This is a genomic window from Antarcticimicrobium sp. (assembly GCF_029212575.1).
In the GTDB taxonomy this organism is placed as follows: domain Bacteria; phylum Pseudomonadota; class Alphaproteobacteria; order Rhodobacterales; family Rhodobacteraceae; genus Antarcticimicrobium.
This window is the reverse complement of record NZ_JARGPK010000056.1, coordinates 1-55,909: the sequence shown is the minus strand read 5'-3', so window position 1 is coordinate 55,909 and position 55,909 is coordinate 1. Positions and strand designations below refer to the sequence as shown.

Here is a 55,909-nt window from a genome sequence, read left to right as displayed (position 1 = left end):
GCGGCGATCTGGAACACGCTGTCGGCGGAAGTGTAGCAGATCGGCCAGCCGGTCCGCAGATGGTCCGCCCCCAGCCGGGCAGTAATCTCGGTGCCCGAGGCGTGGCAATTGCCAAGGATGCCATCGGTTCCGGCGGCCCGCGCCACCGCGCGCGTCAGATCCTCGGGAAAGGCGGGATCGGTATCCGGGAAATAGTGCCAGTCCCAAGGCACCGGCACCCCGGCCAGTTCCCAATGGCCCGAGGGGGTGTCCTTGCCCGATGAGACCTCACTCGCCGCCCCCCAGAGGCCGACGGGCCGCGCCCCCAGCCCCGGTGCCACCGCGCCCGAGGCCAGTTGAACCGCCGCCCCCAGCCCGAGCGCGTCGAGGTTGGGCAGGCGCAGCGGCCCGCTGCGGCCCTCCTCCGCCTGTCCGGCGGCGCAGGCGCGGGCGATGTGCGCCAAGGTATTGGCCCCGGTGTCGGGCCGGTCGCCATTGAAAAAGCGGCCCGCGTCCGGCGCGCCGCCGATGCCCACCGAATCCATCACCACCAAAAAGGCGCGGCTCATCCCCCCAGCCTTTCGCGGATCAGGTCTGGCGGCGGCGCGGGCGCGTCGCCGAGGGTGATCGCGGCGCGCACCACCGCCTCGGCCCGGCGCGCGGCATCCTCACGCGCGGCATGGATCATCGCCAGCGGTATGCCCTTCTCGACCCTGTCGCCCAGCCGGATCACGTTCGAAAGACCGACGGCGGGATCGACCACGTCGCTCTCCACCTGTCGCCCGCCGCCCAGGTCGACCACGGCAAGGCCCAGCGCCTCGCCGTCGATGGCGGTGACATACCCCGCCTCGCGCGCGGTTACCTCGTGCATTACCGTCGCCTCGGGCAGAAAGCGCGCCCAATCCTCGACAAAGCCCAGCGGGCCGCCCTGCGCCGCGATCATGCGACCGAACCTCTCGGCTGCGCGGCCATCCGCGATCACCGCCGCCACCTTGGCCGCCCCCGCCGCCGCATCTTCGGCCAACCCCGCGTCGGCCAGAACCTGCCCGCCCAGCTCGGCGGTCAACGCGGCCAGCGGCCCGGTCGCCTGCCCGGTCAGCACCTGCATCACCGCGTCGATCTCCACCGCGTTGCCCAGCGCGGGGGCCAGCGGTTGCGACATGTCGGTGATCAGGGCGGTCGTCTTGCAACCCGCCGCGTTGGAGGTATCGCTCAGCGCGCGGGCCAGGGCGCGGGCCTCTTCCATGGTCTTCATGAAGGCGCCGGAGCCGACTTTGACGTCGAGCACCAACGCATCGGGCGCCTCGGCCAGTTTCTTCGACAGGATCGAGGCGGTGATCAGATCCAGGCTCTCGACCGTGCCGGTGACATCGCGCACCGCGTAGAGCCGCTTGTCGGCGGGGGCGATTCGCGCCGAGGCCCCGGCGATCACGCAGCCCGCCTTTTGCACCAGCGCGGGCAGCAGATCGTGCGGCACCGCCGTCGAGAGGCCCGGGATCGCCTCAAGCTTGTCCAGCGTGCCGCCGGTATGGCCCAGACCACGCCCCGAGATCATCGGCACATAGGCGCCGCATTCGGCCAGCGCCGGGGCCAGGATCAGCGAGACGCAATCGCCCACCCCGCCGGTGGAATGCTTGTCCACCACCGGGCCGTCCAGATCCCATTGCAGGACCTCGCCGCTGTCGCGCATCGCCAGCGTCAGCGCGGTGCGCCCTGCCGCCCCCAGATCGCCCATGCAGACCGCCATGGCAAAGGCGCCGGCCTGCGCATCGCTCACCCCGTGATCCGCCAGACCCTGCGCGAACCAGCGCAACTCGGCCTCCTCCGGCACCTCGCGGCGGCGCAGCCGGGCCAATATCGCGCGCGCATCCATGCGGTCAGCGCCCCTGCATGTGATCGGTGTTGAAGGCGCCCGGCAGCAGCTCGCCCAATGTCATCACCTGTTCCTGACCGTCCAGCGTGCCCATGATCACCGGCACGTGCCCGGCGCCGAATTCCGCCAGTTTCTGTCGGCAGCCGCCGCAGGGCGAGACCGGCATCGGCGCGTCGGCGATGACATAGACCTCGTCGATCTCGGTATCCCCTGCGGCCACCATCGCAGCGATCGCCCCGGCCTCGGCGCAGGTGCCCTCAGGGTAGGCGACATTCTCCACGTTGCAGCCGGAATAGATCGTGCCCGAGATCGCGCGGATCGCCGCCCCCACCTTGAACCCGGAATAGGGGGCATGGGCGTTTTCGCGCACGGCGGTGGCGGCCTGTTTCAGCGGCATCTGGGAATTCTCCGGTTTTTGCCCAGCTTTGCGGCTGGGTCGGCGGGATGCAAGGGGGCGGCGCGGATTGGCGCCCTAGCCCAGCTCGGTCGCGAAGGTTCCGGGCAGCGTCACCTCGAGCAGCTCCACGTCATCGGACGGGTCCGACAGCCGGGTCCGGAGCCCCGGCGGGATCACGAAGGCATCGCCGGCGGTCAGCAGGTATGGATCGCGCCCCTCGCCCTCCAGCGTGACTGTGCCGGCCATCACGAAGGTGAAATGGATATCGGCCTCATGGCTGGCCCAGACCGGATCGCCCTGCCCCCGGCGCACCACCTGCACGCCGGCCACCCCCTTGGTGTTGGCATTGATCGTGGTGTCGCGCGCGATGTAGCCCGGCAGGCGGAACGGCACCCACTCCGCCCCCTCGGCGCGGTTGTAGACAAAGCGTTGGCCCTGCCATTCGCGCCCGGGCCGCAGATGCGGGGTGGGCAGGGTCATCTGGTGGTCGATCTCGGTCACATGCTCGGCCGGAACGCCGATTTCGATCACCTCGACGTTGTCGCTGGCCTCCAGCACCCTATGGCGGATCTCGGGCGGCTGGATGAAACAGTCGCCCCGGGTCAGTCGCATCGGTTCGCCCTGATCCTCGTAGACCACATCGACCCAGCCGCCGACGCAGAAGATCAGCTGAAAGCCGACCTTGTGGAAATGCACCATGTCGGGCACCGGACCGCCGTCGGGGATGCGGATATGGCTGGCGATGATCGAGCCGCCAAGGCGCGAGGGCACCAGATCGCGGTAATGCATCCCGGCCCGGCCGATGATCCAGGGCGCCTGGTCGGCCAGCCGGCGGACCACGAACTCATGCTGCGTGTCGGGCATCACCAGCGGCGGGTTGCGGTCCTCGATCTCTACCTGCGTGCCGTTGGGTGCGGTCAAGCGCCGCGCCCCGCCCGCGAACCCGTCGGGATCCCCGGTCAGGATGCGCAGGGTGCCGGGGGCCTCGGGCGCGCCTTTTTCCACCCGCAACCGCAGCCCGTGGCCGGAAAACACCGCGACCTGCGGGTTGTCGGCGGGATAGATCATGTCCATCCGCATGCCCAAGGTTTTGGTATAGAACGGAATATCGTCGCGCAGCTCATCCGTCGGCAGGCGCATTTCGGCGATGGTGTCTTGCATCGGCTCCCCCTGGTGGTCGCAAGACTTTGGCGGCGGCCCTGCGGATTTGCAAGACGGGGCTAAGACAGCTAATGGAAATTCAGCGCTTTCGCCCGATCACAATTTAGTTTAATATTAAACTATACTCTTGGAGGAGCCCCCAGATGTCCGAACAGCAGAGCCAGCGGCAGGCCGCCCTGTTCTATCACGAGTACCCGAAACCCGGAAAACTCGAGGTCCGCGCCACCAAGCCGATGGCCAACGGACGCGACCTCAGCCTCGCCTATTCGCCCGGCGTCGCCGAGGCCTGCCTCGAAATCCAGAACACCCCGGCCGATGCCGCCCGCTATACCGCGCGGGGCAATCTGGTCGGCGTGGTCACCAACGGCACGGCGGTGCTCGGGCTGGGCAATATCGGCGCGCTGGCCTCCAAGCCGGTGATGGAGGGCAAGGCCGTCCTGTTCAAGAAGTTCGCCTCGATCGACTGTTTCGACATCGAGCTGAACGAGCCCGATCCCGAGAAACTAGCCGAGATCGTCTGTGCGCTGGAACCCACCTTCGGCGCCATCAACCTCGAGGACATCAAGGCGCCCGACTGTTTCATCGTCGAACAGATCTGCCGCGAGCGGATGAACATCCCGGTGTTCCATGACGACCAGCACGGCACCGCCATCGTGGTCGGCGCCGCCGCCAAGAACGCACTGCACGTCACCGGCAAGGCCTTCGAGGACATCAAGATCGTCTCCACGGGGGGCGGCGCGGCCGGGATTGCGTGCCTCAACATGCTGCTGAAACTGGGGTTGCGGCGCGAGAACGTCTGGCTCTGCGACATTCACGGGCTGGTCTACGACGGCCGCGAGGTGGACATGAACCCGCAAAAAGCGGCCTATGCCCAGCCCAGCGACAAGCGCACCCTGGACGAGGTGATCGAGGGGGCAGACATGTTCCTCGGCCTCTCCGGCCCCAATGTGCTCAAGCCCGCGATGGTGGCGAAGATGGCCAAGCGCCCGATCATCTTCGCGCTGGCCAATCCGACGCCCGAGATCCTGCCGGACGCAGCGCGCGAGATCGCCCCGGATGCGATCATCGCCACCGGGCGCAGCGATTATCCCAACCAGGTCAATAACGTGCTGTGCTTTCCGTTCATCTTCCGCGGTGCGCTGGACGTCGGCGCCACCGAGATCAACGACGAGATGCAACTGGCCTGCATCGACGGCATCGCCCAACTGGCCCGCGCCACCACCAGCGCCGAGGCGGCGGCGGCCTATCAGGGCGAACAGCTGACCTTCGGGGCCGATTACCTGATCCCCAAGCCGTTCGATCCGCGGCTGATCGGGGTGGTCGCCACCTCGGTCGCCAAGGCGGCGATGGACAGTGGCGTCGCCACCCGCCCGCTGGATGATCTGGCCGCCTACAAGCACCGGCTTGACGGGTCGGTGTTCAAATCCGCCCTGCTGATGCGCCCGGTGTTCGAGGCCGCGCGCACCGCCTCGCGCCGCATCGTCTTTGCCGAGGGCGAGAACGAGCGCGTGCTGCGCGCCGCCCAGGCGGTGCTGGAGGAGACCACTGAAACCCCGGTTCTGATCGGACGCCCCGAGGTGATCGAACAGCGCTGCGCGCGCTACGGCCTCAAGATCCGGCCAGGGCAGGACTTCAAGATCGTGAACCCGGAGAACGACCCGCGCTACCGCGATTACTGGGGCACCTATCACTCGATCATGGCGCGGCGCGGCGTCACCCCGGACCTGGCCCGCGCGATCATGCGCACCAACACCACCGCCATCGGCGCGGTCATGGTCTACCGCGAGGAGGCCGACAGCCTGATCTGCGGCACTTTCGGGCAATACCTGTGGCACCTGAACTATGTCCAGCAGGTGCTGGGCACGCAGGAATTGTGCCCGGTCGGCGCGCTGTCGCTGATGATCCTGGAGGACGGGCCGCTGTTCGTCGCCGACACCCAGGTCAACCACGAACCGACACCGGAGCAGATCACCCAGACCGTGATCGGCGCGGCCCGCCACGTGCGACGCTTCGGGCTCACCCCGAATATCGCGCTGTGCTCGCATTCGCAGTTCGGCAACCTCGATATCGACAGCGGGCGGCGGATGCGCGATGCGCTGGCGCTGCTCGACGCCGCGCCGCGCGACTTCTGCTACGAGGGCGAGATGCATGTCGATGCAGCGCTGGACCCGGTCCTGCGCGCGCGGATCTTCCCCGATACCCGGATGCAGGGGGCGGCCAACGTGCTGGTCTTCGGCAATACCGACGCGGCCAGCGGCGTGCGCAACATCCTCAAGATGAAGGGCAGCGGGCTCGAGGTCGGGCCGATCCTGATGGGCATGGGCAACCGCGCCCATGTGGTCACCCCCTCGATCACCGCGCGCGGGCTGCTGAACATGAGCGCCATCGCCGGCACCCCGGTGGCGCATTACGGCTAGACCGCAGAGCCGCCGCAGCGCGCAACCCGTGCTGCGGCGGCAAGGTTCAGGGGATGTTACTTCTTGGTGGTTTTGGTCCCGGGTTTCGCCGGTTTCTGTTTCTTGTCGCCCATGGCAACGAGACCTTTTTCGAGACGGGCCGGCACCGTGCCGGACCCTGACCGGGCGTTTACGCGACTCCCTTGCGGCTGTCTGATCGGTTTTCGACACGGCGCATGTCGAAATTCCGCCGCCCCCCAATGACGCGCGCGCGAATCCCCTCCCGGCCGGGTTTGCATCGATTTGTCATGCAATTTTGCAAAATGCCCTGGGATTTACCGAAGACTTGCGAATAGCTTGGCATTTGCAAAACTTTGCACAACAGTTCTCACAATTTCTGCAAATTTCTTGCGGTAATGTGACGCGACGTCTTCGATCTTTCTTGCCGCAAGGGGTCCGGCCCCGATAACACCGATCCAACGTCGAGGGAGAGGAATACCATGGCATACAAGGATATCTACGCCCGCTGGAAGAGCGATCCGGAAGGGTTCTGGATGGAGGCGGCCGAGCAGATCGACTGGGTCGAGAAACCCACCAGGGCGCTGTTCGACGCCAACGCGCCGCTCTACGAATGGTTCATTGACGGCAAGGTCAACGCCTGCTGGAACGCCGTCGACCGCCATGTCGAGGCCGGGCGCGGCGATCAGGCCGCGATCATCCACGACAGCCCGGTGACCCACTCCAAGCGCTGGATCACCTATGTCGAGCTGCGCAACCGTGTTGCCATGCTGGCCGGGGCGCTGCGCGCCAAGGGTGTGGAAAAGGGCGACCGCGTCATCATCTACATGCCGATGGTCCCCGAGGCGCTGGAGGCGATGCTGGCCTGTGCCCGCCTTGGCGCGGTGCACTCGGTGGTGTTCGGCGGCTTTGCCGCGCATGAGCTGGCCGTGCGCATCGACGACTGCAAGCCCAAGGCGATCATCGCTGCCTCCTGCGGGATCGAGCCGGGCCGCGTGGTGCATTACAAGCCGCTCTTGGACGGCGCGCTGGCGCTGTCGGCGCATCAGCCCGACTTCTGCGTCATCTTCCAGCGCGAGCAGGAGGTTGCCCGCCTCGAAGAGGGCCGCGATTACAACTGGCACGGCTTCCAGTACGGGGTCGAGCCGGCGGATTGCGTGCCTGTCGAGGGCAATCACCCCGCCTATATCCTTTATACCTCCGGCACCACCGGCCAGCCCAAGGGCGTCGTGCGCCCCACCGCCGGGCATCTGGTGGCGCTGAACTGGTCGATGAAGAACCTCTACAACGTCGATCCGGGCGATGTGTTCTGGGCCGCCTCGGATGTCGGCTGGGTCGTCGGCCATTCCTACATCTGCTACGCGCCGCTGGTGCATGGCAACACCACCGTGGTGTTCGAAGGCAAGCCGATCGGCACCCCCGACGCCGGCACCTTCTGGCGGGTGATCTCGGAACACAACGTGCGCAGCTTCTTCACCGCGCCGACCGCCTTTCGCGCGATCAAGCGCGAGGACCCCAAGGGCGAGTTCGTCAAGAAATACGACCTGAGCGGGCTGCGCACGCTCTACCTCGCCGGGGAACGCGCCGACCCGGACACCATCAACTGGGCCAAGGACCAGCTCAAGGTGCCAGTGGTCGATCACTGGTGGCAGACCGAGACCGGCTGGGCGATCACCGGCATCCCGATGGGTGTCGAGGAGATGGAGATCAAGACCGGCTCCTCCGGGGTGCCGATGCCGGGCTATGACGTGCAGATCCTTGACGAGGCCGGCCATCCGGTCGGCTCCGGCACGCTGGGCGCCGTGGCGGTCAAGCTGCCGCTGCCGCCGGGCACCCTGCCGACGCTCTGGAACGCCGGTGACCGCTATCGCAAGAGCTACCTCGAGCATTTCCCCGGCTATTACGAGACCGGCGATGCCGGCATGATCGACGAGGACGGTTACCTTTACATCATGGCGCGCACCGATGACGTGATCAACGTGGCCGGTCACCGCCTGTCGACCGGCGCGATGGAAGAGGTGCTGGCCAATCACCCCGACGTCGCCGAATGCGCCGTGATCGGGGTTGCCGACGACCTCAAGGGCCAGCTGCCGATGGGCTTTGTCTGCCTGACCAAGGGGGTGAACCGCCCCGAGGAGGAGATCGTGCGCGAATGCGTCACCCTGGTGCGGGGCGAGATCGGGCCGGTCGCGGCGTTCAAGCTGGCGGTGGTGGTCGACCGGCTGCCCAAGACGCGCTCGGGCAAGATCCTGCGCGGCACCATGGTCAAGATCGCCAACGGCGAGGAATTCAAGATGCCCGCCACCATCGACGATCCGGAGATCCTCGACGAGATCCGCACCGCGCTGCAAACCCTGGGCTATGCCAAGGGCTGAGCGGCTTGTCCCGGGACCGGGGCGATCTAGGTTTCATCGACATGAAACAGATCGCCCTGCCCCTCGCCCTCTCTGTCGCCCTCCTGGCTTCGCCCGCGCCTGCGCAGATGCTGGAGGATTTCACCGGCTCCTCCGCGGACGGCTGGCGCTTCATCAGCGACCAGGTGATGGGCGGCGTATCCGAGGGGCGCTCTGGTGTGGAGGTTCGGGGAGGAGAGAGCTTCCTGCGGCTGACCGGCACGGTCAGCACCGAGAATCGCGGCGGCTTCATCCAGACCCGGCGCGACCTGCCCGGCGGGCTCCCCGAGGGTACAAAGGGAGTGGCACTGCGCGCACGCGGCGACGGCCAGCAATACTTCCTGCATCTTCGGACCACTGGCACCGTTCTGCCCTGGCAGTATTACCAGGCGCCGTTCTCGCCCGGCCCTGACTGGGGTGAGATCCGCGTGCCACTGTCTGCCTTTATCGCCTCCGGTGCGCTGCTGCGCGCGACGCCGCGGGCGGGCGATGTGCGGTCGATCGCGCTGGTCGCCTTCGGGCGCGATCATCGGGCCGACGTCTCGCTTGCGCGGATCACGCTCTACTGAGCGCGGCCCGCGTCCCGGCGTCATCGTCGCATTCCCGATGTCACGGCTTGGCATTGCCCCGGCCCTGCCCCTAATCTGCCGCCAAGGACGACAGGGACACCGGCGAAAGGCACGCGACATGGCACAGGACAACGACCTCTGGAAACTCGGCGCCACGGAAACCGCCGCCCGCACCAGAGCGGGCGAGATCAGCGCCGAGGCCGCCGTGGGCGCCGCGCTCGACCGGATGGAGGCGGTGAACCCGGCGCTCAACGCCGTGGTCGAGAGCCTCGCGGAGGAGGCCCGCGAACGCGCAAACGTGCTGGACAAGGCGCGTGCCGGGGGCGCGGCCTGCGGCCCGCTGCACGGGGTGCCGGTGACGATCAAGATCAACGTCGATCAGACCGGGCATGCCACGTCGAACGGGGTGGTCGCGCTCAAGGATCTGATCGCGCCCGGCGACGCCCCTGTCGTCGAGAACCTGCAGGCCGCCGGTGCGGTGGTGATCGGGCGCACCAACACGCCGGAGTTTTCGTTTCGCGCCGATACCGACAACCCGCTGTTCGGCCGCACCCACAACCCCTGGGGCGATCACATCTCGCCCGGCGGCTCTACCGGCGGCGGCGGGGCGGCGGTGATGGCCGGGATCGGCGCGCTGGCGCATGGCAACGACATCGGCGGCTCCCTGCGGTTTCCGGCCGCCGCAAACGGCGCGGTCACAGTGAAACCGGGGCTGGGCCGGGTGCCGGCCTTCAACCCCAGCCAGACCGCCGAGCGCGGGATGCTGGCACAGTCGATGTCGGTGCAGGGGCTGATCACCCGCGAGGCACGCGATTTGCACCTGTCGATGCCCGCCATGATCGCGCCCGACCCGCGCGATCCCTTTCACATCCCGCTGCCCTGGCGCGGTGCGGCGATCGAGGGGCCGATCACCGTCGGCTTCACCAAGCAAACCTACGAGTTCGAGCTGCACCCCGAGGTTTCGCGCGCGCTGGACGCGGCACGCGACGCGCTGAGCGATGCCGGTTACCGCGTGGTCGAGATCGACCCGCCGCTGCTGCGCGAGGCCGGGATGGACGGCTACCGCGCCCTGATGGGCGAGGTGCTGGCGCTGATGGGCCCCGATATCCGCGCCCACGGTTCGGCCACCATCCAGGCGATCTTTGACGAGTATTTTCGCCAGTTCGCCCCCTTCGAGGGCACCGAACTGTTGCAGATGATGGCCAAGCGCAGCCATTACGCGCGGGTCTGGTCGCTGTTTCTCGAGGAGCACCCGCTGGTGCTGGCCCCGTTCCTGCCGCAGCCCTTCTTTGCCCCCGACCGCGATACCGAGGGCGCCGAGGGCGTGCGCGAGGTGCTGGGTTCGGCGCTGTGGTCCTACGCGATGAACTTCATGGGGCTGCCGGCGGCCTGCGTTCCGGCGCGGCTGGCCGAACTGACCGACGGGCCGCAGCCGATCAACGTGCAGATCGTCGCCCGCCGCTGGCGCGAGGATCTGGCGGTGGACGCCTGCATCGCCATCGAGGACCGGATCGGCCGCATTTGCGACCCGCTCTGGGCGCGCATGGGCTGACCGTTGCGGCGGAAACGAAAAAGGACGCGGGAGACCCCCCCGCGCCCTGATGTGGTCTGAAAACCGGCTTCTACTATCTAGATCCGGGGTTCACTCACGAACCCGGCGCGCTGCTTAGCAGTCGGGATCCTGATAGCCTGGCTCTCGTGTCGACTCTGTGACATTCGTCACAATATCCCGAGAAAAACGGCGCCGGTTTCGCCCCGCCTCAGGTGAACTGCTCCGCGATCAGCCGCTCTTCCAGCCCGTGTCCGGGATCAAACAGGATGCGATGCTCGATCTTGGGCTCCGAGCGGATCTCGACCCAGTCGATATCCATGATCGAGATCGAATCGGCATCCGCCATCACCGGCCGCTTGTCGGCCTCGAGCACGTCGAAGCGGACCCGCGCGGTCTTGGGCAGCAGCGCCCCGCGCCAGCGCCTTGGCCGGAACGCCGCGATCGCGGTCAGTGCCAGCACGTCCGAGCCGATCGGCAGGATCGGCCCGTGCGCGGAGTAGTTGTAGGCGGTCGATCCCGCCGGGGTGGCCAGCAGCGCCCCGTCGCAGACCAGCTCCGACAGCCGCAACCGCCCGTCGACGCTGATCCGCAGCTTGGCCGCCTGCGGACCGGCGCGCAAAAGGCTCACCTCGTTGATGGCCAGCGCGCGGTGCAGTTTGCCCTGCCGGTCCATCGCCGTCATCGACAGCGGATTGATGATCTCCTGCTCCGCCGCCTTCAGCCGCTCCATCAGGTCGGCCTCGCTGTATTCGTTCATCAAAAAGCCGATGGTGCCCCGGTTCATGCCATAGACCGGCGCCGGCAGATCCTGGGTGGCGTGCAGCGTGCGCAGCATGAACCCGTCGCCGCCCAGCGCCACGATCACCTCGGCCTCCTCTGGCGTCGCGTCACCGTAGCGGGCGATCAGGGTGTCCCGCGCCGTCTGCGCCACCGGCGCATCGCTGGCCATGAACGCGATTTTCAGTGGCATGGCAGGGGTTTCCGGTGTTGCGCATCCGGCTCCGAAACAAGCATATCTTTCCGCCCTTGACCAGTGTTGCCGCGGCATCATGCCGAATCGTCGCATTCCGGGCTTTTCGCGCCCGCGGCTTTCCATTAGGTAAACCGCCATCCACCGCAGATGATGGGAATTACCATGAACGCGCCCACCCGTGACACCGGTTTCTTCACCCAATCCCTTGCCGAGCGCGACCCCGAGATCGCCAAGGCCATCGACCTCGAACTGGGCCGCCAGCGCGACGAGATCGAACTGATCGCCTCCGAGAACATCGTGAGCGCCGCCGTGATGGAGGCGCAGGGCTCGGTGATGACCAACAAATACGCCGAAGGCTATCCCGGCCGGCGCTACTATGGCGGCTGCCAGTTCGTCGACATCGCCGAGAACCTCGCCATCGAGCGGGCCAAGGAACTGTTCGGCTGCGAATTTGCCAACGTGCAGCCCAACTCCGGCTCCCAGGCCAACCAGGGCGTCTACCAGGCGCTGATCCAGCCCGGCGACACCATCCTCGGGATGAGCCTCGATGCCGGCGGCCACCTGACCCACGGCGCCAAACCGAACCAGTCGGGCAAGTGGTTTCACGCGGTGCAATACGGCGTCCGCCAGCAGGACAACCTGATCGACTACGACCAGGTGCAGGAGCTTGCGAAAGAGCATAACCCCAAGTTGATCATCGCCGGCGGCTCGGCCATCCCGCGCCAGATCGACTTTGCCAAAATGCGCGAGATCGCCGACAGCGTCGGCGCGCTGCTGCATGTCGACATGGCGCATTTCGCGGGCCTCGTGGCAGCGGGCGAGCATCCCTCGCCCTTCCCGCATGCGCATGTGGCCACCACCACCACCCACAAGACCCTGCGCGGCCCGCGCGGCGGCATGATCCTGACCAATGACGCGGACATCGCCAAGAAGGTGAACTCGGCGATCTTCCCCGGCATCCAGGGCGGCCCGCTGATGCATGTGATCGCGGCCAAGGCCGTCGCCTTCGGCGAGGCGCTGCGGCCTGAGTTCAAGGCCTACGCGCAGCAGGTGATCAAGAACGCCCAGGCGCTTTCCGACCAGCTGATCAAAGGCGGGCTCGATACGGTCACCCACGGCACCGACACCCATGTGGTGCTGGTCGATCTGCGGCCCAAGGGCGTCAAGGGCAATGCCACCGAAAAGGCGCTGGGCCGGGCCCATATCACCTGCAACAAGAACGGCGTGCCGTTCGATCCGGAGAAACCCACCGTGACCTCCGGCATCCGTCTGGGCTCGCCCGCCGGCACCACCCGCGGCTTCGGCGAGGCGGAGTTCCGCCAGATCGCCGACTGGATCATCGAGGTTGTCGACGGGCTGGCCGCCAATGGCGAGGACGGCAACGCCGAGGTCGAGGAAAAGGTCAAGTCTGAGGTCGCCGCCCTCTGCGCCCGCTTCCCGATCTATCCCGGCCGCTGATCCGGCCCGACGACGACAACACGCGGCCGCCGGTTTGCCCCGGCGGCCGTTTCGCGTGGGTGCCCCTTGGCCCTTGGCAACGGTCCCCGGCGCGCGTATACGCGCCATCTGATCCCAACCCTACCCCCTCTCGCGCGCGCCCCCGCGCTGAGCAGACCGAACCGGAGTTCCGACGATGATAGGCAGCGCCAATCTGAACATCATGATCAAGGCCGCGCGCAAGGCCGGGCGTTCGCTGGTCAAGGACTTCCGCGAGGTCGAGAACCTGCAGGTCTCGATGAAAGGGGCGGGCGATTTCGTCTCCAAGGCCGACATCTCCGCCGAGAAGATCCTGAAAGACGAGCTGATGGGCGCGCGGCCCAACTACGGCTGGCTGGCCGAGGAGGGCGGCGCCGAGGACGGCAACGACCCGACCCGGCGCTGGATCGTCGATCCGCTCGACGGCACCACCAACTTCCTGCACGGGCTGCCGCACTGGGCGGTCTCGATCGGGCTGGAGCACAAGGGCGAGGTCGTCGCCGGTGTCATCTTCGACGCCGCCAAGGACGAGATGTTCTTTGCCGAAAAGGGCGCCGGCGCCTGGATGAACGACAAGCGCCTGCGGGTCTCGGGGCGCCACAAGATGATCGAGTCGATCTTTGCCACCGGCCTGCCCTTTGGTGGCCGCGCCGACCTGCCGCTGACGCTGCAGGACCTGGCCCGCCTGATGCCCGCCTGCGCCGGGGTGCGGCGCTGGGGCTCGGCCGCGCTCGACATGGCCTATGTCGCCGCCGGCCGATACGAGGGGTTCTGGGAACGCCGGCTCAACGCTTGGGATCTCGCCGCCGGGGTGATCCTGGTGCGCGAGGCCGGCGGGCTGATCCAGCCGCTGACCCCCGGCAAGGACATCCTCGAGGACGGCGAGGTGATCTGCGCCAACGAACCGATCTTCGACGGTTTCGCCAAGGTGATCCGGGGCTGAACTCTGCCTAGCGGTCGCAGCTGTGATTGATGCCGTCGGTCCAGGGGATCGCGGCGAAATCGCGCGGGTCGATGCCGTCGAGGCAGCCGATGTTGATGCCGCATTCCGCCGGGTCCGAGCGGCGCTGGTGATGGGTGTAGATGCCGCAGGTCCGGCAGAAATAGTGTTTCGCGGTATGGGTGCCCCAGGTGTGGAGGCCGAGGTTCTCTGCGCCCTGCACCACGCTGACCCTTGCGGTCAGTGCCGTCACCGCCCCCGGCCCGCGTCGGCGGCAGATCGAACAGTCGCAACGGCTGGCCGAGGCGAGGCCATGGGGCAGGAACGCCTCGATCACCACCGCGCCGCAATGACAACTTGCGCGGCGCGTCTCGGGGGTGTCGGACAGATCACTCATCGGCGCGGCACCCTGGGAATGCGGCTGGCGCTCAGCTTGTAGCGGGCCTCCGGGTGCGGCGGCAGCCCGTGGGTCCGGTTCCAGAACCCCGGCCCGCCGCGCCGCAGCCAGAGCGGCACCGTCAGCCCCAGCCCCACCATGAAGCCCCCCGCATGCGCCCAATAGGCCACGCCGCCGCCGTTGGGGTCCGACTCGAGCCCCCCGAGGAACTGGAACACCAGCCAGAGCCCCAGCATCAGCCAGGCGGGGATCGCCAGGATGCGGAAGAAAATCACCAGGATGATCAGGATATCCACCCGCGCCTTGGGAAACAGCAGCAGATAGGACCCCATCACCCCGGCGATGGCGCCCGAGGCGCCCACCGTGGGCACCGGCGAATAGGGCCCCATCAGGACATGGATCAGCCCGGCCCCGATCCCGCTGGCGAGGTAGAAGGCCAGGAACCACAGGTGGCCCATCTCGTCTTCGAGGTTGTCGCCGAAGATCCACAGGAACAGCATGTTGCCGGCCAGATGCATCACCCCGCCGTGCAGAAAGGTCGACGTAAGCAGCGTCTCGATGCCGCCGCCCTGGCTCAGCCGCGCCGGGATCAGCGCCCAGTCCAGAAAGACATCGTGCAGCACCACCTGGTCGGGCTGGCCGATATAGGTCAGGTACACGCCGATATTGAGCGCCATCAGGGCGTAGACGACGTAAGGCGTGCGCCCCGAGGGGTTGTGATCGCGGATCGGCAGCATGGCGGGAAGCTGCGGCGAAACCGCCCCCGCGTCAAGCGCTCAGCACCGGCGCGGGGCGATTACGCGCGCCCTCAGGCCATCCCGCCCAGCAGCGCGGCGTTGCCCCCCGCCGCCGTGGTATCGACGCAGACGTGCCGCTCGCCCATCACCCTCGCGCGGTCGGGCGCGCCCGGGATCAGCGGCAGGATCGGCCCGGCGCGCCGTGACAGCGCCTGTTCGATCTGCCGCGCGGTGGCCGCATCGCCCCACCAGAGCACCCCGCCGATCCCCTCCAGATGCTCCAGCCGGTGCAGGTCGATCATGCCGGTGGCACGGATCGCCTGACCGCCCAGCGCACACACCATCCGCGCCTGTTCGCCGGCGGCCTCCTCGCCCGGGCCCAGGCACAGCAGCGGCGCGCGCGGCACCAGCGACAGCCGGTTGGATTCCCCGGTCGGCCCCGGCAGCGTCACCGGCTCGGGCGGGGCGGCCTTGCCCTCGGGCGCGGGCAGCTCGGCCACGGTGGCGGACCATGTCGCAGCGCTGTCGCGCCGGTCGGGGGCACAGAACCGGGGCATGTAGCGCGGCCCGCCCGCCTTTGGCCCGGTGCCCGACAGCCCCTCGCCGCCGAACGGCTGGCTGCCGACGATGGCGCCGATCTGGTTGCGGTTGACATAGATGTTGCCGGCCTTCACCCGCTCGGTCACATGCTGCACCCGGTCGTCGATCCGGGTCTGCAACCCGAAGGTCAACCCGTAGCCGGTGGCATTGATCGCGTCGATCACCCGGTCGAGGTCGCGCGCCTTGAACCGCGCCACATGCAGCACCGGGCCGAAAATCTCGCGCTGCAGATCCTCGATGCCCGAAATCGCGATCAACGCCGGGGTGACAAAGGTGCCGCCCGCGGGCAGAGGCATTTCCTTCAGCAGCCGCCCCTCGGCGCGGGCGCGGTCGATATGGGCCGCGATCCCGGCCTGCGCCTCTGCGTCGATCACCGGGCCGACATCGGTGGAAAGCGCCCAGGGATCGCCGATGACAAGCGCGTCCATCGCCCCCTTGAGCATGGTCAGCAGATCCTCGGCCACGTCCTCCTGCACGTAGAGGCAGCGCAGCGCCGAACAGCGTTGCCCGGCAGACTGGAAGGCACTTTCGACCACCGCCTGCACCGCCTGTTCCGGCAGCGCGGTGCTGTCCACGATCATCGCGTTCAGCCCGCCGGTCTCGGCAATGAGCGGCGCGCCGGGGGCAAGGTTTTCGGCCATTGCCGCGCGGATCAGCCGCGCGGTTTCGGTCGAGCCGGTGAAGGCGACACCATCGACACGGCGATCGGAGGTCAGCGCGGCGCCGACCGCCCCGGCGCCGGGCAGCAGTTGCAACGCGCTGCGCGGCACCCCGGCCTCGTGCAGCAGCGAGACGGCGAGATGCGCGATCAGCGGCGTCTGCTCGGCGGGCTTGGCCAGCACCGCGTTGCCGGTGGCCAGCGCCGCCGCGATCTGCCCGGTGAAGATCGCCAGCGGAAAGTTCCACGGGCTGATGCAGGTAAAGGTCCCCGCCGGATCGCCCCCGGGGATGTTGGCGGCGTAATAACGCAGGAAATCCACCGCCTCGCGCAGCTCGGCCACCGCGTCGGGCAGGGTCTTGCCCGCCTCGCGCGCGACCAGCGTGAAGATCTCGCCGTAATGCGCCTCGTAGAGATCAGCCGCCGCGTTCAGCACCTTGGCGCGCAGCTCTGCCGGGGCGTCCCAGGTCTGCGCCCCTGACAGAGCGGTCTCCACATCCGCCGCACTGGCCCAGGCCACCGTGCCGGGGCTGTCGCCGCGACTGTCCTTGGGCCCGGCCGGGTTGATCACCGGCACCGCCGCCTCCGGCGCCGCCGGTCCGGCCAGCAGCGGGACGGCCTGCCATTGATGCGCGGCAAAGGGGGCGCGGGCGGCCTCGATCGCGGCAAGGGTCGGCGCATGGGTCAGGTCGAACCCGCGCGAGTTGCGTCGTTCGGGGGCGAACAGATCGGCCCCCGTGGGCAGCGGTGCGGCAAGCTCTCCCGCTGCATCGAACGGACAGGCGGCGACCACCTCGGGCGGCACCTCCTCATCGACGATCTGGTTGACGAAGGAACTGTTGGCGCCGTTCTCCAGCAGCCGCCGCACCAGATAGGCCAGCAGATCGCGGTGCGCGCCCACCGGGGCATAGATGCGGCAGCGGGTCCGGTTCTGTTCCATCACCAGGTTGTGCAGCGTCTCGCCCATGCCGTGCAGCCGCTGGAACTCATAGGGCGCATCACCGGCCATGTGCAGGATCGCGCTGACCGTATGGGCGTTATGGGTGGCGAACTGCGGATAGATCCGGTCGGTCATCCCCAGCAGCTTGCGCGCATTGGCGATGTAGGAGACATCGGTCACCGGCTTGCGGGTGAACACCGGAAAGCCCTCCATCCCCTCGACCTGGGCGCGCTTGATCTCGCTGTCCCAATAGGCACCCTTGACCAGCCGCACCATCAGCCTGCGGTCGTGCCGCTCGGCCATGTCATACAGCGCGTCGATCACATGGGGCGCGCGCGGGCCATAGGCCTGCACCACCACGCCGAAGCCGTCCCAGCCGGAAAGCGCCGGTTCGGCCAGAACCGTGTCGATCACCTGCAACGACAGCGACAGCCGGTCGGCCTCTTCCGCGTCGATGTTCAGCCCCATGCGCGCCGACTTGGCCAGCAGCGCCAACGCGCGCAGGCGCGGCACCAGGTCCTCCATCACGCGCCCCTCCTGCGCCACCTCGTAGCGCGGATGCAGCGCCGAGAGCTTGACGGAGATACCCGGGTTGTCGCGGATGTCGTCCCGCGTGCAGGCTTGCGCGATCGCGGTGATCGCCCGCGAATAGGACAGGTGATAGCGGGTCGCGTCCGCCTCGGTGCGCGCCGCCTCGCCCAGCATGTCGTAGGAATAGGAGTAGCCCTTGGCCTCCATCCCCGCGGCCCGTTTCATCGCCGCGCCGATATCCTCGCCCAGCACGAACTGGCGGCCCATCTCGCGCATGGCACGGCCGACGGCGGTGCGGATCACCGGCTCGCCCAGCCGCCTGATCGCGCCGCGCAGCGCGCGCGCGGGGCTGGGTTTGTCGTCGTCCAGAACCTTGCCGGTCAGCATCAGCGCCCAGGTCGAGGCATTGACCAGCGGCGAGGTGGAATGACCCAGATGCTTGCCCCAGTCGCTGGGCGCGATCTTGTCCTCGATCAGCGCGTCGATGGTCTCGGCGTCCGGCACCCTGAGCAGCGCCTCGGCCAGGCACATCAGCGCGACCCCCTCCTCGGTCGAGAGCCCGTATTCGGCCAGAAACACCTCCATCAGCCCCGGCGCGGTGCTGGCCCGGATGTCGCGCACAAGCTGCGCCGCCTGCGCGCTGATCGCCGCGCGGGCCTGCGGCGACAGGTCGGCCAGATGCACCAGCCGCTCCAACGCGGCCTCGGGGTCGGCATAGGTGTGGGCGTCGATCTGATGGCGCAGGTCGCAGGTGGGGGCAGTCATGGCAATCCTCGGGGTTGGGGCAGTCCGCCTGCCAATACCGCCCTTATATCGCCGAATTTGCGGGACATTCGCCTGATTTCATGCGAATCAAAGCCAAATCGACTGAATTTTCGGGCGAAACAAATGCCAAACGACCTTCCCGGCCTCGACCGGTTCGACCGCGCGATTCTTTCCGTTCTGGCCGAGGACGGGCGAATCTCCATCGCCGATCTGGCGCGGCGCATCGGATTGTCGAAATCGCCGACCCAGGCTCGGCTGCGGCGGCTGGAGGCGAGCGGCATCATCACCGGTTACCGCGCGCTGGTCGACCCGATCCGTCTCGGGCTGGATCACGTCGCCTTTGTCGAGGTGCGGCTGACCGACACCCGCGAGGCGGCGCTGGCCGAGTTCAATGCCGCCGTCGCCAAGGTGGGCGAGATCGAGCAGGCGCATCTGATCGCCGGCAACTTCGACTACCTGATGAAGGTGCGCACGCGCTCCATGGCCGATTACCGTCGGGTTCTGGCCGAGGTCATCTCGACCCTGCCGCATGTCTCCAGCACCTCGACCTATGTGGCGATGCAGGCGGTCAAGGAGGGCGGGCCGCTGGGACCGCTCGAAAACGTGACTTGACCGGCGGGGGTTCTGTGCCACGCTTGGCCGCATGAGACGCCTGCCGATCACCCTAGCCGCCCTGCTCCTCGCCGCGCCCGCATGGGCCGAACCCTGCCCGCCGCCGCCCGACCATTCCGAACCGCTTGCCGCCCTGGTGGCCGAGGTGCAGGCCGCCGAAAGCGCCGCCGAGGCGCGCGAGATCGGCAACCGTATGTGGGCGTATTGGGCCGACGCCCCCGACGATCAGGCGCAGGCGATCCTCGATCGCGGCATGACCAAGCGCGCCGGTTACGATTTTCTCGGCGCGATCAAGGACTTCGACGCGCTGATCGCCTATTGCCCGGACTATGCCGAGGGCTACAACCAACGCGCCTTCGTGCATTACCTGCGGCAGGATTTCACCGCCGCGCTGGCCGATCTGGATCGCGCGCTGGCCCGCGCGCCGGACCATATCGCGGCACTCAGCGGCAGGGCGCTGTCGCTCTACGCGTTGGGCCGGACCGAGGCGGCGCGCGACAGCCTCGCCCGCGCGCTGGCGCTGAACCCCTGGCTGCCCGAGCGCAGCCTGGCCGCACCGGGCGCGCCGCTGGCGCCGCCGGGCGAGGATATCTGAACAAATCCCGATTGTGCCCGCAGGACCGCGGCGTTACATCTGGCCCGCCCCATGGGGCCGCGCGGGCGTGGTGGAATGGTAGACACAAGGGACTTAAAATCCCTAGGGCTTAGTCCCGTGCGGGTTCGAGTCCCGCCGCCCGCACCAACCCTCTGAATTGATCGTGATCCGGCGCCTGCTCTGTGGCCCCGCCCCAACCGCCATGCTAGCCTGCCCGCGAACCGCGTGAACAGGAGAACACGATGCGATTGACGGTACAGCAGATGATGGAGGCCGCCAACGCGGCGGTGGAACGGATCGACGGCCAGAAAGCCCAGGAGATGGTGGCGCAGGGGGCGTTGCTGCTCGACATCCGCGACGCGCCGGAGCTGCAGAACGCCGGCCGCGCGGTCGGCGCGCACCATGTCCCGCGCGGCATGCTGGAGTTTCGCGCCGATCCGGCCACCCAGTTCCACGATCCCGAAATGCGCTTTGACCGCCCGATCGTGCTGCACTGCGCCTCCGGCGGCCGTGCCGCGCTGGCCGGCAAGCTGCTCAAGGACATGGGCTATGGCCAGGTCTTCAACATGGGCGGGCTGGACGACTGGAAGAAATCCGGCGGCCCGATGATCGAGCCGGTCGACCAGGGCATGTGACGGCAACCCCGGCGGTGCGGCTCAGGCGTTCAGGAACGCCCGCACCGTCGCCTCGAATTCGCGCGGCTTTTCCGCATGCAGCCAGTGACCTGCCCCGGACAGCCGCGCGAACCGCGCATTCGGGAACAATTCGCGAATGCGCGGGCGATACTCCGGCTTCACATAGTCCGACTCCGACCCCGACAGGAACAGCGCCGGACCGTCCCAATGCCCCTCGACCTGCGGAAACGACAGAATCTCGTCCATGTCGGCGGCCAGCGCATCAAGGTTCAGCCGCCAGCGTTTCGCCTTGAGGTCCAGCGACTGGGTGAAAAAGCTTTGCAGCGCCCGATCCACCCCCAGCGCCGCCAGTTGCGCCTCGGCGTCCGAGCGTTTCTCGACCTTCGACAGGTCCACCGCGCGCATCGCCTCGATGAACTGCATCTGCGAATGGTCATAGGGCACCGGCGCGATATCGGCCACCAGCAGCCGGTTCACCGCCGCGCCATGCCGCAGCGCCAGCATCATCGCCGTCTTGCCGCCCATGGAATGGCCCAGCACGTCGGCCCGCCCGCCGATCTCACCGATCACCTCGGCCAGGTCGTCGGCCATGTCCTCGTAGCGGTGCGGCGTGGCCCAGGGGCTCTGGCCGTGGTTGCGCATGTCCACCGCCACCACCTGACGCTGGTCCGACAGCCGCCTGGCGATCACGCCCCAGTTGCGCGCCGAGCCATACAGCCCATGCGCGATCAGCAACGGGGGCACATCGGCGGCGCCCGGGGCGGGGGGATGGGAAATCCAGTGCAACATGGCGCCGTGATAGCCTCTGCCGGGGGCAAGGGCCAGACCCAACGCCCCCCATTGAGGCCCCCGCCCCGCGCCGCTAGATTACCCGGGCAGGAGAGCCGCCGATGACCCACGCCCAGACCCCAGACCGGATCGCCGGGATCACCGCGCTGATGCAGGCCCGTCTGGGCGCGCGCGGCGCCACCCTGCGCGCGGCGCTGCACCAGGCGCGCCACCAGTTGCCCCGCCGGATCCGGGCCCAGGCCGCCCGCCTGGCCGAGGCGGAGCCCTTTGCCGCCCACCCCCGCCTGCGACTGACGCTGGACGCCGATGCGCTGGACAAGGCCGCGCGCGAGGTGGAGGCCCACCTCAACGCCATCGACCTCGCCGACCGGCGCAAGGGCTGGTGGCTGGGGATGCTGGGCGGTCTTGTCTTCAACATGCTGGCCTTTGCGGCGCTGCTGATCGCGGTGCTGGTCTGGCGCGGCTACCTGTAAGACCTGAACATCAAGGACACCGGCATGAACTCTGTCTTTCACCTTGCCATCCATGTGCGCGATCTCGACGCCGCGCGCGATTTCTACGGCCGCGTGCTGGGCTGCGCCGAGGGGCGCAGCACCGAGACATGGGTGGATTTCGATTTCTTCGGCCATCAGCTCTCGCTGCACCGGGGCGAGCCGTTTGCGACCACGCGCAGCGGCAAGGTGGGCGATCACATGGTGATGATGCCGCACATGGGCGCGGTGCTGCCACTCGACACCTGGCTGGCGCTTTCGGCGCGGCTGGAACGCGAGGGGATCGACTTCGACATTCCCCCGGTGATCCGCTTTGAAGGGGAGCCGGGCGAGCAACGCACCATGTTCTTTTTCGATCCGTCCGGAAACCCGATCGAGATCAAGGGATTTGCCGATTTCGACGGGATCTTTTCCCGCTAGGCACCATCCCTCTGCCGCCACGTTACCCCCCGGCCCGCTTGCCAAGCCCGCCGATGACCGCCACCGTTGCGCCAAAGCGCGAAGGAGGAAACGCCATGACAGATCAGATGTACCGCGTCGCCCTGGCCAGCCGGCCCGAGGGCGCCCCGGGCCCCGACAATTTCAGCTATGAATCCGCCCCGATCCCGACCCCGGGCGAGGGCGAGGTTCTGGTGCGCAGCCACTACATGTCTCTGGACCCTTACATGCGCGGGCGCATGGACGACGCCAAGTCCTATGCCGCCCCGGTGCCGATCGGCGGCACCATGGAGGCTGGCGCCGTGGGCGAGGTGATCGCCTCGAACAGCCCGCATTTCAAACCCGGCGATTTCGCCTTTGGCATGTTCGGCTGGGCCACCCACGGCTGTCTGCCCGGCAACCAGCTGCGCAAGCTCGACCCGGCACAGGCGCCGATCACCACCGCCTTGGGCGTGCTCGGCATGCCGGGCTTCACCGGCTGGCACGGGCTGACCGAGTACGGCAAGCCCAAGGCGGGCGAGACGCTGGTCGTCGCCGCCGCCACCGGCCCGGTCGGCTCGATGGTGGGACAGGTGGCACGCCTTGCCGGCCTGCGCACTGTCGGCATCGCCGGCGGCGCCGACAAATGCAAGCTGGCGACCGAAAAATTCGGCTTCGACGCCTGCCTCGACCACCGCGCCCATGACAGCGCCCGCGATCTGCGCGCCGCGCTCAAGGGCGAATGCCCCGACGGCGTCGACATCTATTTCGAGAACGTCGGCGGCAAGGTGCTCGAGGCGGTGATGCCGCTGATGAACAATCACGGCCGCATCCCGATCTGCGGCATGATCGCCTGGTACAACGCCGGCGGCCTCGGCGCCGGGGCCCGCGACGAGGGGCTCACCGCGCCCGGCTTGTGGCGCAACATCCTGGTGAAGTTCCTCTCGGTCAACGGCTTCATCATCTCCAACCATTTCGACCGCTACCCGCAGTTCCTGCAGGAGATCGCGCCGAAGGTGCTGGGCGGCGAGATTGCCTATCTGGAGGATATCGCCGAGGGGCTGGAAAACGCGCCGGCCACTTTCATGGCGTTGCTCAAGGGCGGCAACGTCGGCAAGCAGATCGTCAAGCTGATCTGAGGGCACCCCTCCCTGTCACCCCGGACTTGATCCGGGGTCGACACCCGCCCACCTTCTCGCCCGGCCCCAAGGCCGGCGGCGCCAGTTAAAGTCATTCGCACTGAGGAGGATCAAGGCATGAATGGAATACCTCAAACATTGTCCCCAAGAGACTTCCACGCGATCGGAATGGCCGTGGTCGCCTGTTCACATTTTGAGAATTTTCTCCGAAAGGTGTGGACAGTTGAGACAAAAATTCCCTCCGAACAAGATCAGCTAAGCATTCCCCAAGAAACTGCCCAGGAGGGCACCCAAGTTAACAGTAAAACACTGGCCGATTTTCTTCTTCTGCATCCAAGGCTTCAAGCACTTCCACAGCCCGAACAGGACCAAGTTCGCCATTTTCTCGAGGACTTCAGGACATGGAGAAACAGCCTTTGCCACGGTGTCTACGAGCGAAAGGGTGACGGCAAAGTTCTTATCCGCTTCTATGACCGAAAAACTTGGAAAGATGCAGATGACAATGGCAACGTGAATGGTCCGCTTGCGAAAAGCGTCTCAAGCGAAGAACTCATTCAACTGGCCACAGACATTGATGAATCGAGGGGAAAACTAAGCGAGATTTTGGGGTTGGAAGACTCCGTGAAAGTGGCTCGACAGCGCCTCCGGTCTGAGGCGACGTAGGGCGGCAACAGGGGCAAGCAGATCGTCAAGCTGATCTGAATCCACGGATGGCGGGCGCGCGCCCCTTGAAAGCGCCGCCCGTCCTCTCCACCCTTCTCCTGTCACTATCTGAACGGGCAGGACCATGACCACCGATCTTCTCTACCTGATCGCCGGGCTTGTCGGCCTTGTGCTGGGCGGCGAAATGCTGGTGCGCGGCGCTGTTGCCGTGGCCCGGCGCGCCGGGCTCTCGCCGATGGTGATCGGGCTGACCCTCGTCGGCTTCGGAACCTCCACCCCCGAACTGGTGACCAGCGTGCAGGCCGCCTTTGCCGGCTCGCCCGGCATCGCCGTGGGCAACGTGGTGGGCTCCAATATCGTCAACATCCTGCTGATCCTCGGCACCGCCGTCCTGCTGGCCCCGATGGCGATCGCCCCCGCCGCGCTGCGCCGCGATGGCGGCGTCCTCGTTCTGGTCTCGCTGCTGGCGCTCGCCGTCGTGCTCGTCGGCAATATCGGGCGCCCGATCGGCGTCGGGTTCCTGCTGCTGCTCATCGCCTATGTCGCAGCAACGCTGATCCTCGAACGGCGCCGCCCCACCCCGGCCGCCGGGATCTACGCCGCCGAGGCCGAGGTCGTCGCGCCGCCCGCCGCGCTGCCCGTCTGGCGCGCCTGGCTGGCTCTGCTCGCCGGGCTGGCGCTGACCATCGGCGCGGCGCGGTTGCTGGTCACCGGCGCGGTTTCTCTGGCCACCGGGCTCGGCGTGCCCGAGGCGGTGATCGGCCTGACCGTGGTCGCGTTGGGCACCTCCATGCCCGAACTGATCACCTCGGTCATCGCCGCCCGCAAAGGCGAGGGCGAGGTCGCCTTTGGCAACGTGGTCGGCTCCAACATCTTCAACATCCTCGGCATCCTCGGCGTCACCGCCCTCTTGCGGCCGGTCACGGTTCCGGAACAGATCATCCGGGGCGATATCTGGGTGATGCTGGCGGCGACCGCTGCACTGGTGTTCGTCGCCCGCACCGGCTGGCGCATCGGGCGACACGAGGGGGCGCTGCTGGTGCTCGGATATGTCGCCTATCTCGCCGCGCTGGTTGCAGCCCTGCCATAGGGGCAACATGGGGGTTGTACAATTCACACCAAAAACTCCCCAAATCTGGAATTTCACCGCAATTCATCCCCCGAGAATTGTACAATCCACGCTGTGAAACGTACTTATCCTCAGGCGGATTGCAGCTTTCTCGCCTCCTGCCGGGCCAGCGAGATCAGCTCCTTCACAAAGGGTTTTTCCCGGTCGTCGCTGCGCACCGCAGCATAAAGCCGCCGGGTGATGCCGTCCCTGGTCAGCGGCCGGGTGACGTAATCCGAGCTGTATTTCACCTCGCGCACCACCCAGTCGGGCAGCACCGAGATGCCCCGGTTCGAGGCCACCAGCAGCAGGATCACCGCCGTCAGTTCCACCGGACGCAGCGCCTTGGGGCTGACCCCGGCGGGGGTCAGAAGCTGGCTGAACACGTCCAGCCGCGACCGCTCCACCGGGTAGGTGATCAGGGTCTGGTCGCGGAAATCCTCGGCCTCGATGTAAGGTTTGGACGCCAGCGGATGCTGCGACGCAGCCACGAAAACAGGCGCGTAATCAAAGAGTTCCACGAATTCCACCCCGGCGATATCCTCCGGGTCCGAGGAAACGACCAGATCGACCTCCTCCTTTTGCAGCGCCGGCAGCGCGTCGAAGGCGAGGCCGGGGCGGATGTCCACATCCACGTCCGGCCAGGTCTTTCGGAACGCCTCCAGCACCGGGAACAGCCATTCGAAACAGGCGTGGCATTCAATGGCGATATGCATCCGCCCGGTCTCGCCCGAGCGCAGCGCGCTGAACTCGGCCTCCATCGCCTCGACCTGCGGCAGGATCTGCTCGGCCAGCCGCAGCAGCCGCAGCCCGGCCGGCGACAGCTTCATCGGTTTCGACCGGCGGATGAACAGTTCGACTCCAGCTTGATCCTCCAACCCCTTGATTTGATGACTTAAAGCGCTTTGCGTGATGTTCAGTTGCTCGGCCGCCCGCGCCAGCCCGCCGAAATCATGGATCGCCTTGATCGTGCGCAGATGCCGGAACTCGATATGCATCCCACCGCCTTGTTCATGTTGTTGTTGAGAATTATGAGTTTGTCTCACAATGCCGGACATGCAACAAGGGCCGAAATCCAAAGGATGTTTCGACCGATGAAAGCCCCCGAAGTTTCGTTTGAGTTCTTCCCGCCGCAGACCCTGCAGGCCTCTTTCCGGCTCTGGGACACGGTGCAGGTTCTGGCGCCGCTCGACCCGCGGTTCGTCTCGGTCACCTATGGCGCCGGCGGCACGACGCGGGATCTGACCCGCGACGCGGTGGCGACGCTGCACAAATCCTCTGGCCTGAATGTCGCGGCGCATCTGACTTGCGTGAATGCCACCAAGGAGGAAACCCTTGAAATCGCTGACGGTTTTGCCAAGGCCGGCGTGACCGAGATCGTCGCGCTGCGCGGCGATCCGCCCAAGGGCGAGGGAAAGTTTACCCCCTATCCCGGCGGCTTTGCCAACTCGGTCGAGCTGATCGAGGCGCTGGCCGCGACCGGCAAGTTCACCATCCGCGTCGGCGCCTATCCCGACACCCATCCCGAGGCCGCCAACGCGCAGGCCGACATCGATTGGCTCAAGCGCAAGCTCGACGCCGGCGCGAACGAGGCGCTGACGCAATTTTTCTTCGAATCCGAAAGCTTTTTCCGGTTCCGCGACGCCTGCGAAAAGGCCGGCATCGACGGGGCGAAGATCACCCCCGGCGTGCTGCCGATCGAGAACTGGAAGGGCGCGCGCAACTTTGCCCGCAGCTGCGGCACCAAGATCCCGCAATGGGTCGAGGACGCCTTTGAAAAGGCGGTGCGCGACGGGCGCGAGGATCTGCTGGCCACCGCGATCTGCGCCGAACTGTGCAGCGAATTGCTGGAGGGCGGCGTCGACAGGCTGCACTTCTACACGCTCAACCGCCCCGAACTGACCCGCGATGTCTGCCACGCGCTGGGGGTCACCCCCAAGGTCAGCCTCGAGAACGTGGCGTAACGGCTTGCCCGCGCCCGGCGGGCTGCTAGCCTGCCCTTTGTCAGTATGGAGGGCAGGATGAATCAGGCGACACCCCCGAATTTCGCGAAGGGCCCCGAGGAGCTTCTCGGCCCCGCCGACATGGCCAGCATGTCGGGAGAGGAGTTCATGCGCGGCATCCGCGACGGAACCCTGCCCGCGCCACCGATCTCAAGGACGCTGGGCTACCACCTGCATTCGGTCGACAAGGGCCGCGTGGTGTTCCGCGGAACGCCCACCTTCGATTACACCAACCCGCTGGGCACGGTGCATGGCGGCTGGTACGGCACCCTTCTGGACAGCGCGATGGCCTGCGCGGTTCAAACCATGGTGCCCAAGGGCGCGGCCTATACCACCCTGGAATACAAGATAAATATCCTGCGCTCGATCCCGCTGGGAACCGAGGTGGACTGCATCGGCGTGATCGATCACGTGGGCCGCTCAACCGGCGTGGCACATGGCGAGATCCGGGGGATCGAGGACGGCAAGCTTTACGCCACCGGCTCGACCACCTGCATCGTGCTGCAACCGCCGCCGCAGGTCTGAGCCCCGCGCATCGTCAGCCTACGGGCGCGCTGGTCCCGGGCGGGGAGACGCCCGGGATCTGCGTTCGCACGCTATCGTGCAGGCGTTCGGAGGGATCGCGGCCCACCACCCGGCGGCGGCGCAGCAGGAACATCTTGCCCCAGCCGCGCCAGGTGCCGACCGAGGGCGCGTCGGGGTCGATGTGGAACCGCGCCCGCCAGCCCCGCGGCAGCGGCAGCCCGCAGGTCTCGGCCCGATCCAGCATCCACACCAGAGAGATATTAGCCAGCGGTCGCGCCACCTCGTAGCCGCCAAGCTGGCCGCCCACATCGCCATGCGCCCCGCGGAACCAAACCTGCTCGACGCGGCCGTTCCAATCCGGCGGGCAGGTCCAGAGTTCGGGCGCGAACACCTCGCGCGTCTCGTCCAGGGCCAGCGCGTGAAAGCCGTTGCAGATGCTCTTTCCCAGGGTGTGGCTGTGAAAGGAATGCTGCGCCTCGGACCATTTCCACAGGAACGGCAGGCGCAGGCCCAGCGCCTTGACCGTGTCCCAGACGCCGACCATCTCGATGCTGACCGCCTCATGGCAATGGGCGCGGGCGAAAGCACTGGAGAAATCGCTGTCGGGATCGTCCTGGTAATGGCGATAGATGGTGCGGACATTGCGCTCGGTGGCGCAATCGGCGCGCAGCAGCCCGACCCGGTCGATCACCCCGGCCAGCGAGCGCACCGCATAGGCGCCGCGCGAGTACCCCATCAGGAAGATCCGGTCACCGGTGTGATAGCGCGAGGCAAGATAGCCATAGGCACGGCGGATCTGGCGGTTGATGCCGCGTCCCAGCAGCACGTCGGGCGCGGCGCGCCAACCCGGCAACTGTACCCCGGCCTCGTAATAGACCGAGACCTGCGCGCCCATCTCGCGGCACAGCCGATAGGTGACGCCAGCGTGGGTCTCGTGCCCCGGTTCGAGAGACGACATGGTGCCATCGAGGATGATGACATGGACCAGCGACTCACGGTGGCGCGTCTCGGCGGAGTGAACCGATTGCAGCGGCCGGCCGAGCCAGCCGAAGATCCGTTCACGCAGCCGTTTCAGCACCATTTCGCAACATGTCCCAAACTCTGAGCGGCGTGAACGGCATGTCAGCCTGCCGCACGCCGCGCGCCCACAGCGCATCCTGCACCGCGTTGGCGACCGCCGCCATCGACCCCACGGTCCCGGCCTCGCCGCAGCCCTTCATGCCCATGAGGTTGGCGGTCGATGGGACCGGCTCCGAGGTGAATCCAATCATGGGGGTATCGGCCGCGCGCGGCAAGGCATAGTCCATGAACGATGCCGTGAGCAGCTGGCCATCCTCGTCATAAACCACATGTTCACTCAGCGCTTGGCCCAGTCCCTGCACCACCCCGCCATGCACCTGCCCCTCGGCCAGCATCGGGTTGATCAAGTTGCCGAAATCGTCGACGACAGTATAGCGATCGACGCGGACCTGCCCGGTTTCGGGGTCGATGACCACCTCGGCCAGATGCGCCCCGTTGGGGTAGGACCGACCGTCCAGCTGGGCGCGTTCCTCATGCACCAGCAGGTCGGCGCGGCCATCTTCGCGGGCCATCTCGGCGGCCTCCAGCAGGGTCGGCGTCAGGTTCGATCCCGGCGCGCGGAAGGTTTCGTCATCGAAGCTGACCGCGCTTTCCTCGACCCCCATCTTGTCGGCGAGATAAGGGGTGAAGGCGGCGATCATCGCCTCGACCGTGGCCAGCGTCGCGGTGCTTTGCGTGGTGACGGAGCGCGAGCCGCCGGTGCCGCCGCCCTGCTTGATCAGGTCACTGTCGCCCTGGATGACATGAATGCGCCCGGCAGAGATGCCGGTCTGGTCGGCAAGGAACTGGGCATAGACGGTTTCATGCCCCTGCCCGTTCGACTGGGTGCCGACATAGAGGTTGACGCTGCCATCATCGCAGAACTCGACCTTTGCCCCCTCGGTGGGATCGCCCAGAATGCTCTCGATGTAATAGCACAGCCCCAGGCCGCGCAGCAGGCCGCGGTTCGCGTCGGCCTCGCGTCGGGCGGCGAATCCGGCGGCGTCGGCCTCGATCTCGGCGCGGCTCAGCACCCGGTCGAAGGCCCCCACGTCATAGGTTTCGTCGGTGGCGGATTTGTAGGGAAACTGGTCGGGCCGGATGAAGTTCCTGCGGCGCAGCTCCCACGGATCGAGGCCCAGCTCGCGCGCGGCGCGGTCCATCACCCGCTCCAGCACATAGATCGCCTCGGGGCGCCCGGCGCCGCGATAGGCATCGACCTGGGTGGTGTTGGTGTAATAGCCATCGACCTGCAGCCAGGTGGTCTGCACGTCGTAAACCCCCATCAGCACACGGGAAAACAGCATGGTCTGGATCGGCTGGCCGAATTGCGCGTTGTAGGCCCCGAGGTTGCAGCGGGTCTGCACGCGGTAGGCGGTGATCCGGTGGTCGGCGTCAAACGCCAGCTCGGCCAGCGAGACGAGATCGCGGCCGGAGTTGTCGCTGAGCATCGCCTCGGTCCGCTCCGACATCCAGCGCACCGGGCGGCCCAGCGTGCGGGCGGCATGGGCCACGGCGAAATACTCCGGATAGGCCATCCCCTTCATGCCGAAGCCGCCGCCGACATCGGGGTTGGTGACGCGGACCTGATCCTCGTCCAGCCCGAACTTTTCCACCAGCTGGGTTTTCATCCCCCAGACGCCCTGCCCGCCAAAGGCCAGGTGCAGCCGCCGCCCGTCCCATTCGGCAAAACAGCCGCGCGGCTCCATCGAGGAGGTGAGGATGCGGTTGTCGGTAATCTCGAGGCTGACGGTTCGGGCGGCGGCATCGAAGGCGGCCTGCGTCGCCGCCTCGTCACCCAGCCCCCAGTCGAAGGCACGGTTGTCGGGGGCATCTTCGTGGATCGTCTCGCCGCCCGGGGCGAGGTCCAGCTTGGCCGGAAGATCATCGACCTCCAGCCCGATCAACTCGGCAGCATCGCGCGCCTGCGCCAGCGTCTCGGCGATGACCACGGCGATCGGTTCGCCGACATGGCGCACCCTGCCCCGAGCCAGCATCGGGCGCAGCGGCTTGGCGGCCTCGCTGCCGTCGCGGTTGCTGACCACGGTGGCGGTCATGGCGATGTCGATCCCGGCCGCCTCCATGTCCTCGACCGTCACGACAAGGTGCACGCCCTCGGCGGTGCGGGCCTCGTCCAGATCCAGCGCGGTGATCACCCCATGCGCCATCGGCGCGCGGAAGACAAAGGCGTGCAGCGCCTCCGCAGGCGCGATATCATCGACGAAGCGACCGTGACCGGTCAGCAGGCGCTGGTCCTCGACCCGTTTGACCGGCTGACTTTTCCCGAACTTTTCCATGGCGCGCCCCTGTTCGCTGCTGTCAGGCGCGACCCTAGCTTTCGGGCGGGAAATGTCCAGTCGGCTGCAGCACCGTCACCACGTCACGCAGCCCGTAACCGTTGAACGCGGTGGTCATGGCCACGGAATAGGCGCCCATCCCGGCGAACAGCACATAGTCGCCCGGCGCGGAGTCGGCGGGCAGGGCCAGCCCGTCGGGCAACCGGTCGAGGCTGTCGCAGGTGGGCCCGAACACCCGGCGCACCTGCGCCGCGCCTTTGCGCGGGGTGCCGTCGGGGGCCAGCACCTGAACCCGGCTCGTCAGCCCCATGTCGCGCAGATCGGTCAGCCCGCCATAGATGCCGTCGTTTAGAAACAGGGTCTCGCCGTCGTTTCGCATCCCCTTGATCCGCGCCGCCAGGGTGAAAGCCTCTGACACCATCGCGCGCCCCGGCTCGCAGATCAGCGCGGGCGCATCGGCACCAAAGGCACGTGTCGTGGCCGCCTTGATGCGCGTGAACACCTCCACCAGGTCCGGGGCGGGGCCGGTGCGATGGGCGGCAAAGCCGCCGCCGACGTTCAGCCGCGCGATCCGCACCCCGGCGCGGGCGGCGATGCCCGCGGCGGCCGCGATGTAGCTTTCCCAGGCGCCGGCATCCTCGCACTGGGTGCCCGGGTGGAAACACAGCGCCGGGCGCCAGCCGCCCCCGGCGACGCGCCGCAGCAGGTCTGCCGCCCGCTCCGGCGAGGCACCGAACTTTTCCCCGAAATCATAGGCCGCGCCCTTGACCGGCAGGGTGAAGCGCACCGCGATCTCGGCCCCGCGCGGCACCTGCGCCAGCTTGTCCAGCTCGCTTTCGTCGTCCACCGACCAGCTTGCCGCCCCGGCGCCGATGCCCGCCGCGACCTCATCGGGGCTGCGCACCGGGTTATTGTAATGCAGCACGGCGGCGGGGTTCACCGCGCGTACCGCCCGCATCTCGGCCGGAGAGGCGACATCGAAGGCCGAGAGCCCGGCGGTGTCGAGATTGGCCAGAACCTCGGCCCGGGCGTTGGCCTTGACCGCATAGGTCACCATCCCCGGAAAGCCGTCCTGGAACCGTCGCGCGGTCGCTTGAAGCGTGGCGGGCGACAGGAAAAGGACCGGGGCGTCGGGCCGCATCCGGGCCAGATAGGCGACGGGATCGGGCCAGGGGGCGGAAAGTTGCTGCATCTCATACCTCGCGCGTTTCTTTCCAGAGTCGCGCGGATTTCGGTCGATTTCGCGTGTCACCTTGATAGGATTGCAGTCAATCTTCGTCATAACGCCGAGATTGATATGCAAACCGACGAAACAGACCGGATGCTGCTGCGCCTGTTGCGCGAGAACGCCCGCGCGCCGGTGACCGATCTGGCGCGCAAGCTGGGGCTGGCGCGCACCACCGTGCAGGCGCGGATCGAACGGATGGAGAAATCCGGCGTGATCGCGGGCTACACCCTGCGCGCCAGCGTTGCCACCGCGCCGCCGCTGCGTGCCACGGTGCTGGTCTCGATCGAGCCGCGCAGCGGGCCCGCCGTGCTGGCCCGGCTGAAGAGCCTGAGCGGTGTCGAGGTGGTGCACACCACCTCGGGCCGGTTCGACCTGCTGGTGCAGGTCGCCGCCGGAACCACAGCAGAGCTTGACGACACGCTGGACCGAATCGGCGAGGCCAAGGGCGTGCGCAGCTCGGAAAGCCTGATCCATCTCGCGACCAAGATCGACCGGGCGCCGTGATCAGCGCCCCAGCAACCCCATCCGGCGAAACAGCCAGAGCTGGCCCGCGCCGATCGCCAGCAGCAACGCGCAGACCGCCCAGAACGCCCCCGGCCAGGCCGCGCCGGGGATGCCGCCCACGTTGATGCCCAAGAGGCCGGTCACCAACCCCATCGGCAGGAACACCGCCGCCACCACCGAGAGCACCAGCATCTGCCGGTTCATCGCCTCGGCGCGCATGTCGAGGATCTGATCGTGCACCACCTGGGCGCGGTCGCGGATCGCGTCCAGTTCTTCGGCCAGCCGGGTCACCCGCTCGGTCGCCTCGCGCAACCGGCTGCGGTCGCGTTGGGTCAGCCAGTCCAGATCCTCGATCTCCAGCGTCGAGAGCGCGTCGCGCTGCGGGAAAAGGTAGCGGCGCAGGACAATGGCGATGCGGCGGATGTCGGCAAGCTCGGCCCGCGTGGCGCCGTCGCCCTGCCCGGCCTCCTCCATCGCGTCCTCCAGCCGGTCGGCGCGTTCGTTCAGCGTCATCACCACCGGCTCGGCCCGGTCGGCCAGGCGCAGCGCCAGACGCGCGATCAGGTCGCCGGGGGTGCCCGGCCCCTGCCCGCGATCCAGCGCCGTCATCAGATCGACCACCGCCTGCAGGGTCCGCATCTGCACCGAGATCACCATATGCGCGGAGATGAACAGCCGCAGAGAGATCATGTCCTCCGGCTCGGCGCCGGGGTCGAGGTTGACGCCGCGCAGGTTCATCAGCGCGATGTCCCCGTGCAGGGTGCAGCGCGGGCGGGTTTCCTCGGCCAGCAGCGCCTCGATCTCCAGCGGGTCGAGCCCCGCCGCCGCCAGCCAGTCGCGCCCCGCCGCACTGGCCCCGTCCACATGGACCCAAACGAACCCCGGCCCCGACGCCCCGGGGAAACGCGCAGAGGGGGCCGCGCCCAGCCGTCGCGCCCCGCCCGCCCCGTCGAAGCCATAGATCCGGATCTCGTCCATCTGTCTTCTCCTGCTCCGGCCCGTTGCGGCCCAGAGTGCCGCCCCGACACCGCGCTGTCACCCGCTTTTCGGTTGCTCCCGATGTCAAGAAAACCGCCCTGCCGCCTTTCCCTTCGACGCAGGCTTCGATAGATGATCCAGCGACCACAAAGGGACCAGCAGCATGGCGATGGAAAAGACCTTCAACGCGGCCGAGGCCGAGGATCGTTTGTACGCGGCCTGGGAAGCGGCCGGATGTTTCACCGCGGGCGCCAACGCCAGCCGGGCCGAGACGTTTTCGATCATGATCCCGCCGCCGAACGTCACCGGCTCGCTGCACATCGGCCACGCCTTCAACAACACGCTGCAGGATATCCTGGTGCGCTGGCACCGGATGCGCGGGTTCGACACCCTGTGGCAGCCCGGCCAGGACCACGCCGGCATTGCCACCCAGATGGTGGTGGAGCGCGAACTGGCGAAAAACCAGCTTCCCGCGCGGCGCGACATGGGGCGCGACGCCTTTACCCGAAAGGTCTGGGAGTGGAAGCAGGAGTCGGGCGGCACCATCATCAACCAGCTCAAGCGCCTCGGCGCCTCCTGCGACTGGTCGCGCAACGCCTTCACCATGTCCGGCGCCCCCGGCGCGCCGGAGGGCGAAGAGGGCAATTTCCACGACGCGGTAATCAAGGTCTTCGTCGACATGTACGACAAGGGTCTGATCTATCGCGGCAAGCGGCTGGTGAACTGGGACCCGCATTTCGAGACCGCGATTTCCGACCTCGAGGTCGAGAATATCGAGGTCGCGGGCCACATGTGGCACTTCAAGTATCCGCTGGCGGGCGGTCAGACCTATACCTATGTCGAGAAGGACGAGGACGGCAATGTCGTGCTGGAGGAAGAGCGCGACTATATCTCCATCGCCACGACGCGCCCCGAGACCATGCTGGGCGACGGCGCGGTGGCGGTGCACCCCTCGGATGACCGCTATGCGCCCATCGTCGGCAAGCTCTGCGAGATCCCGGTGGGGCCCAAGGAGCATCGCCGCCTGATCCCGATCATCACCGACGAATACCCCGACCCCGACTTCGGCTCGGGCGCGGTGAAGATCACCGGGGCGCATGATTTCAACGACTACCTGGTGGCCAAGCGCGGCAACATCCCGATGTACCGGCTGATGGACACCAAGGGCGCGATGCGCGACGACGGTCTGTCCTATGCCGACTGCGCCGCCCGCGCGCAGGAGATCGCGAACGGGGCAGCGTTCACCGAGATGGAGGTGGACACGCTGAACCTGGTGCCCGACGAGCTGCGCGGGCTGGACCGGTTCGAGGCCCGCAAGCGGGTGGTCGAGCAGATCACCGAGGAGGGGCTGGCCGTTACCGTGCTGGGCGACGAGGGCGAACCGGTGGCGCTGGTCGAGAACAAGCCGATCATGCAGCCCTTCGGCGACCGCTCCAAGGTGGTGATCGAGCCGATGCTGACCGATCAGTGGTTCGTCGACACCGACAAGATCGTCGGCCCGGCGCTGGACGCGGTGCGGGGCGGCGATATCGAAATCCAGCCCGAGAGCGGCGAGAAGACATATTTCCACTGGCTGGAGAACATCGAGCCCTGGTGCATCTCGCGCCAGCTGTGGTGGGGCCACCAGATCCCGGTGTGGTACGGGCTGGACCTTTCGGCGCCGGATTTCCGCGACGACGAAGGCGACGGCACGATCGACCTTGTTGAGATGGGCCGGCTGCTGCTGAACGGCATGGTGCACATGGGCGACGTGTTCCACTGCGCGCCGGATTTCGCCGGCGTGCAGGGCGCGTTCCGCAACGAGTTGGCCGACACCCCGCACCCGCTGGCCGACGCGCGTATCGTCGAGGTTTCCGACCGGCACGAGGCGGTGCATGTCTTTGCCCAGGCGCTGGCGCAATACGAGATCGACCAGGACCCGACCAGGCTGGTCTATCCGGTCTGGCAGGACCCCGACGTTCTGGACACCTGGTTCAGCTCCGGCCTCTGGCCGATCGGCACGCTGGGCTGGCCGGAACAGACACCGGAACTGGATCGCTATTTCCCCACCAGCGTGCTGGTGACCGGGCAGGACATCCTGTTTTTCTGGGTCGCCCGTATGATCATGATGCAGCTTGCCGTGGTGGATGAGAAGCCGTTCGAGAAGGTTTACCTGCACGGGCTGGTGCGCGACGCGAAGGGCAAGAAGATGTCCAAGTCGGTCGGCAACGTGGTCGACCCGCTGGAGATCATCGACGAATACGGCGCCGACGCGCTGCGGTTCACCAATGCGGCCATGGCCTCGCTCGGCGGGGTGCTCAAGCTGGATATGCAACGCATCGCCGGTTATCGCAATTTCGGCACCAAGCTGTGGAACTTTGCCCGCTTTGCCGAGATGAATGGCGTGTTCGAGGTCGAGGTGACGGGCGTTCCCGCCCCCGAGCAGACGCTCAACAAATGGATCATCGGCGAGACCGCCAAGGTCCGCGAAGAGGTGGACGCGGCGCTTGAGACCTTCCGCTTCAACGATGCGGCAAAGGCGCTCTATTCCTTTGTCTGGGGCAAGGTCTGCGACTGGTACGTGGAGTTTTCCAAGCCGCTGCTGCAGGGCGAGGATGCCGCCGCGCAGGCCGAGACGCAGGCGGTGATGAAATGGGTGCTGGACCAGTGCCTGGTCCTGCTGCACCCGATCATGCCCTTCGTCACCGAGGAGCTCTGGCAGCTGTCCGGCACGCGCCCGAAGATGCTGGTGCACGGCGACTGGCCCGAGTACAGCGCCGCCGATCTGGTCGACGCGGCCGCCGACCATGAGATGAACTGGGTGATCGGGTTGATCGAGGCGGTGCGCTCGGCGCGGGCCCAGATGCATGTGCCGGCGGGGCTTCACGTGCCGATGCTGGTGAGCCAGATCGACGCCGCCGGTCAGGCCGCCTGGGACCGCAACGAGGTGCTGATCAAGCGGCTGGCGCGGATCGAGGGGCTGACAGCGGCCGACAGCCTGCCCAAGGGCACGGTGACGATCCCGGTCGAGGGGGCCACCTTTGGCCTGCCGCTGGCCGGCATCATCGACATCGCCGAGGAAAAGGCGCGGCTGGAAAAGACCCTGACCAAGCTCGGCAAGGAACTGGGCGGGCTGCGCGGCCGGTTGAACAACCCCAAGTTCGCGGATTCCGCCCCCGCCGAGGTGGTCGAGGAAACCCGCGCCAACCTCGCCGCGCGCGAAGAGGAAGAGGCCCGCATCACCGAGGCGCTGGCACGGCTTTCCGAGCTGGAATAGGCCGATCCGTTCCGCACAAACAGGCCGGGGCCGGAGGGTTGCACACCTCCGGCCCCGTTTCTTTTGCCGATCCGCGACCCCGGATCACCGCCCGTGATCCGCAGGCCCGATGAATGAGTCGCGCCTATTTGAACTCCGGTTTGCGCCCCTGCATCCGCGCGGCGATCACCTCCATCTGCTCCGGCTTGCCGATCAGCTTGACCTGTTCGCGCGATTCGGCCAGCAGCACCTCGGCTCGCTCGGCGCTCTCGGCCAACCCGATCAGCCGCTTGGCGGCACGGATCGCACTCGGGCTCTGCTCGGCGATCTCCTCGGCCAGCGCCAGCGCGGCGGCCAGCGGATCCTCCTTGACCTGCGTCACCAGCCCCCAGGCCTCGGCCCTGTCCGCCGGGATCGGTCGGGCGGTGTAGGTGAGCTGGCGCAGCACGTCCGAGCGCACCAGTTGCGGCAGCAGCGCCATGCCGCCCATGTCGGGTACCAGCCCCCATTTCATCTCCATCACCGCCAGCTTGGCGTCCGGCGCGGCGATGCGGATGTCGGCGCCCAGCGCCAGTTGCAGCCCGCCGCCATAAACCGCGCCGTGCAGTGCCGCGATCACCGGCACCGGCACGCGGCGCCAGATCAGGCCGACCTCCTGCATGCGGTTGGCGTCGTGGTGGCTGCGCTCCATCAGCCACTGCTCGGGATCGACGCTGCCCATCTGGGCGAAACTGGCCATGTCGAGCCCGGCACAGAAGCTCTTGCCCTCGCCCGAGAGCACCACCGCGCGCGCGTCCGAGGCGGCCACCTCGGCGCCGGCCGCGAGAATCGCCTCGACCATCGCGTCATCCAGCGCGTTCATCTTGTCGCCCCGGGTCAGGGTGACCCGGGCGATGTGATCCTTGTACTCCACCGATACGCGCGCCATCGCACTTCCTCCTGTTACTGCCGGGGGCGATCCTGCCCGCGCGGCGCCGGGAAATCCACCCGGACGTGGGGGCAGCAAAACCTCTTGCCCAAGCCCGCCCTCCCGGCGTATCTGGCCAGCCATGACAGACCCACGCTATACCCCGCTCGTCCAATCCCTGCCCGCCTCGGTGCCCTTCGTCGGCCCGGAAACCCAGGAGCGTGACCGCGGCGCCCCCTTCACCGCCCGACTGGGCGCCAACGAGAGCCTGTTCGGTCCCTCGCCCAAGGCGATCACGGCGATGCAGGCCGAGACGGCGGAGATCTGGAAATACGGCGACGCAGAAAGCCATGATCTGCGCGCGGCGCTGGCCGCCCATCTCGGCCTCACCCCCGATCACATCATGGTCGGCGAGGGGATCGACGGGCTGCTGGGATACCTGGTGCGGCTGCTGGTGGCCGAGGGCGATGCCGTCGTCACCTCCGAAGGGGCATACCCGACCTTCAACTACCACGTCGCGGGGTTTGGCGGGGTGCTGCACAAGGTGGGCTACGTCGAAGACCGCGAGGATCCCGCGACGCTCTTTGCCAAGGCGGCGGAGGTCGGGGCCAAGCTGGTCTATCTTGCCAATCCCGACAACCCGATGGGAAGCTGGCACGCGGGACAGGCCATCGTCGATGCGCTGGAGACCCTGCCCGAGGGCGCGCTGCTGGTGCTGGACGAGGCCTATGTCGAATTTGCCCCCGAGGGCACGGCGGCTCCCGTTGCCGCCGATGATCCGCGGGTGATCCGTATGCGCACCTTTTCCAAGGCCTACGGCATGGCGGGGGCGCGGGTGGGCTATGCCATCGCCGCGCCGGGGCTGATTTCCGCCTTCAACAAGGTGCGCAACCATTTCGGCATGAACCGCTTTGCCCAGGCCGGCGCGCTGGCCGCGCTGCGCGACCAGGACTGGCTGGCGCATGTCCAGGCACAGGTCACCACCGCACGCGACCGGATCGCCGCCATCGCCCACGACAACGGGCTGACCACCCTGCCCTCGGCGACCAATTTCGTCGCCGTGGACTGCGGCGGCGACGGCGCATTTGCCAAGGCGGTGCTCGATGCGCTGGTCGATCAGGGCATCTTCGTGCGCATGCCCTTCGCCGCGCCGCAAAACCGCTGCATCCGCGTCAGCTGCGGCCGCCCCCAGGATCTCGATGCCTTTGCCGCCGCGCTGCCGGCCGCGCTGGAGCGCACACGGGGCTGAGTCTGCGGCTGAGTCCGGGCGGAATGCCGCCCCCGAGGCAAGCTGACGCATCGCAAATCCTGCATATCAAATGCATCTCTGTTGTCTGCCGCCCGCGCCCCCTCGCGGGCCGATGACATGAAGGATGAGACCCATGAAACAATCGCTTTTGATGGAAAAATACCCGGTCTTCGACCTGGAGATCCCGAAATCCGAGACCAGCTGCGCCAACACCGACGCGGTGATCGCGGCACTCAAGGCCAGGATCGACGCCCACCCCAAGGTGGCCTATATCGCCACCTTCGACCACTATGCCCATACCACCGCCATCGAAGGGACCATCGCCGAGGCGGTAAAGGACGCCAGGAACATCGTGTTCTGCTTTGGCGTCGCGCTGCCCAACCCGCATGTGCTGGCGGTGCGGCCGCGCTCGATCGGCGTGGCCGACATGGGCGATCATTTCCACGTGACCTTCCTCGAGCCGCCGATGGAGGTTGCCACCAAGGAAATGGAAGCCTGGTGCAAGGGGCTGGCCGACAAACCGGCCTGATCCCCCGGCCCGGCCATCGCGCCGGGGCGCGCTACCCCATGGCGATCACCGCCGCGGCGGCCTCCACCGCGCCCGGTCCATGCGGGATGTCCAGCGCGGTCAGCCCTGCTTCGATCCCGCCCAGCATGCCCAGCACCATGTGACCGTTCACATGCCCCATGTGGCCAATGCGGAAAAACCCGTGCCAGGCCGGATCGCCCGGCTCGGCCATGCCCAGCCCGATCCCCAGCGTCAGCCCGATGTTCTGCGACACCCAGGCACGCAGCGCCGAGCCCTGCGGCGCGCCGACACGCAACGCGGTCACCGCGTGCGAACGATGCGCCCGCCCGGCCACGTTCAGCCGCAGCGGGCCGTCCTGCCCCCAGGCCTCGCAGGCCGCCCAGATCGCCCGCGCCAGCCGTTCGTGGCGGGCCCAGACATGGTCGATCCCCTCGTCGTGGATCAGATCCAGCGCGGCGCGCAGACCGAAAAGGTGATGGGTCGGCGCGGTGCCGCCGAAATACTGGTAAAAGAACTCCGGATCGGCCCGCGGCGCCCAGTCCCAATAGCGGCTGACCCGCGGCAGCGCGTCCCGCGCCGCCGCCGCCTTGTCGTTGAAGAACACGAACCCGAGGCCCGGCGGCACCATCAGCCCCTTCTGGCTGCCGGTCACCGCGACATCGACGCCCCAGGCGTCCATCTCGAACCGGTCGCAGGCCATCGAGGCGATGCAATCGGCCATCAGCAGCGCCGGATGCCCAACCTCGTCCAGCAGCGCGCGCAACCCCTCCACGTCGTTGCGGACCGAACTGGAGGTATCCACATGGACCGCCAGAACCGCCTTGATCCGGTGGTCCGCATCGGCGCGCAGCGCCTCGGCGATCCGCTCCATGTCCCAGGGCGCGGACTTGCCGAAATCGAGGATCTGCGCCTCGGCCCCCAACCCCCGCGCCATGTCGGCCCAGCCGTGGCCGAACCGGCCGGTCGCCGGCACCAGCACCGTCTCACCCGGTGCCAGGGTGTTGGACAAGGCCGCCTCCCAGGCACCGTGGCCGTTGGCGATATAGATCGCCGCGTTGTGCTTTGTCCGCGCCACCCGTTTCAGATCCGGGATCAGGCTTGCCGTCAGGTCGATCAGCGCCCCCTCGTAGATGTTCGGCGCAGGCCGGTGCATCGCCCGCAGCACCGCCTCGGGCATCACCGACGGCCCTGGAATGGCAAGGTATTCGCGCCCCTGCGCGACGCTAAGTGTCTTTGTCATGCTGTCGTCCTGAAACTGGTCCGGCGCACAGTATCCCCCCCGCCGGCAAGGTCAATCGGAACCGCAGGCTTGTCACGCCCCGCCCCGCACCCTAGATAGGCCCGGGTTTCCCGGGTGCCGCCCGGACAGGCATTGAAGGAAGCTTCATGGGTCTCGCCAACCGGATACGACAGCTCGAACGCGACCTGCGGGCCTATTTCAACGTGGACCCAGCCATTCCCGGCAACGCGCGCCGCGCGCGGATCTACAACCGCTACTTCGATCACGCCCTTCTACGCGGCATCTGGACCAACGAGCACAAGATCGCACCGGGTGCGTTCCGCTCCAACCACCCCACGCATGAGCGGTTCGAAAAGATGCGCGCGCGCGGCATCGCCAGCGTGCTGAACCTGCGCGGCGAAAGCGTCTCGGCCCATTACATGACCGAGAGGGCCAGCTGCGAGGCGCTGGGCCTGACCCTTGTCAACGCCACGCTGCATGCCCGCTCCGCGGCCTCACGTGCCGAGATCCAGCACCTGATCGCGGTATTCCGCCGGATCGAGAAACCCTTTGTCATGCATTGCAAGTCCGGCGCCGACCGGGCCGGGTTCGCCTCGGCGATCTACCTGCTGGTGATCGAGGGGCGGCCGCTGCGCGAGGCGCGCCGGATGTTGTCCTGGCGGTTCTTCCACATCCGCAATTCCAAGGTCGGCATCCTCGACTACATCCTCGATTGTTACGAGGTGCGCAGCCGCGGCGCGCCCATTTCCTTTGAGGAATGGATCGCGACGGAATACGATCCCGAAGCGATCCAGACAAGGTTCCGGCAAGGAAAGACGCCCGCATGAGCGACAGTTCCACAGGCGCCAAGAGCACGACGCTGCTGATCTGGCTGTGGCGCAACTACCTGCACCGGCACATCGGCTGGCTGCTGGTGGCCCTGGCCTTCATGACGCTCGAGGGCTCGATGCTGGGCGCGCTCAGCTACATGATGCAGCCGATGTTCGACGATATCTTCGTCGGCGGCGACACCGGGGCGATCACCTGGGTGGCGGTGGCGGTGATGGGCATCTTTGCCCTGCGCGCGCTCTCGGCGGTGAGCCAGCAGGTGGTGCTGACCCGCATCTCGCAGCGCACCGCCGCGGCGCTGCGGCTGGATCTGCTGGCGCGCGCGATGCGCCAGGACGGGGCCTTTCACCAGGCGCATCCGCCGGGGTTCCTGATCCAGCGGGTGCAGACGGATGTCAACGCGATCAACGACGTCTGGCGCGCCATCATCACCGGGGCCGGGCGCGACGCGGTCTCTCTCATGGCGCTGATGGCGGTGGCGATCAGCGTCGACTGGCGCTGGACCGCGATCACCCTGATCGGGGTGCCGGTGCTGTTCCTGCCGGTGGCGCTGATCCAGCGGTTCGTGCGCGCCCAGGCGCGCAGCGCACGTGACCTCGGCGCGGCGCTCTCGACCCGGCTGGACGAGATCTTTCACGGCATCGTGCCGATCAAGCTGAACGGGCTGGAGGACTACCAGCACCGGCAATACGGGGAAAAGACCGGGCGTTTCGTACAGTCCGAGATCCGCGCCGCCTTTGGCACCGCGGCGATCCCGGGGCTGATCGACGTGATGGCCGGGGTCGGCTTCATGGCGGTGCTGATCTATGGCGGCAGCGAGATCGTCTCGGGCGAAAAGACCGTCGGCCAGTTCATGAGCTTCTTCACCGCCATGGGCCTCACCTTCGAGCCGGTGCGCCGGCTCGGCGCGATCAGCGGTCTGTGGCAGGTGGCCGCCGCCGCGATCGAGCGGATCAAGGAACTGATCGACGCGCCGATCCACCTGACCTCGCCCGCCAATCCGGTGCCCGCGCCCGAGGGGCTGCCGGGGATCACGCTCGACGGGGTTTCGCTCAGCTACGGCACGGCGCCGGCGCTGCGCGGGCTGACCCTGACCGCCGAGGCCGGCAAGACCACCGCGCTCGTCGGCGCCTCGGGGGCGGGCAAATCGACCATCTACAACCTTTTGACCCGGCTGGTCGATCCGCAGGAGGGCCGCGTCGCGGTCGGCGGCATCGACGTGCGCGAGATGGCGCTGGCCGATCTGCGCGGGCTGTTCTCGGTGGTCAGCCAGGATGCGCTTCTGTTCGACGAGACCCTGCGCGAGAACATCCTGCTGGGCCGCACCGACGTGAGCGACGCGGCATTGAAAACGGTGCTGGAGGCCGCCCATGTCTCGGACTTCCTGCCCAAGCTCTCCGACGGGCTCGACACCCGCGTCGGGCCGCGCGGATCGGCGCTTTCGGGCGGGCAGCGGCAACGGGTGGTGATCGCAAGGGCGCTGCTGCGCGACACGCCGATCCTGCTGCTGGACGAGGCCACCAGCGCGCTGGACGCGCAATCGGAAAAGGTGGTGCAATCCGCGCTCGACCGGCTGTCGGGCGGGCGCACCACGCTGGTGATCGCGCATCGGCTCTCGACCATCCGCAACGCCGACAAGATCGTGGTGATGGATCGCGGCGCCGCGGTGGACGCGGGCACGCACGAGGAGCTGCTGGAACGCGGCGGCATCTATGCCGACCTCTACCGGCTGCAATTCCAGGACGGCAAGATGCTGGTCGATGAGCGCGGCCGCCCCCTGCCCGCCGCGCCCCCGGCCGAGGCCGAGGCCCCGCGCGAGGGCTGGCTGCGCCGGGCGATGCTGAAACTGGTCGGCTGAGACGCGGCACGCAGGATCTTTTTCTGGTCGGAAATATTCGGGCTTATGTATCAAGCGCACCAAGCGTGGTGTAAGTGATGATTGTGGCATTTCTACTCGTTTTGGCCCCAATTGGGCTTCCACCAGTTGGGAACAAGGTGGGCAAAATCCGCTTCATCGAGGCCCAATCCCATCATGCCCAGATCAACCGAAGCATTTTCTATCACATACCCCACAACATTTTGCGGCCCGCCACGAGCCATGAAGAAGCCGGAACTCTCAATGTCCTTACCGAAAACGTCCTTGGCAATTACTCTGATCTGGACGTGGCATGCTCCTGAGGTCTGGAACAAATCCGGCGAAATATTGGAATCAACGTACCCGCAAAGTTCTCCCTTGTTTTCTCCGACTGGAAGAATCCCAATTTCGTGGAACATTCGAAAAACAACTCTGGTATCGTTGACAAAAAGCGTCACCTCAATGAGGGCAAAGGCTCCAACTGCGGGTGATTGACCGTGATTGGAGACGTTGCACCTAAAGGACAGACAGGAGTGTTGGGCGTCGCAAGCAACTTGGACTTGCCGTGCTGTGAGGTAAGCCCTGACCTGCGCCTCGCCGATCTCTCTGGTGTCTCGGGCCATATCTTGGGTGGCGATAAGTGTCTCGCGAGTAACGTCCAGAGTGCGCCAAACCAGGATGACCGCAAGGGTCGAGACAGCTACGCTAGAGACACTTACCCAGAGAAGCCAAAAGGACCAATCGTCCATATCCTGTTGGGCAGTAAGATCATACTCGCTGCGCTTATGTTCGTTGGTGGCCTCTACTTCTTGCTGAACGCACGCAATCAAGTCTCCACCAGAAAGACCGCCGCACGCCTCATCTACGCGCTTCTCGGCGCTGGAGACGTATCCACTGGAATTTTGCTCCGCGCGAAGTTTCCGTTCCGTATGTGAGGTTGCGACATCATATGTAAAAGCCAATATCAATGAGAGTAGCGCGGCAATAAAAAGCGCAGTTACAACCCAAAATCCGAAACCCCTATCACGCTTAGGCATCGCAATCAGAACGCCGCGCACAACCTCCTTCCGGTAGGTCACCGCAGCCGTCCTCCCCCTTTCCCCAATTCCACGGGACCGAACTTGCCCACAATTCAGGCGCAAGTCACCCCCTTACACCTCAACCCTGCCCTGAAAGGGGCGACGGGGGCAGAGCCCCCCTTAGCGCCGATAGCGCGCCGCCAGGTCCGCCGGGTCCGCGCCCATGACATAGCGCAGCAGGGTCCAGAGGTTGCGCGCACCTCGTCGCAGCCAGCCGGTGCGCTGGTAGCGGGCGGCGCTGGTGCGGGCCTCGGCGGGCAGCGCCACGAGCGGGCGCCCGAGCGCGCGGACCAGCGCCACGTCCTCCATCAGCTTCTGGTCGGGATAACCGCCGGCGCGGTCATACGCCGTCCGCCGCAACAACAGCCCCTGGTCGCCGTAGGGCAGCGCGAAGAGGCGCGCGCGCAGGTTGGCCCAGCCCGCCACCAGCGCGGGCATCGCGCCGCGCGCCCGGAAGGTCAGCCGAAAATAGGCGGGCCTCGCCCCCGGCCGCTCCAGGTGGTCGGCCACCGCCCGGGTCCAGCCGGGCGCCAGCTGGGTGTCGGCGTGCAGCACCAGCAGCCAGCCCCCCCGCGCCGCCGCCGCGCCCCGGCGCAGCTGCCCGCCGCGCGAGGGCGGGCCAGTGAGCAGCACCGCGCCCGCGGCCTCGGCGATCTGGCGGGTGGCGTCACTGGAGCCGCCGTCGCTGATGACCAGCTCTCGGATCAGCCCGGCGACCAGCCCCTCGCCCAGCGCCGCGAGGCAGCCGGGCAGCTCCTCCCCGGCGTTCAGGGTGGGGATGATGACACTGATCGGGGCTGGCACGCGCGGCTTTCCCTGTTCAAACTGGCCCTGTTTCCTATATCAACCGCGTAGGAAAGCAAGGAGCCCGTCATGACCGCGCGCCGCATTCTCCGCCTCTCGGGGCCGGAGACCGAGGAGTTTCTCCAGGGGTTGATCACCAACGACACGGCCAGGCTTGGCGACGGGCTGGTCTATGCCGCGCTGCTGACGCCGCAGGGCAAGTATATCGCCGACTTCTTCCTCGCCCGCGACGGAGATGGCGTGCTGCTCGACGTGGCCGAGGCGCTGGCCGACGATCTGGTCCGGCGGCTGAGCCTGTACAAGCTGCGCGCCAAGGTCACGATTTCGCCCAGCGGGTTGCATCTACAGCGTGGCACCGGACCGGCGCCCGAGGGCGCCCGGCCCGACCCGCGCCACCCCGACATGGGCTGGCGCGCCTATACCACCGCGCCCGAGGCCGACGACGGCACCGAATGGGACGCGATCCGGGTCGCCCATTGCATCCCCGAAACCGGGATCGAGCTGACGCCCGACAGCTATATCCTCGAATCCGGTTTCGAGGCGCTGAACGGTGTCGATTTCCGCAAGGGCTGCTACGTGGGACAGGAGGTCACCGCGCGGATGAAGCACAAGACCGAGCTGCGCAAGGGACTGCGCCGCGTCCAGGTCGAGGGCGCCGCCCCGGTGGGGACCGAGATCCTGGCCGGTGGCAAGCCTGCCGGCACGCTTTACACCCAGTCGGGCGGGCATGGCATCGCCTATCTGCGTCTGGACCGGACCAAGGGCGAGATGACCGCCGGCGTGGCGCGGCTGCGCCTGGACTGAACTCGCGCCATTGGAATCACCGCGCTTGCGGGCCTTGGCCGAGCGTCGGACAGCAAAAGGGGCCAGCGCCCGCGCGCCGACCCCTTATCGGTTGTCATGGCCCATCCTACGCCGAGATCAGCGCATGTTGAACAACTCCTGGTGGAAATCCCCGGCCGACAGACCATGCGACACCAGATCCCTGCGCATGGCCTGACCGAACCCCGCCGGGCCGCAGAACCAGACGCTTGCGGATGTCCAATCCGGAACCATCTGGCGCAGACGATCACCGGTCAGCGCCCCGTCGCGGCTGTCGATCATCAGGTGCAGGTTGACCTCTGCCGCCTCGGCATCCGCCTTGAGCAGGTCCAGCGCCTCGGGCGCGATCTCTGCCACGCTGTGGATCAGGTCGATCTGCTTGGCTCCGGGCGACATCGCCAGTTGCTTCATCCGGGCGATGAACGGGGTGATGCCGATGCCGCCGCCGATCCAGATCTGGCGGTCCTTGCTGTCATCGAAGGTAAAGCGGCCATAGGGGCCCTCGACCGTGGCCGCGCCGCCCACCATGAGTTGCTCGGGCAGGAAGCGGGTGTAATCGCCCAGCGCCTTGGTGATGAAGGTGATGCACCGGGTCGCCGGATCCCAGGCCGAAGCGATGGTAAAGGGGTGTTTGCCCTCACCGCGGTCGAAGGTGACGAAGGCGAACTGGCCGGCGTCATGCCCGGCCCAGCCTTCGTCCAGCTTGACCTCGACCTCGGTGATGCGCATCGAGGGGAACGAGCGCACCGCCTCGATCCGGCCCGGCACCTTGTGGCGACGCCCGATCTGGCGGCTGAGAGCAAGTGCCGCCGAGATCACGCCGCCGAGCATCAAGAGCGCGGTAACGATGCCGACCGGCTGGCTCCAGGCGTCGAAATGCATCAGCACGGCGCCGTGAAACACCAGCACGAGGTAGGCGACGGCGATCAGCCTGTGGGTGGAGACGAAATACTTGTAGGGAAACCGCTTGATCAGCGCCAACAGGATCAGCGCGACCACCGCGTAAAAGGCCCATTCGCCCAGGCCTTCCGCCGTGTCGCGCAAGCTGTTGGAGACCGCCTGTATCGCGCCCGGTTCCGCCGCGTCGGCCGGCGGCCCGCCGCGCTTGGGACGCTCCATCAGGCCCCATTGGACCAGCCATTTCGGCCCCTTGGCCGCGATCCAGTGGGTCACCGACACCACCAGCGCGGTGATGCCCAGCCATTTGTGCAGCCGATAGGATTTGTCGAGCCCGTTCAACCACGGCTCCAGCCACTTTGCGCGGGTGGCGAGGATCATCGCCACGCTCATGGCGCCGATTGCCAGCACCCCGGAGTATTGCACCAGGAGATTGCGAACAGCGATGAAGCTCAGGGTATCGGGGAGCGGCAGGTTGGCGAGCAGCCAGGCGGCGCTCAGGACGGCGAGAATGCCCCAGAGGGCATATCTGATTCTGGTCATAACTGATTTCCTACAACGAATTTCGGGTGCCTGGCCGCGCCCCCTGTTCGCGCGGGGCGCGCCAAGCACCTCAGCGTTAATACGCGGGGCTTCGCATATTCCGTCGGTGGAAGAAACAAAAATGCCCACGCGGCACGCACGGCCGCGCGGGCAGATCGAATCGCGCCCTTCGGGTCAGGCGCGTTCGGCGTATTCCATGGTTTCAGTGTTGACGATGATGTCCTCGTCCTGGCCGACGAAGGGCGGCACCATCACCTTGACCCCGTTGTCCAGGATCGCCGGCTTGAAGCTGTTGGCGGCGGTCTGGCCCTTGACCACCGGCTCGGTCTCGCTGATCCGGCAGGTGACCTTCTGCGGCAGGGTGGCGTTCAGCGCCTCGGCGTCGTGGAATTCGACCAGGATGGTCATGCCGTCCTGCAGGAACGGGCGACGGTCGCCGAGGATCTCTGCGGGCAGTTCGACCTGGTCGTAGGTCTCGGTATCCATGAACACCAGCATGCCGTCGGTTTCATAGAGGAACTGCATGTCCTTCTGTTCCAGCCGCACGCGTTCGACCTTGTCGGCGCTGCGAAACCGTTCGTTCAGCTTGGAGCCGTTGCGCAGGTTGCGCATTTCGACCTGCGCGAAGGCGCCGCCCTTGCCGGGCTTGACGTGGTCCACCTTAACGGCCGCCCACAATCCGCCGTTATGCTCCAGCACGTTGCCGGGGCGGATCTCGTTTCCGTTGATCTTGGGCATGATAAAATCCTTGACGCGAGGTTGATGCTCGGAATGCGAACCCTATATCTGGCGGGGTTGGGACTGGCAAGACAACGAAATGTCGTGTTGCACCTGCAGAAAGCCATGCGCGATACGCATTGCAGGCATGCGTTTTTGGGGTGCCAGAATCGGTCTCGATCGGTCATAAGCAACGCCACGCCGAAAATTGCAAGAGCAAGAAAAACAAGGAAAACGGGATGAAAGATTTCGTTGACGGCACTGCCTTCAATAACGAGCAAGGCAATCGTGCACGTAAACTGTTCGCGGCCGTTGTTCTGGCCGCCCTCGACGATGCCATCGCCGATGACAAGAAATATGGCAACGGCCCGGAGCAGATCGCCCGCTGGGCGCGGTCGCGCGACGGCCGCGAAGTGCTGAGCTGCGCCGGGATCGACCCGAACGAACGCGTCGTGACCGGCCTGATGGACTTTGTCGGCAAGGGTGTGCGCACCTCGGTCGCGCTGTCGCGCGAAGAGAGCGAACGCCGCCATGCCGCGCAGCAGGCCGAGGCCGCCTGACTGCTTTCCCCCCGATCCTGAAAAGCGCGTCCCCCGGGGCGCGTTTTTTTGCGCCTGACGTCTGGCAGGGTGCCGGTCCGGAGGCGGAACCATAGCACGCGCCGTGATGATCCAGGGCACCGGCAGCAATGTCGGAAAGTCGCTGCTGGTGGCGGGGCTGTGCCGCGCCGCCGCGCGCCGCGGACTCTCGGTCGCACCGTTCAAGCCGCAGAACATGTCGAACAACGCCGCCGTCACTGCCGATGGCGGCGAGATCGGTCGCGCCCAGGCGCTGCAGGCCCGCGCGGCGGGGCGCGCGCCGCACAGCGACATGAACCCGATGCTTCTGAAACCCGAGAGCGAAACCGGCGCGCAGCTGGTGGTGCAGGGCCATCGCCGAAGCACCCGGGACGCGGCGCGCTATCAGCGCGACAAGGGGGCGCTGCTGGAGGTGGTGCTGGACAGCTTTCATCGGCTCGCCGCCAGCGCCGACCTGATGGTGGTCGAGGGCGCCGGAAGCCCGGCGGAGACCAACCTGCGGCGCGGCGACATTGCCAATATGGGCTTTGCCCGCGCGGCGGGGGTGCCGGTGGTGTTGGTGGGCGATATCGACCGGGGCGGCGTGATCGCCCAGATCGTCGGCACCCAGGCGGTGCTCGACGCCGACGACCGGGCCATGATCGCCGGGTTCGCGATCAACCGGTTTCGCGGTGACCTTTCCCTGTTCGACGCGGGCCGCGACGATATCGCCCGGCGCACCGGCTGGCCCTGCCTAGGGGTGGTGCCCTGGTTTCACGACGCCTGGCGGCTGCCGGCCGAGGACATGATGGATATCGCCTCGCGCGGCGCTGAACAGGGCAGCGCCTGCAAGGTCGCCGTGCCGCAACTGCCGCGAATGGCGAATTTCGACGATCTCGACCCGCTGGTCGCCGAACCCTCGGTCGCGGTTCAGATCGTGCCGCCGGGCCGCCCCCTTCCCGGGGATGCCGACCTGGTGCTGATCCCCGGCAGCAAGGCGACACGCGCCGATCTGGCCTTTCTGCGGGCGCAGGGCTGGGACATCGACCTGCGCGCGCACCTGCGCCGGGGCGGGCATGTGCTGGGGCTTTGCGGCGGCTACCAGATGCTGGGGCGTTCGATCGCCGATCCCGGGGGGCTGGAGGGGCCTCCGGGCACTGACCCGGGTCTGGGCCTGCTGGACGTGGAAACGGTGATGCAGGGCGACAAGACGGTGACCCAGCGTAGGGCGACCGCCCTGCCCGGCGGCGCGCCTGTCACCGGCTACGAGATTCACCTCGGGCGCACGGAGGGGCCGGACCGGGCGCGCGGCTGGCTCTCGGTCGAGGGCCGGATCGAGGGCGCGGCCTCGCCCGACGGGCGGGTGCGGGGCAGCTACCTGCACGGGCTGTTCGCATCGGATGGCTTTCGCGCCGAATTCCTGGCCGGGATGGGGCATCGGTCGGAGGCCGCCTATGACGCGGGCGTCGAGGCGACGCTGGACGCGCTGGCAGACCATCTGGAAAGACATCTGGACGTTGAGGCGCTGCTGGCGCTGGCCACTACGGTGGGCCGCTAGTCGAGGTCTTGCGAGGCCAGCACGCGGTGGATCTCGCGGCGGACCAGCTTGCGCACGTTGCGCGTGATCCGCTCTCCCAGCGCGCCCTGCAACTCCTGGCGCACGATCTCGGCCACCAGTTCGCGCAGGCTGTCCTCGTCGATCACCGCCTCGTCGGCGGCCAGATCGTCGGGTGCATCGTCGGAGTCTTCGGGGTTTTCCTCGTCCAGATCCTGCCAGCCGATTCCCTCGACCGGCGTTCCGGCATAGGCATCGTCGCTGGTCCCGTCCGGTTCCCACTGGTCACGGGTGCGGCCGATGACGGCCTCCAGCGCCTCGATCTTGGCGCTCAGGTTCTCGGCGCGGGTGGAATGGAAGGCCGGCGGCGTCTCCTGGGCTCCGACCTCCTCGTCGGCATCGAGGGGGTCGTCGTCCTGCCCGGGCATTCTCTCTCCACCGTCTGCGGCGTCGGGTTCGGCATCGTCCGACGTGTCCGGCAGGCTGTCGTCTTGCGGCGACAGATCCCGGTCCTCCGGCTGGTCAGCGGGCACTGACGGCGCGACCTCTTCCCAGCTGGCATCCTCTTCCACGCCGGCATTCTCGACCCCGGCCCCCTCGTTCGGGACTTCGCCGCCGGACCGTGCGCCGCCCAGCGCATCGAACAGGGTCGTGCCCGGAGAAGCCCAGGGCGCCGGGCCGCTGCCCGTCGCCTCCGTACCGTCGTCCGGGCGTGCGACGCCACTGTCACTGACCCGCAGCGCCGGCGTCAGCACCAGGCGGTTGGCTTTCGGGGGAGGCGTAGCCGTCCCTTCCCTGGTCGATTCGGGCTGCGCGGCGGCGCCGGCAGACCGGTTGTCGTCGCTAACCAGACGACGAATCGAGGACAGCACGTCCTCGATCTGAGCATTCGTGACGGGGTCCGACATTTCTATATTCCACTCTCGCCTCGGGAGGGAGTGTACCCCCTGCCCGGGATTCAAACAACCGGAAGCGAGAATTCTCAGTTTTTGCCCAGCGCCTTGAGCACGCGATCAAGATCCTTGCTGCGCTTGCTGACCCGGGACGGCGCGGTCTTGACCAGGTTGTAATAGAGCGTGGGGTCATAGATCTGCACCGCGAGGCCCAGCCGCTCGGCGGTCAGCAGCCCCTGCGCCTGCAGCAACTGATAGCTCGCCACCCCCTCTTCGGAGCGCGACGAGATCTGGTTGGTCAGCGCGTCCAGAAGATCCTGCTCGGCCGACAGAACGTCGAGCGTGGTGCGGGCGCCCAGCGTCGCCTCTTCGCGCACCCCTTCAAAAGCCACGCGCGCGGCGCGCACCTGTTCGGCCGAGGAAATCAGGCTGGCGCGGGCGACCTCCAGCCGGGTAAAGGCGTTCGCCACGCCCTGAATCACGTCCTGCTGCACGGTCAGCAGGCTCGATTTGGCCGCATCCCGGGTGGCCAGCGCCCGGCGGTATTGTGCCGCCAGACCGCCGCCCTGGTAGATCGGCTGGGTCATCGTGAGCGACACCGAGGCGGATGTGGAACGATCAATAGTGTCCGCGTCGTCGGTCAGGCCGAAACTCCCCGACAGCGCGACGGACGGCCCCATCGTCTTGGCCTTGCTCTGCGCCGCAAGTTCAGTGGCCTTCACCTGATGCTGCGCCGCAAGGATGGCCGGATGGTTGCGCACGGCGATAGCGGTTGCCGCATCGAGCGAGGCCGCGGCCCTGGGCAGGCGGGGCTGTCCGGCCAGGGCGCCGGGCTTGCGGCCCACCGCCGCGGCATACTCTGCCTGCGCGGCGATCAGATTGCCGCGCGCGGTGGACAGACCCGACCGTGCCGCAGCAAGCTGCGCCTGGGCCAGCGCCACGTCGGTGCGGGTCACTTCGCCCACATCGAACCGGTCCTGCGCGGCGCGCAGTTCCTCGCCCAGCAGCCGCACGTTGTTCTGGCGCAGCCGCACGTTTTCCGATTGCAGCACCACGTTGAGATAGGCCGAGGCGGCGCGGAACAGGATCTGCTGTTCGATGTTCAGAAGCTGCTGGCGCGTGGCCAGAACGGATTCCTGCGCCCCCTGCTTGCTCAGCGCGATGACGCCGCCGTCATAAAGAATCTGGCTGATCGTCAGCCCGGTGAAGAGATCGGTCGAGGGACTGCTGTACGCGATGGTGTTGGATGTCCCGTCGAGAAGCGTTCGGCTGATCTGCGTGGTCCAGGAAATCACCGGGCGCAATTGCGCCGCGACCGTGGCCACATCCTCGTCGGCGGCCCGCAGCAGGGCCCGGTTCTGTTCCAGCAGCCCACTGGTGTTATAGGCCCCGATCAGGGCATCGACGATATTCTCGGCCTGCGCCGTCCGCGGCGCAAGCGCCGACAGCGCGAGCCCCCCCGCGACCACGACCGCTCCGAGAATGCCTTTGAATGCTGCCTTGCGCATAACCCTGTCTCCGATGCCCCGGATACCCGGGCCTTGTGTCAATCGCCGGATCCGGCCCGGCTAATCAGAGCGCGAACGCCCGCTGCTTTTCAAACCCTGGCAACACCGGCGCTGCGGCATTGAACTCGAACCGCCACGACATTTCGCCGCCGGACTTGTAGCCGATGCGAAGCTCGCCCACCGCGCCATCGAGCATGAGGCAGGCGATGCGACCGCCGTCCTTGAGCTGATCCAGCAGCGCGGCCGGCACCGCCTCGACGCCGCCCTCGACGAGTATAACGTCGTAGGGCCCGTGTTCCGCCGCACCGGCGGCCAGCGGTCCCTGGTGCACGATCACGTTGTCGGCCCCGGCCTCGGACAGCAGGTCCTGCGCCTCGGCGGCCATCGCCTCGTCCTCTTCCACCGCAACCACCGCTTGCGCAAGCCGGGCCGCCACGGCGGCCGAGTAGCCCAGGGCGCTGCCCACATCCAACAGCAGTTCGTCCGGGCCGATGTCGAGCGCATCGAGCGTCTTGGACAGCGTCCGCGGCTCCAGCAGGACGCGGCCCCCGCCCAGGTCCAGATCCTCGCCCGCGTAGGCGACGTCGCGCTGTGCATCCGGCACGAAGATCTCGCGCGGGACCGCCAGCAAGGCGTCGATGATCGGGTATTTCGTGACATCCGATGGGCGGATCTGCGTATCGACCATCATCCGGCGGCGGGCGGCAAAGTCTGTCATTGCTAAACTCGGTTGTTCAGTCCCTCGAAGGGCTTTTGCCATATCCCCGTCCCCCCGGCAACGGCCCGCGGCGCGATTTCACGCCGCATGGGCACTTGCAGCGTCCGAACGGATCGGATAGAGCCGGATACGCACCATCGGCAGGCGAGTTGGCGGAGTGGTGACGCAGCGGATTGCAAATCCGTGTACACCGGTTCGATTCCGGTACTCGCCTCCATTTATTTTCAAGCACTTGCCCGGTTCCTCGTTGTGCGCGGCTTGCGCCGTTTACAGGGGCGTTTACAGTTTTGTTCACGATGCGCCCCCTTTCGCCTGTGCCAGCTTGACCAGAACAGCATCAGTTTCGTCGGGCGAGACGCGGGCATAATGCTCGATCACGTTCGCCGCGTAGCGGATGCTCCAGCCCATGTGATTGGCGATCTCCGCAAGGGACAGGCCCACATTCAGCAGCCGCGTTGCAGCCGTGCCGCGCGCATCGTACAGGCGCAGCTCATCGGACAGCTTGGCCTTGTCGCGCCACTGGCGGACGCCCTCGGATGCGCGGTGCGGGGTCAGGGCGTGACCGCTGGCATTCGCCAGGATCAGCAACCGGCCCGGCGGGGTCGTGTCGATCACCTCAGCAAGCGCGGGCGTGATCGGGATATGTGCCAGCCTCTTGCGCTTGTTCGTCCGGACGCGCAGGCGACGGCCGCGTGGGGTCTGCTCGACGTGGGCAGGGGTCAGCTTAATCAGATCAGCCGGACGCAAGCCAGTTTCGCAGGCTACACAGAGAATACGGCGCACCCATTCCGGGGCAACCGCGTTGAAGGCTTCCCGGTCAGCCGGGGTCCAGACGATTTCAGAGCGGTCCACCTCATAGAGACGGCGCAGCTTGTGGCAATGGTGCTCGGACAGCTTGCCCTCCTCCATTCCCCAGTTGAGGATGCGGACGGCATGTGTTCCTGCCATGTCGTGTTGTTTTGGTGAGTGTTTCCAGAGCGCCCGCCATGCGTTCATCTCGCCCCGCGATCTGCGATCCTCGAAAATGACGGCAGGGGCATCCTTGAAGTGTTCAGCGAACCGCAGTCCCCATTTGCGAATATCCGCACGCGAACGCTCCCCCTTGGGCATTGCGGTGCTTGACAAGAAGTCATCGACCAATTGGGTGACCATGTAGTCAGGCGATTGCGGGCGCGCAGTTGCTTCCGCGAACGCCTGATAGAATGCCGTATCGCTCGGCTTGCGGTGGTCATCTTCCCAGAATTTGGGGCCGCCACGCCATGCGTAGAAGTGAAAGCGGCTCTTGCCGCTCGCCAGCTTTCGACGGACACGATGCACACCTTTGGGCAGATCAGATTGTGTCACGGCCTGCCCTCCACTTGTCGAACGGAGCCATGTCCGGATTGGTCCCATCGCCAGCGGTCCAGGCCGTGATCAGGAACCGCTTGCCGTCACCGATTTCGACGACGACTGATACCTGATCATAGCCCGCTGCCTTCGCCGCTTCGAAAGCGGGCGACAAGTCGGCTTTGCGAATAGCTACAGGGCGGCGCTTAATCGTCATGCCTTGCCTTCCAGGTTCTTAAAACAATCGGCCCAGAATTCCGGCGTGAAGCCGAAATCCCAGTCGCAAAACTCATCGAAGAGATAGCAAGAGAGCGTGAAACTCCGATAGAAGCACCCTTCTAAATGCCCCGGCAGCTTTCCGCTTTCTTTGTAGCTTTCAGGTGAGCTTTCCGGGTCGTGGACAAACACCTGGGGCCAGGAAATCAAGAACTCGTAACGCAAGTTCCGCTCGGCGAGCCGATGTGCGATCAACCCTTCCGGGATCAACTCTTGCGGCGCGATGACCATCATGAAGGAATACAGGAGCCGCGTCTCGACGGTTCCCCGCATATAGTCGGGTGCAGTCGGAGGCATTCCGTCAAGCCGTAGGCTGAGATATTTCGAAACCGCATCAGGCGCCTCGTGGTACTTCGTCCCAAGCCCAATGGCGACGATCAACCGGAGAACATGCTTCGGGGTAACGCTTGCAACGGCGCGGCCTCGGCTCTTCGGAAGGAGGCCAGAATTGAGAAGCTGCCTGCTGTATTGGGATGCAATCGTGCGGTCCACGCCCATGATGTCGGAGACCACTTCATTCATCATTGATACTGAGGTCATTTTGATACCCTCCAATGGCCCTCTTTCCGCCTTCTGTTTTTGGTTTTATCTTTGATTACTCCAAATTGCAAGCATATTCGTCAGAAAGATGAAGGGCCGCCGCGGCGCGGGCGGGCGCCGGTGCCCCGCTGTTCGCCGCGTCCCCTCTTTCATGAAATCCGCGGAAATCGACACTTTGGCACTGGAATGGGGCGGTTTTGCGATGCCGGAAAATTTCGGAAAACCGTTTAATTCCAACGATATATGAAGGTGGCTAGTGCTAAAGTGCCGAAGTGCCGTTTTTCGGGATGTTTCTGCATATGAATAAAAGGGGGCCGGGGGCCGGCATGGTCGGCTCATGTGTAAGGTGGGATAAATCGACACTTCGGCACTGAGCCTTGAGCTTGTCTAATGTTTTCAAGGACTTGTGCCATACATCACCCCTCTAATCGTC

The 55,909-nt window shown here is 66.9% G+C and carries 51 protein-coding genes and 2 tRNA genes (1 of these 53 cut by a window edge); 27 read left to right on the top strand and 26 right to left on the bottom strand.

Going from position 1 to position 55,909, the window contains the following annotated elements; translation table 11 throughout:
* The 4 genes from P1U75_RS12495 to P1U75_RS12480 form a co-directional block, all read right to left on the bottom strand.
* A protein-coding gene (locus P1U75_RS12495; protein ID WP_300243838.1) for a phosphopentomutase crosses the window boundary here: on the bottom strand, positions 1–548 show its start. Its footprint begins 664 nt before the window's first position; the window shows 548 of its 1,212 coding nt (coding positions 1–548); the start codon lies at positions 546–548; the stop codon falls past the left edge of the window.
* A complete protein-coding gene (locus P1U75_RS12490) occupies positions 545–1,852 on the bottom strand; it encodes a thymidine phosphorylase (protein ID WP_300243836.1) in 1,308 nt (435 codons plus the stop codon). The genes P1U75_RS12495 and P1U75_RS12490 overlap by 4 nt, the downstream gene beginning before the upstream one ends.
* A gap of 4 nt (positions 1,853–1,856) precedes the next feature.
* Positions 1,857–2,249, bottom strand: coding sequence for a cytidine deaminase (locus P1U75_RS12485; RefSeq protein ID WP_366915032.1), 393 nt, complete (start codon positions 2,247–2,249; stop codon positions 1,857–1,859).
* Positions 2,250–2,324: 75 nt separating this feature from the next.
* Entirely contained in the window at positions 2,325–3,410 is a 1,086-nt protein-coding gene (locus tag P1U75_RS12480; RefSeq protein ID WP_300243833.1) for a cupin domain-containing protein, read from the bottom strand.
* Between the two features lie 143 nt (positions 3,411–3,553).
* Here P1U75_RS12480 and P1U75_RS12475 point away from each other — a divergent pair, with 143 nt between their 5' ends.
* The 4 genes from P1U75_RS12475 (at position 3,554) to P1U75_RS12460 (ending at position 10,338) form a co-directional block, all read left to right on the top strand.
* Positions 3,554–5,827 carry an NADP-dependent malic enzyme gene (locus tag P1U75_RS12475; protein WP_300243830.1) on the top strand — a complete coding sequence of 758 codons (2,274 nt, stop codon included), beginning with the start codon at positions 3,554–3,556 and terminating at the stop codon, positions 5,825–5,827.
* 479 nt (positions 5,828–6,306) lie between these two features.
* Positions 6,307–8,199 (top strand): propionate-CoA ligase PrpE, encoded by a 1,893-nt coding sequence (gene prpE, locus P1U75_RS12470; RefSeq protein ID WP_300243827.1) that lies wholly within the window; start codon positions 6,307–6,309, stop codon positions 8,197–8,199.
* Between the two features lie 41 nt (positions 8,200–8,240).
* Positions 8,241–8,786 (top strand): CIA30 family protein, encoded by a 546-nt coding sequence (locus tag P1U75_RS12465; protein ID WP_300243825.1) that lies wholly within the window; start codon positions 8,241–8,243, stop codon positions 8,784–8,786.
* Between the two features lie 118 nt (positions 8,787–8,904).
* Positions 8,905–10,338 carry an amidase family protein gene (locus P1U75_RS12460; RefSeq protein WP_300243822.1) on the top strand — a complete coding sequence of 478 codons (1,434 nt, stop codon included), beginning with the start codon at positions 8,905–8,907 and terminating at the stop codon, positions 10,336–10,338.
* Between the two features lie 208 nt (positions 10,339–10,546).
* On the opposite strand, the gene P1U75_RS12455 is transcribed toward P1U75_RS12460, so the two are convergent.
* Complete coding sequence (locus tag P1U75_RS12455; protein ID WP_300243820.1) at positions 10,547–11,308, bottom strand: NAD kinase; 762 nt, start codon at positions 11,306–11,308, stop codon at positions 10,547–10,549.
* A gap of 165 nt (positions 11,309–11,473) precedes the next feature.
* Between P1U75_RS12455 and glyA the strand changes: the two genes are divergently transcribed.
* Together glyA and P1U75_RS12445 are read left to right on the top strand one after the other, a co-directional pair.
* Complete coding sequence (glyA, locus tag P1U75_RS12450; RefSeq protein ID WP_300243818.1) at positions 11,474–12,769, top strand: serine hydroxymethyltransferase; 1,296 nt, start codon at positions 11,474–11,476, stop codon at positions 12,767–12,769.
* Between the two features lie 175 nt (positions 12,770–12,944).
* Complete coding sequence (locus P1U75_RS12445) at positions 12,945–13,730, top strand: inositol monophosphatase family protein (protein WP_300243816.1); 786 nt, start codon at positions 12,945–12,947, stop codon at positions 13,728–13,730.
* A 7-nt stretch (positions 13,731–13,737) separates the two neighbouring features.
* Here the strand turns inward: P1U75_RS12445 and P1U75_RS12440 are convergent, their stop codons facing one another.
* The 3 genes from P1U75_RS12440 to putA all read right to left on the bottom strand — a co-directional run bounded on the left by P1U75_RS12440 (position 13,738) and on the right by putA (position 18,355).
* Positions 13,738–14,124, bottom strand: a complete 387-nt coding sequence (locus P1U75_RS12440; RefSeq protein ID WP_300243813.1) for a GFA family protein — start codon at positions 14,122–14,124, stop codon at positions 13,738–13,740.
* Positions 14,121–14,861 (bottom strand): rhomboid family intramembrane serine protease, encoded by a 741-nt coding sequence (locus tag P1U75_RS12435; protein WP_300243811.1) that lies wholly within the window; start codon positions 14,859–14,861, stop codon positions 14,121–14,123. The genes P1U75_RS12440 and P1U75_RS12435 overlap by 4 nt, the downstream gene beginning before the upstream one ends.
* A gap of 71 nt (positions 14,862–14,932) precedes the next feature.
* A complete protein-coding gene (gene putA / locus P1U75_RS12430) occupies positions 14,933–18,355 on the bottom strand; it encodes a bifunctional proline dehydrogenase/L-glutamate gamma-semialdehyde dehydrogenase PutA (RefSeq protein WP_300243808.1) in 3,423 nt (1,140 codons plus the stop codon).
* A 123-nt stretch (positions 18,356–18,478) separates the two neighbouring features.
* On the opposite strand from putA, the gene P1U75_RS12425 reads away from it, so the two are divergent.
* The 4 genes from P1U75_RS12425 to P1U75_RS12410 all read left to right on the top strand — a co-directional run bounded on the left by P1U75_RS12425 (position 18,479) and on the right by P1U75_RS12410 (position 20,197).
* Positions 18,479–18,967 carry an Lrp/AsnC ligand binding domain-containing protein gene (locus P1U75_RS12425; protein ID WP_300243805.1) on the top strand — a complete coding sequence of 163 codons (489 nt, stop codon included), beginning with the start codon at positions 18,479–18,481 and terminating at the stop codon, positions 18,965–18,967.
* A gap of 31 nt (positions 18,968–18,998) precedes the next feature.
* A complete protein-coding gene (locus P1U75_RS12420; RefSeq protein WP_300243803.1) occupies positions 18,999–19,562 on the top strand; it encodes a tetratricopeptide repeat protein in 564 nt (187 codons plus the stop codon).
* Between the two features lie 61 nt (positions 19,563–19,623).
* Positions 19,624–19,709: transfer RNA gene (locus P1U75_RS12415), tRNA-Leu, on the top strand.
* Positions 19,710–19,804: 95 nt separating this feature from the next.
* Positions 19,805–20,197: a rhodanese-like domain-containing protein gene (locus P1U75_RS12410; RefSeq protein WP_300243801.1), complete on the top strand. Its 393-nt coding sequence runs from the start codon at positions 19,805–19,807 to the stop codon at positions 20,195–20,197.
* 21 nt (positions 20,198–20,218) lie between these two features.
* On the opposite strand, the gene P1U75_RS12405 is transcribed toward P1U75_RS12410, so the two are convergent.
* Positions 20,219–20,986 (bottom strand): alpha/beta fold hydrolase, encoded by a 768-nt coding sequence (locus P1U75_RS12405; protein WP_300244291.1) that lies wholly within the window; start codon positions 20,984–20,986, stop codon positions 20,219–20,221.
* A gap of 101 nt (positions 20,987–21,087) precedes the next feature.
* Between P1U75_RS12405 and P1U75_RS12400 the strand changes: the two genes are divergently transcribed.
* The 5 genes from P1U75_RS12400 to P1U75_RS12380 all read left to right on the top strand — a co-directional run bounded on the left by P1U75_RS12400 (position 21,088) and on the right by P1U75_RS12380 (position 24,786).
* The gene (locus P1U75_RS12400; protein ID WP_300243799.1) at positions 21,088–21,459 is read left to right on the top strand and encodes a hypothetical protein; all 372 of its coding nucleotides are present in this window, start codon (positions 21,088–21,090) and stop codon (positions 21,457–21,459) included.
* 24 nt (positions 21,460–21,483) lie between these two features.
* A complete protein-coding gene (locus tag P1U75_RS12395; protein ID WP_300243796.1) occupies positions 21,484–21,897 on the top strand; it encodes a VOC family protein in 414 nt (137 codons plus the stop codon).
* A 95-nt stretch (positions 21,898–21,992) separates the two neighbouring features.
* Positions 21,993–23,033, top strand: coding sequence for an NADP-dependent oxidoreductase (locus tag P1U75_RS12390; protein ID WP_300243794.1), 1,041 nt, complete (start codon positions 21,993–21,995; stop codon positions 23,031–23,033).
* Between the two features lie 117 nt (positions 23,034–23,150).
* Positions 23,151–23,696 (top strand): hypothetical protein, encoded by a 546-nt coding sequence (locus P1U75_RS12385; protein WP_300243791.1) that lies wholly within the window; start codon positions 23,151–23,153, stop codon positions 23,694–23,696.
* 124 nt (positions 23,697–23,820) lie between these two features.
* Positions 23,821–24,786 (top strand): calcium/sodium antiporter, encoded by a 966-nt coding sequence (locus P1U75_RS12380; RefSeq protein WP_300243788.1) that lies wholly within the window; start codon positions 23,821–23,823, stop codon positions 24,784–24,786.
* A 110-nt stretch (positions 24,787–24,896) separates the two neighbouring features.
* On the opposite strand, the gene P1U75_RS12375 is transcribed toward P1U75_RS12380, so the two are convergent.
* Positions 24,897–25,802 (bottom strand): LysR family transcriptional regulator, encoded by a 906-nt coding sequence (locus P1U75_RS12375; RefSeq protein ID WP_300243786.1) that lies wholly within the window; start codon positions 25,800–25,802, stop codon positions 24,897–24,899.
* A 96-nt stretch (positions 25,803–25,898) separates the two neighbouring features.
* On the opposite strand from P1U75_RS12375, the gene metF reads away from it, so the two are divergent.
* Entirely contained in the window at positions 25,899–26,768 is an 870-nt protein-coding gene (metF, locus tag P1U75_RS12370) for a methylenetetrahydrofolate reductase [NAD(P)H] (RefSeq protein WP_300243784.1), read from the top strand.
* A gap of 57 nt (positions 26,769–26,825) precedes the next feature.
* Positions 26,826–27,332: a PaaI family thioesterase gene (locus P1U75_RS12365; protein ID WP_300243782.1), complete on the top strand. Its 507-nt coding sequence runs from the start codon at positions 26,826–26,828 to the stop codon at positions 27,330–27,332.
* A 13-nt stretch (positions 27,333–27,345) separates the two neighbouring features.
* On the opposite strand, the gene P1U75_RS12360 is transcribed toward P1U75_RS12365, so the two are convergent.
* Genes P1U75_RS12360 through P1U75_RS12350 form a run of 3 tightly spaced genes read right to left on the bottom strand, consistent with a single transcriptional unit; the run spans position 27,346 to position 31,880 of the window.
* Positions 27,346–28,413, bottom strand: coding sequence for a DUF2235 domain-containing protein (locus P1U75_RS12360; RefSeq protein ID WP_300243780.1), 1,068 nt, complete (start codon positions 28,411–28,413; stop codon positions 27,346–27,348).
* Complete coding sequence (locus P1U75_RS12355) at positions 28,391–30,688, bottom strand: xanthine dehydrogenase family protein molybdopterin-binding subunit (RefSeq protein WP_300243778.1); 2,298 nt, start codon at positions 30,686–30,688, stop codon at positions 28,391–28,393. The genes P1U75_RS12360 and P1U75_RS12355 overlap by 23 nt, the downstream gene beginning before the upstream one ends.
* A gap of 34 nt (positions 30,689–30,722) precedes the next feature.
* Positions 30,723–31,880, bottom strand: a complete 1,158-nt coding sequence (locus tag P1U75_RS12350) for an alanine racemase (RefSeq protein ID WP_300243775.1) — start codon at positions 31,878–31,880, stop codon at positions 30,723–30,725.
* Positions 31,881–31,985: 105 nt separating this feature from the next.
* On the opposite strand from P1U75_RS12350, the gene P1U75_RS12345 reads away from it, so the two are divergent.
* Positions 31,986–32,420, top strand: coding sequence for an Lrp/AsnC family transcriptional regulator (locus P1U75_RS12345; RefSeq protein ID WP_300243773.1), 435 nt, complete (start codon positions 31,986–31,988; stop codon positions 32,418–32,420).
* Here P1U75_RS12345 and P1U75_RS12340 read toward each other — a convergent pair whose 3' ends face one another.
* Complete coding sequence (locus P1U75_RS12340) at positions 32,421–33,398, bottom strand: zinc transporter ZntB (protein WP_300243770.1); 978 nt, start codon at positions 33,396–33,398, stop codon at positions 32,421–32,423.
* 163 nt (positions 33,399–33,561) lie between these two features.
* Here P1U75_RS12340 and P1U75_RS12335 point away from each other — a divergent pair, with 163 nt between their 5' ends.
* Complete coding sequence (locus tag P1U75_RS12335) at positions 33,562–36,654, top strand: valine--tRNA ligase (RefSeq protein WP_300243767.1); 3,093 nt, start codon at positions 33,562–33,564, stop codon at positions 36,652–36,654.
* 124 nt (positions 36,655–36,778) lie between these two features.
* Here the strand turns inward: P1U75_RS12335 and P1U75_RS12330 are convergent, their stop codons facing one another.
* A complete protein-coding gene (locus P1U75_RS12330) occupies positions 36,779–37,561 on the bottom strand; it encodes a crotonase/enoyl-CoA hydratase family protein (RefSeq protein ID WP_300243764.1) in 783 nt (260 codons plus the stop codon).
* 121 nt (positions 37,562–37,682) lie between these two features.
* Between P1U75_RS12330 and P1U75_RS12325 the strand changes: the two genes are divergently transcribed.
* Positions 37,683–38,789, top strand: coding sequence for a pyridoxal phosphate-dependent aminotransferase (locus P1U75_RS12325; RefSeq protein ID WP_300243761.1), 1,107 nt, complete (start codon positions 37,683–37,685; stop codon positions 38,787–38,789).
* A 133-nt stretch (positions 38,790–38,922) separates the two neighbouring features.
* The gene (locus P1U75_RS12320; RefSeq protein ID WP_300243759.1) at positions 38,923–39,318 is read left to right on the top strand and encodes a DUF6858 family protein; all 396 of its coding nucleotides are present in this window, start codon (positions 38,923–38,925) and stop codon (positions 39,316–39,318) included.
* A 31-nt stretch (positions 39,319–39,349) separates the two neighbouring features.
* Here the strand turns inward: P1U75_RS12320 and P1U75_RS12315 are convergent, their stop codons facing one another.
* Positions 39,350–40,558, bottom strand: a complete 1,209-nt coding sequence (locus P1U75_RS12315) for an aminotransferase class V-fold PLP-dependent enzyme (RefSeq protein ID WP_300243757.1) — start codon at positions 40,556–40,558, stop codon at positions 39,350–39,352.
* A gap of 146 nt (positions 40,559–40,704) precedes the next feature.
* On the opposite strand from P1U75_RS12315, the gene P1U75_RS12310 reads away from it, so the two are divergent.
* Together P1U75_RS12310 and P1U75_RS12305 are read left to right on the top strand one after the other, a co-directional pair.
* Complete coding sequence (locus P1U75_RS12310; RefSeq protein ID WP_300243754.1) at positions 40,705–41,385, top strand: tyrosine-protein phosphatase; 681 nt, start codon at positions 40,705–40,707, stop codon at positions 41,383–41,385.
* Complete coding sequence (locus tag P1U75_RS12305; protein ID WP_300243753.1) at positions 41,382–43,244, top strand: ABC transporter ATP-binding protein; 1,863 nt, start codon at positions 41,382–41,384, stop codon at positions 43,242–43,244. Before P1U75_RS12310 ends, P1U75_RS12305 begins: the two co-directional genes overlap by 4 nt.
* Before the next feature lie 92 nt (positions 43,245–43,336).
* On the opposite strand, the gene P1U75_RS12300 is transcribed toward P1U75_RS12305, so the two are convergent.
* On the bottom strand, positions 43,337–44,320 hold the full coding sequence (locus P1U75_RS12300) for a hypothetical protein (protein ID WP_300243750.1): 984 nt from the start codon (positions 44,318–44,320) through the stop codon (positions 43,337–43,339).
* Between the two features lie 120 nt (positions 44,321–44,440).
* On the bottom strand, positions 44,441–45,124 hold the full coding sequence (locus P1U75_RS12295) for a TIGR04283 family arsenosugar biosynthesis glycosyltransferase (RefSeq protein ID WP_300243747.1): 684 nt from the start codon (positions 45,122–45,124) through the stop codon (positions 44,441–44,443).
* A gap of 69 nt (positions 45,125–45,193) precedes the next feature.
* Here P1U75_RS12295 and P1U75_RS12290 point away from each other — a divergent pair, with 69 nt between their 5' ends.
* Positions 45,194–45,928: a folate-binding protein gene (locus P1U75_RS12290; protein WP_300243745.1), complete on the top strand. Its 735-nt coding sequence runs from the start codon at positions 45,194–45,196 to the stop codon at positions 45,926–45,928.
* 117 nt (positions 45,929–46,045) lie between these two features.
* Here P1U75_RS12290 and P1U75_RS12285 read toward each other — a convergent pair whose 3' ends face one another.
* Both P1U75_RS12285 and efp read right to left on the bottom strand, forming a co-directional pair.
* Positions 46,046–47,386: a ferric reductase-like transmembrane domain-containing protein gene (locus tag P1U75_RS12285; protein ID WP_300243743.1), complete on the bottom strand. Its 1,341-nt coding sequence runs from the start codon at positions 47,384–47,386 to the stop codon at positions 46,046–46,048.
* 174 nt (positions 47,387–47,560) lie between these two features.
* Complete coding sequence (efp, locus tag P1U75_RS12280) at positions 47,561–48,124, bottom strand: elongation factor P (protein WP_300243741.1); 564 nt, start codon at positions 48,122–48,124, stop codon at positions 47,561–47,563.
* Between the two features lie 218 nt (positions 48,125–48,342).
* Here efp and P1U75_RS12275 point away from each other — a divergent pair, with 218 nt between their 5' ends.
* Together P1U75_RS12275 and P1U75_RS12270 are read left to right on the top strand one after the other, a co-directional pair.
* Positions 48,343–48,663 (top strand): DUF6280 family protein, encoded by a 321-nt coding sequence (locus P1U75_RS12275; RefSeq protein WP_300244289.1) that lies wholly within the window; start codon positions 48,343–48,345, stop codon positions 48,661–48,663.
* 106 nt (positions 48,664–48,769) lie between these two features.
* Positions 48,770–50,218: a cobyric acid synthase gene (locus P1U75_RS12270; protein WP_300243739.1), complete on the top strand. Its 1,449-nt coding sequence runs from the start codon at positions 48,770–48,772 to the stop codon at positions 50,216–50,218.
* On the opposite strand, the gene P1U75_RS12265 is transcribed toward P1U75_RS12270, so the two are convergent.
* The 3 genes from P1U75_RS12265 to P1U75_RS12255 form a co-directional block, all read right to left on the bottom strand.
* Positions 50,215–51,123, bottom strand: coding sequence for a hypothetical protein (locus P1U75_RS12265; RefSeq protein ID WP_300243736.1), 909 nt, complete (start codon positions 51,121–51,123; stop codon positions 50,215–50,217). The two genes, P1U75_RS12270 and P1U75_RS12265, sit on opposite strands and share 4 nt — an antisense overlap.
* A 74-nt stretch (positions 51,124–51,197) precedes the next feature.
* Positions 51,198–52,616: a TolC family outer membrane protein gene (locus P1U75_RS12260; RefSeq protein ID WP_300243734.1), complete on the bottom strand. Its 1,419-nt coding sequence runs from the start codon at positions 52,614–52,616 to the stop codon at positions 51,198–51,200.
* 64 nt (positions 52,617–52,680) lie between these two features.
* On the bottom strand, positions 52,681–53,334 hold the full coding sequence (locus tag P1U75_RS12255; RefSeq protein WP_300243732.1) for a protein-L-isoaspartate O-methyltransferase: 654 nt from the start codon (positions 53,332–53,334) through the stop codon (positions 52,681–52,683).
* A 143-nt stretch (positions 53,335–53,477) separates the two neighbouring features.
* Here P1U75_RS12255 and P1U75_RS12250 point away from each other — a divergent pair.
* Positions 53,478–53,551 (top strand) — tRNA-Cys (locus tag P1U75_RS12250).
* 74 nt (positions 53,552–53,625) lie between these two features.
* Here P1U75_RS12250 and P1U75_RS12245 read toward each other — a convergent pair.
* From P1U75_RS12245 to P1U75_RS12235, 3 genes are read right to left on the bottom strand one after another with little or no spacing between them, the layout of a single operon-like run.
* Positions 53,626–54,678, bottom strand: a complete 1,053-nt coding sequence (locus P1U75_RS12245; RefSeq protein ID WP_300243730.1) for a tyrosine-type recombinase/integrase — start codon at positions 54,676–54,678, stop codon at positions 53,626–53,628.
* Positions 54,665–54,877, bottom strand: coding sequence for a hypothetical protein (locus P1U75_RS12240; protein WP_300243727.1), 213 nt, complete (start codon positions 54,875–54,877; stop codon positions 54,665–54,667). Before P1U75_RS12240 ends, P1U75_RS12245 begins: the two co-directional genes overlap by 14 nt.
* The gene (locus P1U75_RS12235; protein WP_300243724.1) at positions 54,874–55,491 is read right to left on the bottom strand and encodes a hypothetical protein; all 618 of its coding nucleotides are present in this window, start codon (positions 55,489–55,491) and stop codon (positions 54,874–54,876) included. Before P1U75_RS12235 ends, P1U75_RS12240 begins: the two co-directional genes overlap by 4 nt.
* Positions 55,492–55,909 lie beyond the last annotated feature (418 nt).

Excerpts from the sequence above, each read along its gene's own strand:
- P1U75_RS12255 (WP_300243732.1), bottom strand. The coding sequence starts at position 53,334 with ATGACAGACTTTGCCGCCCGCCGCCGGATGATGGTCGATACGCAGATC.
- P1U75_RS12485 (WP_366915032.1), bottom strand. The coding sequence starts at position 2,249 with ATGCCGCTGAAACAGGCCGCCACCGCCGTGCGCGAAAACGCCCATGCC.
- P1U75_RS12365 (WP_300243782.1), top strand. The coding sequence starts at position 26,826 with ATGAATCAGGCGACACCCCCGAATTTCGCGAAGGGCCCCGAGGAGCTT.
- P1U75_RS12420 (WP_300243803.1), top strand. The coding sequence starts at position 18,999 with ATGAGACGCCTGCCGATCACCCTAGCCGCCCTGCTCCTCGCCGCGCCC.
- P1U75_RS12380 (WP_300243788.1), top strand. The coding sequence starts at position 23,821 with ATGACCACCGATCTTCTCTACCTGATCGCCGGGCTTGTCGGCCTTGTG.
- P1U75_RS12385 (WP_300243791.1), top strand. The coding sequence starts at position 23,151 with ATGAATGGAATACCTCAAACATTGTCCCCAAGAGACTTCCACGCGATC.
- P1U75_RS12455 (WP_300243820.1), bottom strand. The coding sequence starts at position 11,308 with ATGCCACTGAAAATCGCGTTCATGGCCAGCGATGCGCCGGTGGCGCAG.
- P1U75_RS12305 (WP_300243753.1), top strand. The coding sequence starts at position 41,382 with ATGAGCGACAGTTCCACAGGCGCCAAGAGCACGACGCTGCTGATCTGG.
- prpE (WP_300243827.1), top strand. The coding sequence starts at position 6,307 with ATGGCATACAAGGATATCTACGCCCGCTGGAAGAGCGATCCGGAAGGG.
- P1U75_RS12480 (WP_300243833.1), bottom strand. The coding sequence starts at position 3,410 with ATGCAAGACACCATCGCCGAAATGCGCCTGCCGACGGATGAGCTGCGC.
- P1U75_RS12445 (WP_300243816.1), top strand. The coding sequence starts at position 12,945 with ATGATAGGCAGCGCCAATCTGAACATCATGATCAAGGCCGCGCGCAAG.
- P1U75_RS12375 (WP_300243786.1), bottom strand. The coding sequence starts at position 25,802 with ATGCATATCGAGTTCCGGCATCTGCGCACGATCAAGGCGATCCATGAT.
- P1U75_RS12270 (WP_300243739.1), top strand. The coding sequence starts at position 48,770 with ATGATCCAGGGCACCGGCAGCAATGTCGGAAAGTCGCTGCTGGTGGCG.
- P1U75_RS12325 (WP_300243761.1), top strand. The coding sequence starts at position 37,683 with ATGACAGACCCACGCTATACCCCGCTCGTCCAATCCCTGCCCGCCTCG.
- P1U75_RS12425 (WP_300243805.1), top strand. The coding sequence starts at position 18,479 with ATGCCAAACGACCTTCCCGGCCTCGACCGGTTCGACCGCGCGATTCTT.
- P1U75_RS12340 (WP_300243770.1), bottom strand. The coding sequence starts at position 33,398 with ATGGACGAGATCCGGATCTATGGCTTCGACGGGGCGGGCGGGGCGCGA.
- efp (WP_300243741.1), bottom strand. The coding sequence starts at position 48,124 with ATGCCCAAGATCAACGGAAACGAGATCCGCCCCGGCAACGTGCTGGAG.
- P1U75_RS12310 (WP_300243754.1), top strand. The coding sequence starts at position 40,705 with ATGGGTCTCGCCAACCGGATACGACAGCTCGAACGCGACCTGCGGGCC.
- P1U75_RS12345 (WP_300243773.1), top strand. The coding sequence starts at position 31,986 with ATGCAAACCGACGAAACAGACCGGATGCTGCTGCGCCTGTTGCGCGAG.
- P1U75_RS12475 (WP_300243830.1), top strand. The coding sequence starts at position 3,554 with ATGTCCGAACAGCAGAGCCAGCGGCAGGCCGCCCTGTTCTATCACGAG.
- metF (WP_300243784.1), top strand. The coding sequence starts at position 25,899 with ATGAAAGCCCCCGAAGTTTCGTTTGAGTTCTTCCCGCCGCAGACCCTG.
- glyA (WP_300243818.1), top strand. The coding sequence starts at position 11,474 with ATGAACGCGCCCACCCGTGACACCGGTTTCTTCACCCAATCCCTTGCC.
- P1U75_RS12330 (WP_300243764.1), bottom strand. The coding sequence starts at position 37,561 with ATGGCGCGCGTATCGGTGGAGTACAAGGATCACATCGCCCGGGTCACC.
- P1U75_RS12490 (WP_300243836.1), bottom strand. The coding sequence starts at position 1,852 with ATGGATGCGCGCGCGATATTGGCCCGGCTGCGCCGCCGCGAGGTGCCG.
- P1U75_RS12355 (WP_300243778.1), bottom strand. The coding sequence starts at position 30,688 with ATGGAAAAGTTCGGGAAAAGTCAGCCGGTCAAACGGGTCGAGGACCAG.
- P1U75_RS12315 (WP_300243757.1), bottom strand. The coding sequence starts at position 40,558 with ATGACAAAGACACTTAGCGTCGCGCAGGGGCGCGAATACCTTGCCATT.
- P1U75_RS12410 (WP_300243801.1), top strand. The coding sequence starts at position 19,805 with ATGCGATTGACGGTACAGCAGATGATGGAGGCCGCCAACGCGGCGGTG.
- P1U75_RS12360 (WP_300243780.1), bottom strand. The coding sequence starts at position 28,413 with ATGGTGCTGAAACGGCTGCGTGAACGGATCTTCGGCTGGCTCGGCCGG.
- P1U75_RS12290 (WP_300243745.1), top strand. The coding sequence starts at position 45,194 with ATGACCGCGCGCCGCATTCTCCGCCTCTCGGGGCCGGAGACCGAGGAG.
- P1U75_RS12465 (WP_300243825.1), top strand. The coding sequence starts at position 8,241 with ATGAAACAGATCGCCCTGCCCCTCGCCCTCTCTGTCGCCCTCCTGGCT.
- P1U75_RS12335 (WP_300243767.1), top strand. The coding sequence starts at position 33,562 with ATGGCGATGGAAAAGACCTTCAACGCGGCCGAGGCCGAGGATCGTTTG.
- P1U75_RS12240 (WP_300243727.1), bottom strand. The coding sequence starts at position 54,877 with ATGACGATTAAGCGCCGCCCTGTAGCTATTCGCAAAGCCGACTTGTCG.
- P1U75_RS12350 (WP_300243775.1), bottom strand. The coding sequence starts at position 31,880 with ATGCAGCAACTTTCCGCCCCCTGGCCCGATCCCGTCGCCTATCTGGCC.
- P1U75_RS12320 (WP_300243759.1), top strand. The coding sequence starts at position 38,923 with ATGAAACAATCGCTTTTGATGGAAAAATACCCGGTCTTCGACCTGGAG.
- P1U75_RS12460 (WP_300243822.1), top strand. The coding sequence starts at position 8,905 with ATGGCACAGGACAACGACCTCTGGAAACTCGGCGCCACGGAAACCGCC.
- P1U75_RS12275 (WP_300244289.1), top strand. The coding sequence starts at position 48,343 with ATGAAAGATTTCGTTGACGGCACTGCCTTCAATAACGAGCAAGGCAAT.
- P1U75_RS12390 (WP_300243794.1), top strand. The coding sequence starts at position 21,993 with ATGACAGATCAGATGTACCGCGTCGCCCTGGCCAGCCGGCCCGAGGGC.
- P1U75_RS12440 (WP_300243813.1), bottom strand. The coding sequence starts at position 14,124 with ATGAGTGATCTGTCCGACACCCCCGAGACGCGCCGCGCAAGTTGTCAT.
- P1U75_RS12395 (WP_300243796.1), top strand. The coding sequence starts at position 21,484 with ATGAACTCTGTCTTTCACCTTGCCATCCATGTGCGCGATCTCGACGCC.
- P1U75_RS12405 (WP_300244291.1), bottom strand. The coding sequence starts at position 20,986 with ATGTTGCACTGGATTTCCCATCCCCCCGCCCCGGGCGCCGCCGATGTG.
- P1U75_RS12400 (WP_300243799.1), top strand. The coding sequence starts at position 21,088 with ATGACCCACGCCCAGACCCCAGACCGGATCGCCGGGATCACCGCGCTG.
- P1U75_RS12285 (WP_300243743.1), bottom strand. The coding sequence starts at position 47,386 with ATGACCAGAATCAGATATGCCCTCTGGGGCATTCTCGCCGTCCTGAGC.
- putA (WP_300243808.1), bottom strand. The coding sequence starts at position 18,355 with ATGACTGCCCCCACCTGCGACCTGCGCCATCAGATCGACGCCCACACC.
- P1U75_RS12265 (WP_300243736.1), bottom strand. The coding sequence starts at position 51,123 with ATGTCGGACCCCGTCACGAATGCTCAGATCGAGGACGTGCTGTCCTCG.
- P1U75_RS12435 (WP_300243811.1), bottom strand. The coding sequence starts at position 14,861 with ATGCTGCCGATCCGCGATCACAACCCCTCGGGGCGCACGCCTTACGTC.
- P1U75_RS12260 (WP_300243734.1), bottom strand. The coding sequence starts at position 52,616 with ATGCGCAAGGCAGCATTCAAAGGCATTCTCGGAGCGGTCGTGGTCGCG.